56 protein-coding genes (2 of these 56 cut by a window edge) are annotated in these 55,955 nt (G+C 55.1%); 33 read left to right on the top strand and 23 right to left on the bottom strand.

All coding sequences use genetic code 11. The annotated features are described in order from the left end of the window. Positions 1–415 carry the final stretch of a glycosyltransferase family 4 protein gene (locus tag TA5113_RS04050; protein WP_058313420.1) on the top strand. It extends 845 nt beyond the left edge of the window, so 415 of the gene's 1,260 nt are visible here — the last part of the coding sequence; its start codon lies beyond the left edge, outside the window; the stop codon is at positions 413–415. 2 nt (positions 416–417) lie between these two features. On the opposite strand, the gene TA5113_RS04045 is transcribed toward TA5113_RS04050, so the two are convergent. Beyond that, a complete protein-coding gene (locus TA5113_RS04045; protein ID WP_058313419.1) occupies positions 418–921 on the bottom strand; it encodes a DUF3576 domain-containing protein in 504 nt (167 codons plus the stop codon). 302 nt (positions 922–1,223) lie between these two features. Between TA5113_RS04045 and TA5113_RS04040 the strand changes: the two genes are divergently transcribed. After that, positions 1,224–2,150 (top strand): porin, encoded by a 927-nt coding sequence (locus TA5113_RS04040; RefSeq protein WP_058313418.1) that lies wholly within the window; start codon positions 1,224–1,226, stop codon positions 2,148–2,150. Positions 2,151–2,260: 110 nt separating this feature from the next. Beyond that, positions 2,261–2,914, top strand: coding sequence for a YggS family pyridoxal phosphate-dependent enzyme (locus TA5113_RS04035; RefSeq protein ID WP_058313417.1), 654 nt, complete (start codon positions 2,261–2,263; stop codon positions 2,912–2,914). On the opposite strand, the gene TA5113_RS04030 is transcribed toward TA5113_RS04035, so the two are convergent. Both TA5113_RS04030 and ribA read right to left on the bottom strand, forming a co-directional pair. Beyond that, on the bottom strand, positions 2,911–3,405 hold the full coding sequence (locus TA5113_RS04030) for a L,D-transpeptidase family protein (protein ID WP_058313416.1): 495 nt from the start codon (positions 3,403–3,405) through the stop codon (positions 2,911–2,913). The genes TA5113_RS04035 and TA5113_RS04030 overlap by 4 nt on opposite strands. 5 nt (positions 3,406–3,410) lie before the next feature. Next, entirely contained in the window at positions 3,411–4,511 is a 1,101-nt protein-coding gene (ribA, locus tag TA5113_RS04025; protein WP_058313415.1) for a GTP cyclohydrolase II, read from the bottom strand. Positions 4,512–4,683: 172 nt separating this feature from the next. On the opposite strand from ribA, the gene TA5113_RS04020 reads away from it, so the two are divergent. From TA5113_RS04020 to TA5113_RS04000, 5 genes are all read left to right on the top strand, one after another. Continuing rightward, on the top strand, positions 4,684–5,370 hold the full coding sequence (locus TA5113_RS04020) for a response regulator transcription factor (RefSeq protein ID WP_058313414.1): 687 nt from the start codon (positions 4,684–4,686) through the stop codon (positions 5,368–5,370). Positions 5,371–5,627: 257 nt separating this feature from the next. Next, positions 5,628–6,416 (top strand): exodeoxyribonuclease III, encoded by a 789-nt coding sequence (locus tag TA5113_RS04015; RefSeq protein WP_058313413.1) that lies wholly within the window; start codon positions 5,628–5,630, stop codon positions 6,414–6,416. A gap of 93 nt (positions 6,417–6,509) precedes the next feature. After that, complete coding sequence (trxA, locus tag TA5113_RS04010) at positions 6,510–7,424, top strand: thioredoxin (RefSeq protein ID WP_058313766.1); 915 nt, start codon at positions 6,510–6,512, stop codon at positions 7,422–7,424. Between the two features lie 27 nt (positions 7,425–7,451). Continuing rightward, positions 7,452–8,087 (top strand): LON peptidase substrate-binding domain-containing protein, encoded by a 636-nt coding sequence (locus TA5113_RS04005; RefSeq protein WP_058313412.1) that lies wholly within the window; start codon positions 7,452–7,454, stop codon positions 8,085–8,087. After that, positions 8,084–8,266 carry a Trm112 family protein gene (locus TA5113_RS04000; RefSeq protein ID WP_058313411.1) on the top strand — a complete coding sequence of 61 codons (183 nt, stop codon included), beginning with the start codon at positions 8,084–8,086 and terminating at the stop codon, positions 8,264–8,266. The genes TA5113_RS04005 and TA5113_RS04000 overlap by 4 nt, the downstream gene beginning before the upstream one ends. Positions 8,267–8,269: 3 nt before the next feature. Here the strand turns inward: TA5113_RS04000 and TA5113_RS03995 are convergent, their stop codons facing one another. Then, a complete protein-coding gene (locus tag TA5113_RS03995) occupies positions 8,270–9,520 on the bottom strand; it encodes a UbiH/UbiF/VisC/COQ6 family ubiquinone biosynthesis hydroxylase (RefSeq protein WP_058313410.1) in 1,251 nt (416 codons plus the stop codon). Between the two features lie 45 nt (positions 9,521–9,565). Here TA5113_RS03995 and TA5113_RS03990 point away from each other — a divergent pair, with 45 nt between their 5' ends. From TA5113_RS03990 to TA5113_RS03975, 4 genes are all read left to right on the top strand, one after another. Then, on the top strand, positions 9,566–10,894 hold the full coding sequence (locus tag TA5113_RS03990; RefSeq protein ID WP_058313409.1) for an amidase: 1,329 nt from the start codon (positions 9,566–9,568) through the stop codon (positions 10,892–10,894). A gap of 132 nt (positions 10,895–11,026) precedes the next feature. Further along, entirely contained in the window at positions 11,027–12,205 is a 1,179-nt protein-coding gene (locus tag TA5113_RS03985; RefSeq protein WP_058313408.1) for an aminotransferase class I/II-fold pyridoxal phosphate-dependent enzyme, read from the top strand. Between the two features lie 15 nt (positions 12,206–12,220). Next, positions 12,221–15,070: a DNA translocase FtsK gene (locus tag TA5113_RS03980; RefSeq protein WP_058313407.1), complete on the top strand. Its 2,850-nt coding sequence runs from the start codon at positions 12,221–12,223 to the stop codon at positions 15,068–15,070. Between the two features lie 80 nt (positions 15,071–15,150). Further along, the gene (locus TA5113_RS03975; RefSeq protein ID WP_058313406.1) at positions 15,151–15,768 is read left to right on the top strand and encodes a LolA family protein; all 618 of its coding nucleotides are present in this window, start codon (positions 15,151–15,153) and stop codon (positions 15,766–15,768) included. Between the two features lie 39 nt (positions 15,769–15,807). Here TA5113_RS03975 and TA5113_RS03970 read toward each other — a convergent pair whose 3' ends face one another. Beyond that, positions 15,808–16,395: a transglycosylase SLT domain-containing protein gene (locus TA5113_RS03970; protein WP_058313405.1), complete on the bottom strand. Its 588-nt coding sequence runs from the start codon at positions 16,393–16,395 to the stop codon at positions 15,808–15,810. A gap of 224 nt (positions 16,396–16,619) precedes the next feature. Between TA5113_RS03970 and hspQ the strand changes: the two genes are divergently transcribed. Continuing rightward, on the top strand, positions 16,620–16,946 hold the full coding sequence (gene hspQ / locus TA5113_RS03965) for a heat shock protein HspQ (protein ID WP_058313404.1): 327 nt from the start codon (positions 16,620–16,622) through the stop codon (positions 16,944–16,946). An 8-nt stretch (positions 16,947–16,954) separates the two neighbouring features. On the opposite strand, the gene ggt is transcribed toward hspQ, so the two are convergent. The 3 genes from ggt to TA5113_RS03950 are packed head-to-tail and all read right to left on the bottom strand — an operon-like array spanning position 16,955 to position 19,396. Continuing rightward, the gene (gene ggt, locus TA5113_RS03960; RefSeq protein ID WP_058313403.1) at positions 16,955–18,532 is read right to left on the bottom strand and encodes a gamma-glutamyltransferase; all 1,578 of its coding nucleotides are present in this window, start codon (positions 18,530–18,532) and stop codon (positions 16,955–16,957) included. A gap of 55 nt (positions 18,533–18,587) precedes the next feature. Continuing rightward, positions 18,588–19,052 (bottom strand): ATP-binding protein, encoded by a 465-nt coding sequence (locus TA5113_RS03955; RefSeq protein ID WP_058313402.1) that lies wholly within the window; start codon positions 19,050–19,052, stop codon positions 18,588–18,590. A gap of 5 nt (positions 19,053–19,057) precedes the next feature. Continuing rightward, on the bottom strand, positions 19,058–19,396 hold the full coding sequence (locus TA5113_RS03950; protein WP_058313401.1) for an STAS domain-containing protein: 339 nt from the start codon (positions 19,394–19,396) through the stop codon (positions 19,058–19,060). A 195-nt stretch (positions 19,397–19,591) separates the two neighbouring features. Between TA5113_RS03950 and TA5113_RS03945 the strand changes: the two genes are divergently transcribed. The 6 genes from TA5113_RS03945 (at position 19,592) to TA5113_RS03920 (ending at position 28,042) form a co-directional block, all read left to right on the top strand. Further along, positions 19,592–20,764: a thiolase family protein gene (locus TA5113_RS03945; protein WP_058313400.1), complete on the top strand. Its 1,173-nt coding sequence runs from the start codon at positions 19,592–19,594 to the stop codon at positions 20,762–20,764. A gap of 80 nt (positions 20,765–20,844) precedes the next feature. Continuing rightward, positions 20,845–21,303: a free L-methionine (R)-S-oxide reductase MsrC gene (gene msrC / locus TA5113_RS03940; RefSeq protein ID WP_058313399.1), complete on the top strand. Its 459-nt coding sequence runs from the start codon at positions 20,845–20,847 to the stop codon at positions 21,301–21,303. Positions 21,304–21,439: 136 nt separating this feature from the next. Continuing rightward, complete coding sequence (locus TA5113_RS03935) at positions 21,440–22,012, top strand: helix-turn-helix domain-containing protein (RefSeq protein WP_058313398.1); 573 nt, start codon at positions 21,440–21,442, stop codon at positions 22,010–22,012. Positions 22,013–22,088: 76 nt separating this feature from the next. Beyond that, on the top strand, positions 22,089–24,536 hold the full coding sequence (locus TA5113_RS03930) for a GcvT family protein (RefSeq protein WP_058313397.1): 2,448 nt from the start codon (positions 22,089–22,091) through the stop codon (positions 24,534–24,536). Continuing rightward, the gene (locus TA5113_RS03925; protein WP_058316617.1) at positions 24,533–25,498 is read left to right on the top strand and encodes a GlxA family transcriptional regulator; all 966 of its coding nucleotides are present in this window, start codon (positions 24,533–24,535) and stop codon (positions 25,496–25,498) included. The genes TA5113_RS03930 and TA5113_RS03925 overlap by 4 nt, the downstream gene beginning before the upstream one ends. Positions 25,499–25,591: 93 nt before the next feature. Further along, a complete protein-coding gene (locus TA5113_RS03920) occupies positions 25,592–28,042 on the top strand; it encodes a GcvT family protein (RefSeq protein WP_058313395.1) in 2,451 nt (816 codons plus the stop codon). Positions 28,043–28,045: 3 nt separating this feature from the next. On the opposite strand, the gene TA5113_RS03915 is transcribed toward TA5113_RS03920, so the two are convergent. Further along, on the bottom strand, positions 28,046–28,366 hold the full coding sequence (locus TA5113_RS03915) for a hypothetical protein (RefSeq protein WP_058313765.1): 321 nt from the start codon (positions 28,364–28,366) through the stop codon (positions 28,046–28,048). Between the two features lie 141 nt (positions 28,367–28,507). Between TA5113_RS03915 and rarD the strand changes: the two genes are divergently transcribed. Next, positions 28,508–29,395: an EamA family transporter RarD gene (rarD, locus tag TA5113_RS03910; protein WP_058313394.1), complete on the top strand. Its 888-nt coding sequence runs from the start codon at positions 28,508–28,510 to the stop codon at positions 29,393–29,395. Between the two features lie 37 nt (positions 29,396–29,432). After that, positions 29,433–30,086 carry an RluA family pseudouridine synthase gene (locus TA5113_RS03905; protein WP_058313393.1) on the top strand — a complete coding sequence of 218 codons (654 nt, stop codon included), beginning with the start codon at positions 29,433–29,435 and terminating at the stop codon, positions 30,084–30,086. A 72-nt stretch (positions 30,087–30,158) separates the two neighbouring features. Here TA5113_RS03905 and pnp read toward each other — a convergent pair whose 3' ends face one another. Both pnp and TA5113_RS03895 read right to left on the bottom strand, forming a co-directional pair. Then, complete coding sequence (pnp, locus tag TA5113_RS03900) at positions 30,159–32,300, bottom strand: polyribonucleotide nucleotidyltransferase (RefSeq protein ID WP_058313392.1); 2,142 nt, start codon at positions 32,298–32,300, stop codon at positions 30,159–30,161. A gap of 174 nt (positions 32,301–32,474) precedes the next feature. Then, positions 32,475–32,804 carry an ArsR/SmtB family transcription factor gene (locus tag TA5113_RS03895; RefSeq protein ID WP_058313391.1) on the bottom strand — a complete coding sequence of 110 codons (330 nt, stop codon included), beginning with the start codon at positions 32,802–32,804 and terminating at the stop codon, positions 32,475–32,477. Positions 32,805–32,862: 58 nt separating this feature from the next. On the opposite strand from TA5113_RS03895, the gene TA5113_RS03890 reads away from it, so the two are divergent. Then, complete coding sequence (locus TA5113_RS03890) at positions 32,863–34,212, top strand: pyridoxal phosphate-dependent decarboxylase family protein (RefSeq protein ID WP_058313390.1); 1,350 nt, start codon at positions 32,863–32,865, stop codon at positions 34,210–34,212. A gap of 61 nt (positions 34,213–34,273) precedes the next feature. Here the strand turns inward: TA5113_RS03890 and rpsO are convergent, their stop codons facing one another. The 7 genes from rpsO to rbfA form a co-directional block, all read right to left on the bottom strand. Then, a complete protein-coding gene (rpsO, locus tag TA5113_RS03885) occupies positions 34,274–34,543 on the bottom strand; it encodes a 30S ribosomal protein S15 (protein WP_058313389.1) in 270 nt (89 codons plus the stop codon). A gap of 111 nt (positions 34,544–34,654) precedes the next feature. After that, on the bottom strand, positions 34,655–35,680 hold the full coding sequence (locus TA5113_RS17310; protein ID WP_058313388.1) for a calcium-binding protein: 1,026 nt from the start codon (positions 35,678–35,680) through the stop codon (positions 34,655–34,657). Positions 35,681–35,770: 90 nt separating this feature from the next. Continuing rightward, complete coding sequence (locus TA5113_RS03875; protein ID WP_058313387.1) at positions 35,771–36,031, bottom strand: DUF5665 domain-containing protein; 261 nt, start codon at positions 36,029–36,031, stop codon at positions 35,771–35,773. 23 nt (positions 36,032–36,054) lie between these two features. Continuing rightward, the gene (locus TA5113_RS03870; protein ID WP_058313386.1) at positions 36,055–36,564 is read right to left on the bottom strand and encodes a DUF1643 domain-containing protein; all 510 of its coding nucleotides are present in this window, start codon (positions 36,562–36,564) and stop codon (positions 36,055–36,057) included. Then, complete coding sequence (truB, locus tag TA5113_RS03865) at positions 36,561–37,478, bottom strand: tRNA pseudouridine(55) synthase TruB (protein ID WP_058313385.1); 918 nt, start codon at positions 37,476–37,478, stop codon at positions 36,561–36,563. Before truB ends, TA5113_RS03870 begins: the two co-directional genes overlap by 4 nt. 98 nt (positions 37,479–37,576) lie before the next feature. Continuing rightward, a complete protein-coding gene (locus TA5113_RS03860; protein WP_058313384.1) occupies positions 37,577–38,305 on the bottom strand; it encodes a phosphodiester glycosidase family protein in 729 nt (242 codons plus the stop codon). Continuing rightward, entirely contained in the window at positions 38,302–38,721 is a 420-nt protein-coding gene (gene rbfA, locus TA5113_RS03855) for a 30S ribosome-binding factor RbfA (RefSeq protein WP_058313383.1), read from the bottom strand. Before rbfA ends, TA5113_RS03860 begins: the two co-directional genes overlap by 4 nt. 84 nt (positions 38,722–38,805) lie before the next feature. On the opposite strand from rbfA, the gene dapB reads away from it, so the two are divergent. Beyond that, complete coding sequence (gene dapB / locus TA5113_RS03850) at positions 38,806–39,615, top strand: 4-hydroxy-tetrahydrodipicolinate reductase (RefSeq protein WP_058313764.1); 810 nt, start codon at positions 38,806–38,808, stop codon at positions 39,613–39,615. 17 nt (positions 39,616–39,632) lie between these two features. Here the strand turns inward: dapB and TA5113_RS03845 are convergent, their stop codons facing one another. Both TA5113_RS03845 and TA5113_RS03840 read right to left on the bottom strand, forming a co-directional pair. Beyond that, entirely contained in the window at positions 39,633–40,019 is a 387-nt protein-coding gene (locus tag TA5113_RS03845; RefSeq protein WP_058313382.1) for a DUF983 domain-containing protein, read from the bottom strand. A gap of 105 nt (positions 40,020–40,124) precedes the next feature. Beyond that, positions 40,125–40,310, bottom strand: coding sequence for a DUF1674 domain-containing protein (locus tag TA5113_RS03840; RefSeq protein WP_058313381.1), 186 nt, complete (start codon positions 40,308–40,310; stop codon positions 40,125–40,127). Between the two features lie 92 nt (positions 40,311–40,402). Here TA5113_RS03840 and TA5113_RS03835 point away from each other — a divergent pair, with 92 nt between their 5' ends. The 7 genes from TA5113_RS03835 to TA5113_RS03805 all read left to right on the top strand — a co-directional run bounded on the left by TA5113_RS03835 (position 40,403) and on the right by TA5113_RS03805 (position 49,043). Beyond that, a complete protein-coding gene (locus tag TA5113_RS03835; RefSeq protein WP_058313380.1) occupies positions 40,403–41,671 on the top strand; it encodes an RsmB/NOP family class I SAM-dependent RNA methyltransferase in 1,269 nt (422 codons plus the stop codon). A gap of 110 nt (positions 41,672–41,781) precedes the next feature. After that, positions 41,782–43,524, top strand: coding sequence for a heparinase II/III family protein (locus TA5113_RS03830; RefSeq protein WP_058313379.1), 1,743 nt, complete (start codon positions 41,782–41,784; stop codon positions 43,522–43,524). Positions 43,525–43,539: 15 nt separating this feature from the next. Further along, entirely contained in the window at positions 43,540–45,129 is a 1,590-nt protein-coding gene (gene purH, locus TA5113_RS03825; protein ID WP_058313763.1) for a bifunctional phosphoribosylaminoimidazolecarboxamide formyltransferase/IMP cyclohydrolase, read from the top strand. A 130-nt stretch (positions 45,130–45,259) separates the two neighbouring features. Further along, entirely contained in the window at positions 45,260–45,748 is a 489-nt protein-coding gene (gene lspA / locus TA5113_RS03820) for a signal peptidase II (RefSeq protein ID WP_058313378.1), read from the top strand. A gap of 33 nt (positions 45,749–45,781) precedes the next feature. Next, entirely contained in the window at positions 45,782–46,297 is a 516-nt protein-coding gene (locus TA5113_RS03815) for a DUF3035 domain-containing protein (protein ID WP_058313377.1), read from the top strand. A gap of 101 nt (positions 46,298–46,398) precedes the next feature. Beyond that, positions 46,399–47,751, top strand: a complete 1,353-nt coding sequence (locus TA5113_RS03810) for a M16 family metallopeptidase (RefSeq protein ID WP_058313376.1) — start codon at positions 46,399–46,401, stop codon at positions 47,749–47,751. Continuing rightward, positions 47,751–49,043 (top strand): M16 family metallopeptidase, encoded by a 1,293-nt coding sequence (locus TA5113_RS03805; protein WP_370736429.1) that lies wholly within the window; start codon positions 47,751–47,753, stop codon positions 49,041–49,043. Before TA5113_RS03810 ends, TA5113_RS03805 begins: the two co-directional genes overlap by 1 nt. Before the next feature lie 23 nt (positions 49,044–49,066). Here the strand turns inward: TA5113_RS03805 and TA5113_RS03800 are convergent, their stop codons facing one another. From TA5113_RS03800 to TA5113_RS03790, 3 genes are all read right to left on the bottom strand, one after another. Then, positions 49,067–51,412 carry an aldehyde dehydrogenase family protein gene (locus TA5113_RS03800; RefSeq protein ID WP_058313374.1) on the bottom strand — a complete coding sequence of 782 codons (2,346 nt, stop codon included), beginning with the start codon at positions 51,410–51,412 and terminating at the stop codon, positions 49,067–49,069. A gap of 9 nt (positions 51,413–51,421) precedes the next feature. Beyond that, positions 51,422–52,414, bottom strand: coding sequence for a deoxyribose-phosphate aldolase (gene deoC / locus TA5113_RS03795; RefSeq protein WP_058313373.1), 993 nt, complete (start codon positions 52,412–52,414; stop codon positions 51,422–51,424). 179 nt (positions 52,415–52,593) lie between these two features. After that, positions 52,594–53,064, bottom strand: coding sequence for an Lrp/AsnC family transcriptional regulator (locus tag TA5113_RS03790; RefSeq protein WP_058313372.1), 471 nt, complete (start codon positions 53,062–53,064; stop codon positions 52,594–52,596). 148 nt (positions 53,065–53,212) lie between these two features. Between TA5113_RS03790 and TA5113_RS03785 the strand changes: the two genes are divergently transcribed. The 3 genes from TA5113_RS03785 to mutL form a co-directional block, all read left to right on the top strand. Beyond that, positions 53,213–53,647 carry a universal stress protein gene (locus TA5113_RS03785; protein ID WP_058313371.1) on the top strand — a complete coding sequence of 145 codons (435 nt, stop codon included), beginning with the start codon at positions 53,213–53,215 and terminating at the stop codon, positions 53,645–53,647. Positions 53,648–53,669: 22 nt separating this feature from the next. Continuing rightward, positions 53,670–55,226, top strand: coding sequence for an alanine/glycine:cation symporter family protein (locus TA5113_RS03780; protein WP_058316616.1), 1,557 nt, complete (start codon positions 53,670–53,672; stop codon positions 55,224–55,226). 113 nt (positions 55,227–55,339) lie between these two features. After that, positions 55,340–55,955, top strand: the beginning of a protein-coding gene (gene mutL / locus TA5113_RS03775) for a DNA mismatch repair endonuclease MutL (RefSeq protein WP_058313369.1). 1,274 nt of this gene lie beyond the right edge of the window; the window shows 616 of its 1,890 coding nt (coding positions 1–616); the start codon lies at positions 55,340–55,342; its stop codon lies beyond the right edge, outside the window.

Genomic DNA, 55,955 nt, shown 5'->3' with positions numbered 1-55,955 from the left:
TTCGGACCTGGATTGGGCGCGTGTCCACTTTGTCGGCAAGGTTCCGTACGACAATTTCTTAAATTTGCTGCAGATCGCTCGGGTGCATGTCTATTTGACCTATCCATTTGTATTGTCGTGGTCATTGCTGGAAGCCATGAGCATCGGTGCTGCGATTGTTGCGAGCGATACAGCGCCTGTGCGCGAGGTGATCGATCATGACCGGACGGGCCGCCTCGTTGATTTTTTTGATCAAGAGGGATTGGCGTCTGAAATCGCTGACCTGTTGAATGATGAGCGCGCGCGACACGCGCTTGGCGCAAATGCGCGCAACCTTATCGTCCGTAACTTTGACCTAAAAACCAAATGTCTGCCAATGCAGTTGGATTGGATCAATCAGCTTGCGGAAATGGAGCCCGGCGGCACCGAAATTTAGGCTTAGAAGCGACCGTCGCGGATGCGGAGCTGACGCGCGCGTGCAAGAATCGCGTCTTCTACAGCGCGCACCGTGCTGGCAGATACAGCCCGACCACCACGATTTTGCATCGCCACATGAAGGGACCGCGCATCCAATGCTGGATCACGCACCAAAACAGTTGCGCGGTAAGAGGTGCCTCCCCCTGGAGGTGTGCCATAACCGGTTACAATTACGCCCGAGAATGGGTCAACTGATTCAATTGGAAGGAAATCCAGTACCTCAAGCGACGCAGCCCAGATGTATTTGTTCACCTTCACAGTCACGTCGCTATTGTCGCGACGGAAGATATCCCAAATTGTTGTTTCGCGTTCTTGAACAGGGACAGCGCTATTTGTCGGGTCGCTTGCGGTCCCAGACTGACCATACGAATTGGCATCATTTCCGCGACCTAAGCCGCCGCAAGATACCAAGGCACTCAGCGCCATGCTGAGAATCGTAAGTTTCGCAACGGATTTGAAAGTCATGGTGCCGCCCAATCTGCTCAGTTCTGTACCGTCCTAGCCAAGCTGTGCTGGTAGGGCAAGGTTTTTTGGTGCGCCTCCTGCTTCAAGTATCTCGCTGATAAGCATCATCAAGTTGGGCAAAACTACGCCGAGTGCGGGCGCTGTGACATTGAAGTGTGACAAACATGCACCAACTTTCTGGCGCAATTCGGGCAGCGTGTTTGCCATGCTTGCAATGGACCCCCGAAAAGGGCGAAACCCTCCTCGTACCCTTTCCGGATTCCCCGGCTAGGGCTGAAATTAGAAAATCCGAGGGAAAAACTATGAAAAAAGTTCTCTTCGCTTCCACCGCGCTGGTTATGACCGCAGGTGTTGCTTCCGCAGAAATCACTCTGTCCGGCTCCGCGAACATGGGTATCAAGGGCAACGCGTTTAACGGCTCTATCGATGCGCCTACATTCGCTGGCGAAACAACTGTTCACAACGAAATCGACATTGACGTTGTTGGCACAGGCGAAACAGACGGTGGCCTGACATTCGGTGCGTCCGTCGATCTTGACGCATCTTCTGACGACTCTGCGAACACAACTGGTGGTGGCGCGAGCGATCCAGAAGTATTCGTTTCTTACAACGGTCTGACACTGACTGTTGGTGACATCGGTGAAGCACAAGCTGTTGGCGGTGTTGCAGATGTTGGTTACGACGGTCTGGGTGTCGACGATCTGGTAGACGACCTGGCAGACGGTGGCGCTGCTGGTCTTGGCGGCTCTGACGATGTACGCGTCGATTACGCCTTCGGTGACATCGCTGTTGCTCTGTCCGCAGACTCTAACTCCGGCGCCGACACGGGTGTTGCTGTAAGCGTATCCGGTACTGTAGATGCGTTCGACTTTGCTGTTGGTTATGCAGACCGCCAGGTTGGTGGTGTTGACTTCACACAGTCCACTGTAACAGTTGGCTACTCTGCGGGTGCGTTCTCTGTTGGTGCGACTTACGCTCAGCACGACAGCACAACTTTCGGCAAACTCACTGGTTACGGTGTTGATGTGTCCTACACAACTGGCGACGTAACCGTTACTGGTGTTTACACTGCTAACGATCTGAACGGCAACGCTCCTGATCAGTCAGCGTTCGGCCTTGGCGTAGCTTACGATCTGGGTGGTGCGACCCTCTCCGGTGGCGTTGCTTCCATCGATCTAGGCGCAGGTTCCGAAACCGTTGCTGACCTGGGTATCTCCTTCAAGTTCTAATTCTTTAGAATTCGAAGATCCCAAATTAGGGCAGGTCCTCGGACCTGCCCTTTTCTTTTGCCCGCTTTTGGTGTTCTGTGCCGACCAAAAGCACTACGAGGGTCAGGCATATGTCTCTTTCCGAAATCCAAGCGCGCATCCACAAAGCTGAAGAACTTGCAGGGCGGTCTACCGGCGAAACACAACTCATTGCTGTTTCAAAGGTGCAGCCCAATGAGCGCGTTGAAGCGGTGCTGCAAGAAGGTCATCGGCTGTTCGGTGAGAACAAGGTGCAAGAAGCCGCAGGGAAGTGGCCGGACTTCCTAGAAGCATTTCCTGACGCAAAGGTTCATCTGCTCGGTCCGCTTCAAACCAACAAGGCGCGACAAGCGATGCAGTTGTTCGAGGCAATCCACTCTTTGGATCGTCCCAAGCTGGCCAATACAATCGGGCGGCTTGCCCAAGAGATCGGAAGCTGTCCGGACCTCTTCATTCAGGTGAATACCGGCGAAGAAGACCAAAAGGCCGGTGTCCTTCCATCAGAAGCGGATCAGTTTGTGGCCGATTGCCAAGCATTGGATTTACCGATTGTGGGCCTGATGTGCATTCCCCCGGTGCATGAAGAGCCAAGCTTGCATTTTGCTCTGTTAAAAAAGATCGCTGAGCGAAACGGCCTGAAAGGCCTTTCGATGGGCATGAGCGGTGATTTTGAGAAAGCAGTTGCCTTGGGCGCAACCCATGTGCGCGTTGGCTCTGCTATATTCGGTGCGCGCGACTACGGTTAGTCCGCGAGCCTGTCAGGTACATTGACAACGGTGCCCGGCTTTAGCTGCTTGGCGATCCAATGCAGATGCTCTCGTGCAAAAGCGATACATCCTTCGGTCGGATATCCGGGACGACGCCATTGATGCAAGAATATGGCTGACCCGGCCCCTGGCGTCGCGACTGGCCAATTGTAGTCGGTGATGAGAACCAAGTCATACAAAGGATCCGCGCGCCGCATCACCTCGTGGCTCCGCTGATACGGCCTTTGGACCAAGTGGTTGTATGAAGGATCCGCGCTGTCGTCTGACCACAGGTCCGAAATCCCAATTGGCTCGGCCCAACGCGTGGGGGCAGCCAGACGATCCGGCCGATACATCATGCCAACGATGCGATGCCTGCCAACAGGAGTTGCGCCATCACCTTCGCGCTTGTCGTGTTTGATACCGCCCTTGCCGATCACGCAAGGAAAGCGCCGCCCTAAAAACCGCAGGCCGGTCGGCGTCAAAGTCATTTCATTCAAAGCATATGCCCGGATTTTGCTGCCTTAGTCGCAAGATAGGCGGTGTTGAAATCGTTCTCGCCAACTTTCAACGGCACGCGTTCCGCAACCGCGACCCCGGTATCTTCCATCATTTTGATCTTTTTCGGGTTGTTGGTCAGCAGACTCACCGACTCAAACCCGAGTTCTTTCAGGATATTTGCGCCGATGCGGAAGTCGCGCTCGTCATCCTCAAAACCAAGACGATGGTTCGCCTCAACCGTATCAAAACCCTGATCTTGCAAGGAATAGGCTCGCATCTTGTTGGCCAAACCAATGCCGCGGCCTTCTTGGTTAAGGTACAGCAGAACCCCTTGGCCTTCTTCCCCCATTTGGGTCAGCGCCGCATTCAACTGCGGTCCACAATCACATTTCAAAGAGCCGAGAACATCACCGGTAAAACAAGCAGAGTGGAGCCGCGCCAACACAGGCTGGCTGCGGCAGGGTTTGCCAATTTCAATCGCGTAATGTTCTACGTCTCCATCATCCGGTCGGAAGATGTGCAGCCGCCCCGCTTCTGCGGCCTGAATTGGCAAACGAGCGTTCACAACAGAGTGCATTGGGCTGGAGGCCGCTAAATAAGGTTCTGCCAAAGTCCTCGGGATGACCGTCAGCCCATTGGCTAACGCGAACTGTGCGGGGTCGGCGATTGGCAGCATGACGACCGAAGGCAAGAGCTGCGCGGTTTTCACTAGGTTCAGCGCCATCAGGTGCAGAGACGCGTCTCCACTGCGCTGGGACTTAAACGGGCCCTTGATGGGCATTTTCAAATCGTCCGCTGGGTCTGCAACGCAACGTACCCATTCTTTGGTCGCGCTTGGATGCATGACAATACGTGCCAGGTCACCATCATAAACCCGCGCTTTCAACGTCTCGGCGCGCCGTGCGGTGAGGACGAGCACCAGTTCGTCAGAAAGCTCTCGCGCAGCTTCTAGGCGTGGTTCTTCCAACGTTTCAGCGGCCAGAACCATATAGGCGTCGCTGTCATTAAGGTCGTCTAACACCAGTATAGGTACGCCCATGCGCATATCAGCGCGGGCGCGTGCAAGGCGTTCTACAATGTCAGGCGCGAAACTCATGGCTCTTTTCTTGGTTCCTAACCGGGTGCTGGAAGACGATATGTAATCCTTTTTGTAGCAATATGAAACATTTCCACACGCAATTACACGTCGCCGTGAAATAATTGCAGCAAACCTTGAGAATGTCACCAAGGGCACGCAAGTGTTGTGAAACAGATAATGGAGACGCCCCATGGGACAGCTCAAAAGAATTTTGCTGGTAGATGACGACGATGACCTGCGCGAGGCCCTGTCCGAGCAGTTGGTAATGACAGAAGACTTCGATGTCTTTGAGGCAGGTAATGGTAGCGAAGCCATGGCGCGGGCCAAAGAAGGGTTGTTCGATCTTGTGATCCTAGATGTGGGCCTACCGGATACCGATGGTCGTGAACTCTGCCGCCTGATGCGCAAGCAAGGGGTGAAAAGCCCAATCCTGATGTTGACCGGCCACGACACAGACGCTGATACAATTCTGGGTCTGGATGCCGGCGCAAATGATTATGTCTCTAAACCCTTCAAATTCCCGGTTCTTTTGGCACGTATTCGGGCCCAACTTCGCCAGCATGAGCAAAGCGAAGACGCGGTTTTCACGCTCGGGCCATACACGTTCAAACCCGCCACGAAGATGTTGGTGACCGAAGACGACCGCAAGATTCGTCTGACGGAGAAAGAAACCAATATCCTGAAATTCCTCTATCGTAGCACCGATGGAGTGGTCGCGCGCGACGTTCTTTTGCATGAAGTCTGGGGCTATAACGCGGGTGTAACCACGCACACGCTTGAAACCCATATCTACCGCTTGCGTCAAAAGATTGAGCCCGATCCCTCCAACGCACGGCTTTTGGTAACTGAAAGTGGCGGTTATCGGTTGGTGTCCTAACAACTCTTGGCTGAGTCGCTCTTGCAACAGGTTTTCTTAAAAATTTCCGTGTAGATTGACTTGGCAGGGGTCCACGTGGCACCCATGTAGGTAAGAGATAAAGATCCCGCGCATATCCGGGTTATGGTATGTACCTCCCTGTTGGACTGGTCCGGACTTGTTCCGGACCTCTTTTTTTGTCCAAATTTCGGTTTGCTGTGGCGTCGATGTGTTGGGTTGGCTAACCTAGCACAAACCGTGAACTTTGAGAGCGCGCCATGTCATTTACTCTTGCCACCTGGAACATCAACTCCGTGCGATTGCGCGAACCAATTGTGCTGAAGCTATTAGAAGAAGAGGCGCCTGACGTGCTTTGCCTTCAAGAATGCAAAAGCCCGGTTGAGAAGATCCCGTTGGAGGGGTTCAAAGCGCTTGGCTACAACCACATGGTTGCCCGGGGGCAGAAGGGATATAACGGCGTTGCGATCCTTTCCAAGATCCCGATGGAAGAGGCGGGTAGCGAAGACTTTGCTGACCTCGGTCACGCGCGCCACATCGCAGGCAAGCTAGAAAACGGCGTCACAGTCCACAACTTTTACGTGCCTGCGGGCGGCGACAAGCCAGACCGCGAAATCAACGAGAAGTTTGGCCAAAAGCTCGATTACCTCACTGACATGCGGGATTGGTTCAAGGCGGAAAAACCTGAAAAATCCATTCTTGTTGGTGATCTCAATATTGCACCGCGCGAAGACGATGTCTGGAGCCACAAACAGCTATTGAAGATCGTGAGTCACACGCCAATTGAAGTAGAGCATCTGGCGGAAACGCAGGAAGCCGGAGGTTGGGTGGATATCACTCGCCAGGATATTCCAGCAGGCTTGCTTTATAGCTGGTGGAGCTACCGCGCCAAAGACTGGGATGCGGCGGACAAGGGACGTCGCCTTGACCACATTTGGGCGACGGGTGATATCTCCAATTCCGGCCACGGCAGCCGTATTTTGCGCGATGCGCGTGGATGGGAAAAGCCAAGCGACCACGCGCCTGTCTTTGCGACCTTCGACCTTTAATCACCCCGGTTTCAATCATCTCTATCTGACCACCTTGGCACTGGCGCAATTAAGGGCCATATAAAGTGCAACTTTCAAATTGGGATAATGACCATGTTCGAACTGGGACAAGGCGGCGAAGTGCCGGCGGCTGATCTGATCAAAGACGTGTCTGAGGCAACGTTTATGCAAGACGTTGTAGAGGCGTCGCAGGAAGTCCCTGTGATTGTTGACTTCTGGGCGCCTTGGTGCGGTCCTTGCAAAACCTTAGGGCCAGCACTTGAGGCAGCTGTGACCAAGGCTAAAGGTGCCGTGAAGATGGCCAAGGTCAACGTGGACGAGAATCAGATGATCGCCGGACAAATGCGCGTGCAATCGATTCCAACGGTATTTGCCTTTTACAAAGGTCAGCCAATCGACGGGTTCCAAGGCGCGTTGCCTCCCAGCGAGATTGATGAGTTCGTCAATCGAGTCGTTGCTCAAGGTGGCGGCGAAGCGGATGGCGGCCTCGCCGATGCACTGGAAGCGGCAGAGGAGATGCTAGAGCAAGGTGCCGTGACTGATGCAGCCCAGACCTTTGCTGCAATCATCGGTGAAGATCCAAACAATGCGGTTGCTTTTGCAGGTCTCGCACGTTGCCATATCGCATTGGACAATGCCGATGAAGCAGAGGCGGTTCTGAACGGGGTCCCTGCGGAAATCTCTGATGCGGCAGAGCTTGAAGCGGTGCGCGCACAGATCGAATTGGCGCGTCAGGCGGCAAACGCAGGCCCCGTCGCAGAGCTGCGCGCTGCGGTTGATGCGGATGGTGACAATCACCAGGCTCGTTTGGATTTGGCGCAAGCCTTGCACGCTGCCGGAGACGCCGAAGCCGCAGTTGATGAATTGCTCGAGCTTTTCCGTCGTGATCGTGAGTGGAACGAAGGTGCTGCAAAAGCTCAACTCTTCACGATTTTCGATGCGCTGAAGCCGGAAGATCCTGTGGTTCTAAATGGCCGTCGTCGCCTTAGCTCGATGATATTTGCCTAATCGCGACAACGCGCTAGACTTTCTGGCATGTTCAAAGCCGCTGATCTGCCCGACACGCTTCCGGTCTTTCCATTGCCCGGCGCGCTTCTTTTGCCACGCGCGAGACTCCCGTTGCATATTTTTGAGCCGCGCTATCTTGCGATGCTTGATGATTGTCTGAAAACCCGTGATCGGTTGATCGGAATGATCCAGCCAGTGCCAAATCAGGATGAGAGCTTGCATCTGATTGGTTGCGCGGGTCGTGTCAGTCAGTTCTCTGAAACCGAAGACGGTCGCTACATGATCACCTTGTCTGGCATTTCCCGTTTCAGGGTTCTGCGTGAGGAGCAGGGGTTTCAAGCCTACCGCCGATGCTTGGTCGACTGGCAGGATTATGACCGGGATTTGGGTCTGCAAGAACACGATCCTGAGTTTCAGCGTCCTGATTTTCTCAATCTTTTGAAGCGTTATTTTGATGCGCAATCCTTGTCGACGGATTGGGATGCCTTGAAGGAAGCGGAAGACGAAATGATGATTAACTCGCTTGCCATGTTGCTGGAGCTGCAGGTCGAGGATAAACAGGCGATGCTAGAGGCAAAATCATTGCAAGACCGGCGCGAGATTTTGACCACCCTGTTGGAATTTGCGCTGCTCAGCGGCGATACAGAGGACCGGATGCAATGAGCGAAACAGCTGCGTTTGACCCGAAAATGCTTGAGGCACTTGTGTGCCCGCAGACTCAGACTCGACTAGAGTATGATGCGGAAAAGCAGGTGCTTGTGTCAAAAGCCGCCGCCCTAGCATATCCGATCCGTAATGGCATTCCGATTATGCTGATCGATGAGGCCAAAGAGCTCGACTAAGCTCTAGCGCATCATCGAGGGCAAATCACCGCTCAACCCAGCGGCCTCTCGCATGAAAGCGCGGCGCGCAAATGGCAGGCGGTTGATCACACCCATCCCTACATCGCGCCCCAATCGCAGGATTGGGTTGTCGTTGGAAAAGATCTTATTGCTGAGATCTGTGGCCGCCACCAATGCGTGGGTGTCAAACCGGCGCCATTCTTCATAGCGTTTCAGCACCAAGAGGCTGGCGATGTCTTCACCGCGCTTCCGCGCTTCGTCTAAAACATCGATCATTGCAGCGACATCGCGAAGACCCGCGTTCAACCCTTGGCCTGCAATTGGGTGCATCCCGTGAGCTGCATCTCCGACCAGAGCGATGCGTTCGCAGACAAAGTTATTGGCCACAGTCAGTCCGAGCGGATAAGTGAAACGAGCACCGGCCAAAGCAATATTGCCCAGAAAATCGCCAAAACGCGGCTTCAGGACGTCTATGTAGTCTTCATCACCTAAAGCATGGATGGCCGCCGCATTTTCGGCAGTCTCTGTCCAAACGATCGAGCTGCGATTGCCCGTGAGCGGTAGGATGGCCAAGGGCCCCGGCGGCATGAAGAACTGATGCGCGACGCCATTGTGGGGTAATTCATGTTCAATCGCGCAGACCAGCGCGGTTTGAGGGTATTCCCAGCCAGTGCGTTTGATGTCCGCGCGTTGCGCGACACCGCTTCCGCGACCGTCGCATCCGATCAAAAGCTGTGCATTGAGCGCTTTGCCCGATTCCAAGCTGATGGTGACCCCGTCAGCATAGATGTCCTGTGCCACCACGCTGTCTTCGTAGATCGTTGTGACTTTGGGTTCCGCTTCCACCGCATCCAAGAAGGCACGGTATAAGAAACGGTCCTCGACCATGAAACCCATCGGACCTTCTTCTAATTCCGCATGATCAAAATGCAGCGAAAACGGCGATGGTCCGTCACCGGCACGTCCGTCAGACACTTTGATGTCCAACATCGGCTGACTGTCTTTGGCAACCGCGTCCCAAACTCCAAGCGCATCTAGCAATCGCTTAGAGGTCAGCGCCATTGCATATCCGCGCCCGTCAAAATTGCTTTCCGCCCGTGCCCTTGCAGGACGTGCATCAACCATGGTGACAGAAAAGCCTTTTTGGGCAAGACCAAGCGCAAGGGCAGGGCCGTTTAAGCCACCACCGGCAATCAGGATATCACAGTCATATTCCATGCCTTTCAATATGTGCATGACTTTCAGATTGTCCATGCGCGTTAGGGCCGCTACCGTCCAAAAAACGCTTCGGAGCAGACGATGTTTGATTGGTTGAAAATGAGCGCCGCAGACTTGGGTCGTGGGATTGGGGATGGTTCCATTGACCCGGTGGCTCTGACTCAAGCGTTCCTTGGCGCGATTGAGAGTCACCATCTGCGAGACCGAATTTATGCGCGCGTGACCCATGGTCGGGCTCTCGCGGAAGCGGAAGCCGCAGCAGAACGTGCGCGAGCCGGGCAACGCCTTTCGCTTTTGGATGGTGTCCCAATAAGCTGGAAAGACTTGTTTGATACCGCAGGTGTTGCGACAGAAGCTGGTTCAGCGCTTCTGAAAGATCGCACACCAAATCAAGATGCTTCCGTACTGCGTACTGCCAGCCAGTTGGGGCTCGTTTGTCTGGGTAAAACCCACATGTCCGAACTTGCATTTTCGGGCCTGGGCCTAAACCCTATCACAGCAACACCCCCTTGCGTAAACGATGCAGATGCAGTGCCGGGGGGGTCGAGTTCGGGTGCTGCGGCGTCTGTCGCCTTCAACCTCGCATCCATGGCGATTGGGTCGGATACCGGCGGGTCGGTGCGTGTGCCCGCGGCCTGGAACGATCTGGTTGGTCTGAAAACCACGTGGGGCCTTCTTTCCAATGAAGGTACCGTCCCGCTTTGCCCAAAGATTGATACGATTGGACCGCTTTGCCGATCTGTTGAAGATGCTGCGCTTGGCCTGTCCATATTATCCGGCGATTCCGCCACCGAGCTGAGAGGAGCGTCAATCAAAGGTAAACGGTTCGCAGTCCTTGAGACGATTGCTCTCGAAGACCTACGCGACACACCCAAACAAGCCTTTGAAGAAACAATAGAAACTTTGCAGCGCGCAGGCGCTCAGATCAAGTTCATCCAAGCGCCGGAAGTGGCACGCGCGATGGGGCTGACGGCGACAGTTTTCACAGCTGAGGCCTATGGCACTTGGCGTGATGTTATTGAAGCAGAGCCTGATCTGATGTTCGGCGAAATCCGCGAGAGGTTTCGTTCCGGAGCGCAAGTCAACGGGGCGGACTATGTCAGCGCATGGCAAGAGCTTGAGATGATCCGCGCTGAATGGAATGCTCGGGTTGCTGGGTTTGATGGCGTTTTAAGCCCGACCACACCCATCATGCCGCCCAACCTGGCGCGGTTGCAGTCTGATCACGGCTACTATGTTTCAGAGAACATCTTAGCCCTGCGTAACACCCGCATCGGGAACCTTCTGGGTCTTTGCGGCATTTCATTGCCCACTCATACGCCGAGCTGTGGATTGATGATTTTGGGTCAACCCTTTGGCGAGGCTCGGCTTTTGCGCACTGCGCGCGCGGTTGAGGCTGCTTTGGCTTAGCGTAATCAACCTCGCTTGCTGAAATGCCACAACTTGCCGGAACTGCATGGTTTTTCTGGACGAAACGCGCGGTCTTGGGTAACCTATATCCAAACGGGGCGTTAATGATCCCGTCAGTTGAGGCAGTATTAGATGTTCCCCGAGCGGTTTTCGAACCTTCCGGCATACGCGTTTCCGCGCCTGCGGAGCCTTCTGGATTCTCACGAACCAGGCGGTCCAGTGGTCCATATGACCATTGGCGAACCGAAACACGCGTTCCCTGCTTGGGTCACCGATATCATCACGGAAAATGCTGCTGGGTTTAACAATTACCCACCCAATGACGGCACCCCAGAACTGCGCCAGTCCATCGCTGATTGGATCAAACGCCGCTTTGATGTGAGTGTTGACGCGGATACGCAGGTCATGGCGCTAAATGGCACCCGTGAGGGCCTGTATAACGCTTCAATGGCGCTTTGTCCGGAAACGAAAAACGGTGAAAAGCCTGTCGTTCTGATCCCGAACCCGTTCTACCAAGTCTACATGATTGGCGCGATTTCGGTGAATGCAGAGCCTTATTTCTGTGCGGCAACGGCTGACAACGGCTTCATGCCGGATTACTCAAAATTACCTGAAGACGTGCTGAAGCGTGTGGCGATTGCTTACGTGTGCTCGCCGTCCAACCCTCAGGGCGCGATTGCGAGCCGTGAATATCTGGAATCGCTGATCAACCTTGCTGAGAAATACGATTTCAAGGTCTTCGCGGATGAATGCTATTCCGAGATCTATCGTGACGATAAACCCACCGGTGCGTTGCAGGTTGCTAAAGATTTAGGTGCTGACCCGGAACGGGTTGTGATCTTCCATAGCCTTAGCAAGCGCAGCAACCTGCCGGGCTTGCGCTCTGGCTTTGTGGCTGGTGGTCCTGAAACGCTCAAACACATCAAGCGACTGCGTTCCTATTCCGGTGCGCCGCTTCCGCTTCCGCTGCAACGCGCGTCAGAAAAGGTTTGGGCTGACGAGGCCCATGTGGAAGAAAACCGCCGTCTATATGCGGAAAAGTTTGAAATTGCAGACGAGATTTTTGCCGACATTCCAGGGTACCTGAAACCCCAGGCCGGCTTCTTTTTATGGCTTCCCGTAGAAGACGGGGAGGCCGCGGCGCTGAAGCTCTGGAAGGAGACAGGTATACGTGTCCTGCCGGGCGCGTATCTCAGCCGCGATGTGGACGGGGAGAACCCCGGCAAACCATATATTCGGGTCGCTTTGGTGGCCCCAAAAAACGACGTAAAGGCGGCGCTGATCACTCTGCGCGACTGTCTTTACCAATAAGTACGAGGTGTAACGATGGCATATCAGGCACGGGGACGCGATCCGCTGCTCGACAGCAATACGCAGGCCATTTTGGAGAAACGCGGCAAGGAATTAATCGGCATTGGCCTGATCCTTGTCGGGTTGATGGCGGCTGCCATGATTGGGTCTTACACCCCAGATGATCCGAACTGGATGTCAGCGACAGATGCGCCTGTGCAAAACTGGATGGGCCGCTTTGGAGCGTCACTCTCTGCGCCTCTCTTCATGATTATCGGTTGGGGCAGCTGGGGCGTTGCATTGATCGCACTGGCTTGGGGTGTTCGTTTTGCTGCCCATCGTGGCGAAGAACGTGCCATCGGTCGTGTCGTATTTGCGCCAATTGCGCTGGCCCTTTGCTCTGTTTATGCCGCAACTTTGGTGCCCTCTGACAGCTGGACCCACTCCTTTGGGTTGGGTGGCTTGTTCGGCGATACAATCCTCGGTGCCTTGCTGACAGTTCTCCCAATCGGCGCATCAATTGGCTTGAAAATCGTTGCCTTCCTTATGGGTTTGGGTGTTTTGGCTCTGATGCTGTTTGTGATGGGCTTCACACGCCCAGAGTTGAACTGGGTCGGTCGTTTCCTACTGATCGGCATCATTGTCACCTATGCCAACATCATGAACCTGCTGGGCCGCGGCGCAACCGGTGCCGTGGCTGCCGCGCAAGCGATGCAAGAGCGCCGCAATGATCGTAAGGCACAAGAAGTGGCTATGCAGGACAGCTGGGCAGATAGCATTGCCGACGATCCATATTACGACGAGCCGTTGGTTGAAGCCGCTCCAGAGCCTGATGTTGCACCAAAGCCAAGCCTGCTGTCGCGTGTGCCAACATTGATTAAACGGCCAGAACCGATGCCAGAGCCTGAACTGGTGATGCGGGAACCTGTCGCTGATATCGAAGACGCGCCCGGTGATGATCGCATCAAGGCGAAGATCAACGATGTCATCAAGAGCCGCATTCGCAGCAATAAACCAACCTATGCACCGGACATCGCGCCAGTGACCAAAGGTATGGGCCGTGGTCCTGAGCCGCTGGTTCTAAATCCTAGCGCCGAAACAGGTATGCGAGCAGAACCACCTTTGACGGCCGCTTCTGCGACACCAAATCCAGCGGATATTGTCGCGCCACACCCGGAAGAGATCTTTGCACCTTACGTGGAAGCAGAACCTGAAGTGGTTGAAGCGCCTGTTGTGCCAATTCAGCGCACAGCTCAACCAGTTCCAACTCCGGAACCACGCAAGGTAGTGCAAAACCCTGCACGTAAACCTGTTCAGCAATCTGCACGCGCCAAAGCCGAAGCACAGCCGCAACTGGCTTTTGATGAAAAGGCTGCGGAGTTCGAGCTCCCACCTCTCAGCCTGCTTGCAAGCGCGGACACCATCGAACGTCATGTGCTCAGCGATGAAGCGCTTGAGGAAAACGCGCGTATGCTCGAAGCGGTGCTCGATGACTATGGCGTAAAAGGTGAGATCGTCTCTGTCCGTCCGGGTCCTGTCGTCACGATGTATGAGCTGGAGCCTGCACCAGGTTTGAAAGCGAGCCGTGTGATTGGCCTGTCGGACGACATCGCCCGCTCCATGAGCGCGCTTTCCGCACGTGTTTCGACCGTGCCGGGGCGTTCTGTCATCGGTATCGAATTGCCAAATGAAAAACGTGAGATGGTTGCGTTCCGCGAAATCCTGTCGTCGCGCGAATATGAAAGCAACAGCCGCAAGCTACCGCTTGCCCTGGGCAAAGACATTGGTGGCGATCCGATTGTCGCGAACCTTGCGAAGATGCCTCACCTGCTGATTGCGGGTACCACCGGTTCCGGTAAGTCCGTGGCGATCAACACCATGATCCTGTCACTGCTCTACAAGCTGACACCGGAAGAATGCCGCTTGATTATGATCGACCCGAAGATGCTGGAACTTTCCGTTTATGACGGCATCCCGCACCTGTTGTCCCCTGTTGTGACCGACCCTAAAAAGGCGGTCGTGGCGCTGAAATGGACCGTGGGCGAGATGGAAGATCGCTACCGCAAGATGTCCAAAATGGGTGTGCGTAACATCGACGGCTATAACAGCCGCGTCGAAGATGCGCTTGCCAAGGGTGAAACCTTCAGCCGCACGGTTCAAACCGGTTTTGATGATGAAACTGGCGAACCAGTGTTCGAGACCGAAGAGATCATCCCAGAGAAGATGCCATACATTGTCGTCGTGGTTGACGAGATGGCCGACCTGATGATGGTGGCTGGCAAAGAGATCGAAGCCTGCATTCAGCGTCTGGCGCAGATGGCGCGTGCGTCTGGTATCCACATCATCATGGCGACCCAACGTCCTTCTGTGGACGTCATCACCGGTACAATTAAGGCCAACTTCCCAACCCGGATTTCCTTCCAGGTGACGTCCAAAGTGGACAGCCGCACCATTCTTGGTGAAATGGGGGCCGAACAGCTGCTGGGCATGGGTGACATGCTTTACATGGCGGGTGGCGCCAAGATTACCCGTTGCCACGGCCCGTTCGTGAGCGATGAGGAAGTCGAAGAAATTGTGAACCATCTGAAGTCATTTGGTGAGCCTGAATACATAGGCGGCGTCGTCGATGGCCCGGCAGATGAGAAGGCTGACAATATCGACGCGGTGCTTGGTCTTGGTGGCAACACCAACGGCGAAGACGCGCTTTATGATCAGGCCGTGGCGATTGTGATCAAAGATCGCAAATGCTCCACCTCTTACATCCAACGCAAGCTGTCCATTGGCTACAACAAAGCCGCGAAATTGGTAGAGCAGATGGAAGATCAGGGCGTCGTGTCCTCGGCCAACCACGTGGGCAAACGCGAAATTCTGGTGCCAGAACAATAGTTGGCAAGTTTAGGCCTATTCACAGAATTCTGACAAAGGGCGGGCTGGTACCGCCCTTTTTTCATGCCTACATTAAACGCATGAAACACTTACGCTTTCTAATTGCCCCAAGCCTTGCGCTTGCGATGGCAGCACCGGCGGTGGCTGAAAAGCTATCGTTGGATCAGATCTCGGCTTATTTGAACGGTATCGGTTCCGCGCAAACCAGCTTTACCCAGATCAACGATGACAACTCTATTTCAACCGGAAAACTGATGATCAAACGCCCGGGGCGGGCACGGTTTGAATATGACCCACCTGAGGCTGCCCTTGTTATGGCGGGCGGTGGCCAGCTTGCGATTTTTGATCTGAAATCCAATGAACCGCCAGAAAACTATCCGCTGCGCCGGACGCCGCTTTGGGTGATTTTAGAGCGCAATGTGAACCTGAAAGAACGTGATACGATTGTGGGTCATTCATACGATGGAACGGCCACTACCATCACCGCGCAGGATCCAAAGCACCCTGATCGAGGCACGATCCAGCTCCATTTCACAGATAACCCAGTGCAACTGCGCCAATGGGTGATCCAGGACCAATCAGGAAGCGAGACCACTGTTGTGCTTGGTGAATTCAAGCGCGACGTTCAGCTTGCTAACAAGCTCTTTAATATTCAGAGGCTCACAAACATCGTCGCCCCCGAACGCGACGATGATTGAATAAAAATAAAAAAGGGGCCGCAAGGCCCCTTTTTCTATTCAGCGGAAGCGTCGGCAACTGGCGAGTTGCCTCTGATACATGTCTGCTCGTGAAGCGACTTCGCCCGAAACGCGCAGAAGCCATGCTTTGTTGCGATAAGTGCCGCGGGAATAACCGGTGTGACCTTCATGGTAAGCGAGGTACTGGTTGCGAGCGTCACGAAGGGAAATACCGTTCCTTTCGCGGGTTTCGTTCATGTACCAGCCCATGAAATCCGTCGCGTCAAAAATGTTGTTACGATCCGCGCTCCAGCGGCCAGTCGCGCGACGATAGCCATCCCAAGTTCCATCCAACGCCTGCGCGTATCCATACGCAGAGCTTTGCCGTCCCATTGGCAAAACCCCCAAGACATATCGGTACGGGGTCCGCGCATTGGAGACGAATTTGCTTTCTTGGTAAATGGTCGCCATTTGCACATGGGCCGGGACGCCCCAGCGGCGTTCAGTCGCCTTAAAGGCGCGGGCGTATTTCGGGCGTTGATTCAGAATCGAACACGCATCATTCAGGTTTCGAGGCGCCGAATTGTTCCCGCCACCGCAAGCGGCCAGCAATAAAAGGACAATCAGGGCGCGAAAGTGTCTGCTCATTGGCCTCTCGCTTTTGTTTCGTAATTATCGCCAATTATAGGCTTTTTGAGTGATTTTTGAAATCACAATCGCGCAGGTTGTATGGAAAATCGGCGGTGCTCTGCCTGAATTTGTGAAACTGAGGGGAAAACTTGGTTCACAAACTGTTTCCATGATTTTGACCCTGCTCAAATAGACAAATTGCTCTTGAAAGCGGTAGTCTGGACCGATAGGGGCTTTTTCTTATGAATACGGCGTACGCAAAATATCACCTCGGCCAAGTGGTCCGGCACCGCAAACATCCGTTTCGCGGCGTGGTGTTTGATGTGGACCCAGAGTTCTCCAATACCGAAGAGTGGTACGATGCGATTCCCGAAGACAGCCGTCCTCGGAAAGAACAGCCATTCTATCATTTGCTCGCAGAGAATGATCAAAGTTACTACGTCGCGTATGTGTCCGAACAGAACCTGATCGCCGACTATTCCGGCGAGCCAGTGGACCACCCAGACATAAGCGATCTGTTTGGCCCCTTCGAAGATGGCCAATACCCGCTGCATTTCAACCTGAACTGAACGGCGCGCTAGTAACCGAGCGCGCAACCGTCCTTTCGAGGGTCCGAGCCACCTTCTAGGATACCCGTGTCATGCATGAAAATCGCCTGAGCGCCGCCTATTGCGCTAGGTGGTGCGACGATCTCGTGGCCCATATCCGCAAGTTGTCTGGCGGTGCTTTCAGGGAAAGTGTTTTCCAGCTGGAGTTGACCCTCGTAAGCGAACGCCCTCGGGCTGTCGATTGCGGTTTGAATATCCATACCAAAGTCCATCAGGTTGGTGATCAACCGCGCATGGCCGTTGGCCTGATATTGTCCACCCATAACACCAAATGGCATCACCGGCACATTGGATTTGGCTAACATGCCCGGAATAATCGTATGCATTGGGCGTTTACCAGCGCCATATTCATTTGGATGACCCTGTTTCAGCGTAAAGCCAGAACCACGATTGTGCAGGAGTATTCCGAATTTATCGCTGGCAATGCCTGCGCCAAAGGTGTGGAAGATCGAATAGATGAGCGAGACAGACATGCGATCTTTGTCCACGACGGTGATATAGATCGTGTCTTTGTGTACGGCTTCCGAGAGTTGCGTCGCGTTCGCCATCGCTTTCTTAGGATCAATCAGGTCTGCCAGTTGAGACGCGGTATCATTCGATAGCATGTATTCGAGTTTGGCCATGTGATCTGGATCGGCCAAGAACCGATTGCGTGCATCATAACCAAGCTTAACCGCTTCGGCTTCGATATGGGTCCGTTCAACACCGAAGGGATCCATGCTCGCGAGATCAAAATTTGAAAGAATGTTGAGGATCAAGCCTGCCGTCGCACCTTGCCCGTTCGGTGGATGTTCGATCAAATCGACGTCCTTGTAGGCACTTTGAATTGGATCCGTCTCAAACGCATTGGCATCTGCGAAATCTTCGAGCTGGTGCACACCGCCGAATTGCGCCAGCGTTGCCTGCATGTCTTCGGCGACTTCACCTTCGTAAAACGCGCTCGCACCTGATTTGGCGATGCGGCGCAGAACCTCTGCCTGTTCTGGTGAACGAAAGATATCACCGGTTTTTAGCGGCTGGCCGTCTTTTAGATAAAACCGGCGCGCGCTCCCTTTTAGGTTCTCCGCACCGCTGACCCAATCGGCCGCGACTCGTGGCGCAACAGGAACTCCTTCCTCTGCGTAATGAATCGCGGGCGCGAGCAAAGCGTCTATCCCAAGCTTTCCCCACCGTTCAGACATTTTGCAAAACGCATCGACCGCAGTCGGTATTGTGACCGATTCCGGGCCCGTTATTGGAACATCACTTAAACCCTGCTCACGTAGGTCTTCCGCTTTGGCAGCGCGAGGCGCGTGACCGCTGCCATTCATTGCCAAGACTTTGTTGGTCCCGGCGGGCGACACCAAAGCGAAGCAATCGCCTCCAATGCTCGTCATTTGTGGTTCGCAGATACCTAGCAAAACAGCACCGGCGATGGCCGCATCCATAGCGTTTCCACCGCGCTTCAAGACGTCGATCGCGGTTTGCGCGGCCAATGGGTGTGATGTGGCACACATGCCATTTGTCGCGAATACAGCTGATCGTCCGGGTTTATGAAAATCCCGCATTATGCTCCCCCAAGTTTTGAGGGATGGTATCTTTGCCTATCGGAAAATCAATGGGTTAGTCGTCAGATGTCTTGGGAATTGTAAAGCTCACCAAATTGATGGGTTCAATGCGCACGTAGTTTAAGCTGGTCGTGAGGGTGCGAACCAAGGACCACCCCCAGCCGCCTTCAGGCAAATCAACAACTTTACATCCAATTTCGGGCAAAACGCCGAGCGGAGGCACGCCGCCGGGCATCGCAGCCCCATTGTCTTTGCAGGTCACATGTAAGGCCTCGGGTGCGATTTCGCATTGGAGGTCGAACCAACCATCATCTTGGTTTTCTTGAGCGTGTTTGATCACGTTGTTGAGAATTTCAGCGATTACAATTTCCGAGGACGCAATATCCGACGGGTCGAAACACGCCTCGGTCAAAGATTGCCTGAGGTAAGTCATCGCTGCACGCACGTCTAATAAGTTGGCGCCTGCCGCGCTACGAAACCCAATCTTTGATCTGTTAAGTGCCGAAGAGTGGGCGGGCATTGGTGTCAAACCTCTTCGTCCTCAAAAGCCAACTCCAAATCGGCATGAATCGAAAAGATTGTATCCATTCGCGTGAGCTCAAATACTTTTGCAACGGTTACAGTCAGGCCGGCCAGTTCTAGTGTTTTTCCCTGTGGTAGCTGTTTCATAGCACCGACGATTGCGCCCAGTCCGCTTGAGTCGACAAACTCGACATGACTCAGATCCAAAATGATGCGACTTGGGCCAACCAAGGTTGCCTGCCGCATCACATCCTTAAATTGAAGTGCGATGGCCGCATCAATTCTGTTCTCTCGCACAGTGAGAACGTTTGTGCCGCAGCGTAACGCGCTTTCCAGATCCATGATTGGCTTCCCTTAATTGCGTGGAATTGCAGGTTAAATGGAAAGTCTTACGATTCTCTGAGCGGAATTAAGCGTTCTCTTAGGTAGTTCTACGGGATAGCTTAAGGCGGGTCCAAGCTCGATTAATCGAAACGAGACTTGCTTCAAGCTACTCAAAAATATGAGCTTTCGGTTTTGAAGGCGAGGGAGGAACACATGAAATCAGTTGTTATCGCCGGTGCGGCACGCACACCAATGGGTGGGTTTCAAGGAGATTTCGAGGGCGTAAGCGCCGCTGATCTCGGGGGGGCAGCGATTAAGGGCGCACTGACCGACGCCAAAACCGACACGGTGGACGAAGTGCTTATGGGCTGTGTTTTGCCGGCTGGACAAGGCCAGGCACCAGCGCGGCAGGCCGGTTTTGCGGGTGGTTTGGGGAAAGAGGTGCCTGCAACCACGCTGAACAAAATGTGCGGCTCAGGCATGAAAGCCGCCATGATGAGCTTTGACCAAATCGCGTTGGGCCACGCCGATGTCATGATTGCTGGCGGCATGGAAAGCATGACAAACGCCCCATATGTCTTGCCTAAAATGCGCGGTGGCGCCCGCATTGGTCATCAACACGTCATCGACCACATGTTCCTTGATGGTCTGGAAGACGCCTATGACAAGGGCCGCCTCATGGGCACCTTTGCAGAAGATTGCGCTGAGAGCTTTCAATTCACGCGAGAAGCGCAGGATGAATATGCGCTGAAATCTTTGTCTAACGCTTTGGAAGCTCAACAATCAGGTGCTTTCGAAGGAGAGATCGCGCCAGTAACCTTGACCACGCGCAAAGGCGAGTTGGTTGTTGCTGAAGACGAACAACCGGCAAAAGCGCGACCTGAGAAAATACCTCATCTCAAACCGGCCTTTCGGAAAGAAGGAACCGTGACGGCGGCCAATTCTTCCTCGATTTCTGACGGTGCTGCTGCTTTGGTTTTGGCGTCCGAAGAGGCTGCGCAGACGCGCGGTCTGAATGTCCGGGCGCGGATTATTGGACACGCCTCCCACGCGCAGGAACCAAACCTCTTTACAACAGCGCCAGTGCCAGCTGCCAAGAAGCTTCTTGATCGGATCGGTTGGTCTAAAGAGGACGTCGACCTTTGGGAAGTGAACGAGGCCTTCGCGGTGGTACCGATGGCTTTCATGCATGAGATGGGGCTTAGCCGAGACATTGTGAATGTGAACGGTGGTGCCTGTGCCCTTGGTCACCCGATTGGCGCGTCAGGCGCACGGATCATGGTGACATTGCTCAACGCTTTGGAAAAACGCGATCTCAAACGAGGTATCGCTGCGATTTGTATCGGCGGCGGCGAGGGGACTGCGATCGCGATTGAGCGTGTTTAGCGCGGTTGACCTTCATGCTCGGAGTTGACGCGCTGCGCGCCGGGGCTAAAAATCGCCTCTGACCAAGCCGGAGCGCGCATATGTCCGTAGACTATTCTGAACTCGCACAATCGATCTCTGCCCTGACAGAGGGGGAGACGGATACTGTCGCGCTGATGGCGACGGTGGCTTGTGAAGTGCATCATGCCGATGTTCGTTTCGACTGGACCGGGTTCTACCGCGTCGTAGAACCTAAGCTGCTGAAAATTGGTCCCTATCAGGGGGGGCACGGATGCCTGGTCATCCCTTTCTCACGTGGTGTATGCGGTGCGGCAGCGGCAAGGCGAGAGGTGCAACTCGTTGATGACGTGGATGCGTTTCCCGGTCACATCGCTTGCTCAAGTTCTACAAAGTCAGAATTGGTGTTGCCTGTCGAGAATGCGCAAGGCGAATTGCTTGGGGTTTTCGACATCGATAGCGACCGTCCCGCGGCATTCACCCAGGAAGATTCGGCGCAAATCGCAATGATTCTCGCCCAAACCTTCCGGGACGCTGGCTGAGCTTTTCCGAAATCTCGAATTTTCGACAGCAAAAATCTAATTTGCGCAAAGCGTTAACCGACCGTGAAAAAACGCTTTGATTTTTCATGACTTTGGGTCACCATGAAATTCTGAGCTGAATTTTCACGAGGTCGCCATGCTGCAAAGCCCGCCATCCTTCTCAAAGTCCCTTGGGGTCGACTTGCGCGCCCTGCGTAAGGCGCGTGGCCTGACGCTAGCAGAGATGGCGGATGAGCTGGGTCGTTCAGTTGGTTGGTTGAGCCAAGTCGAGCGAGACAAGTCTGATCCCTCTATTTCCGACCTACAAGCAATCGCGAAATGTTTGGACGTTCCAATGTCGATGCTCTTTGGTCAAAACGATACGCCAGCAGAAGAGCACGGCTATATCGTTCGTGCGGGATCAAGGCGCCCGATTGGTTCAAAAGAAGAAGGGCTCGTCGAAGAGCTTTTGTCCCCTGACCTGACGGATGACTTTGAGATGGTGCATTCCACCTTCTTGCCCGGCGCGCGCATGGACACACCAAACCAGCGACCAACCCAAGAGGTCGGGTATCTCATTGCTGGCCGCCTCGATCTCACGGTCGGCGATCGCCATTTCACTGTCCTCGCCGGGGACAGTTTCCGCATTCGAGGTGAAGCCTACAAATGGGCAAACCCATACGAAGAACCTGCCGTCGCCATCTGGGTGATTGCGCCGCCAGTCTACTAACCTACGCAAATTGCGAAGGTTGAACCTTTAAACGAAACCAACGGGACATGGTCCCTCAGTCTGAATGAGAGTTAATATGGCTGAATTTCCAACATCGGCACGGGTTGTCATTATCGGTGGTGGGGTCGTCGGTGTCTCGACGCTTTATCACCTGGCGAAAGCTGGCTGGTCCGACTGTGTTCTGATCGAAAAGAACGAGCTGACCGCAGGCTCTACTTGGCACGCAGCCGGGAACACCCCGAACTTTGCCGGTTCCTGGGCGGTGATGAACATGCAGCGTTACTCGCTGGAAATGTACCGCACCCTTGCAGACGACGTGGACTATCCGATCAACTACCACGTTACTGGTGCGATCCGTCTGGCACATACCAAAGACCGCATGCGGGAATTTGAGCGCGTTGCTTCTATGGGCCGTTACCAAGGTCTGCAGATGGACATGCTGGAGCCGCATCAGATCCAAGATTACTACCCGTTCATGGAAACCCATGACCTTGAAGGCGCTTTGTGGGATCCATTGGATGGTGACATCGATCCGGCACAGCTGACCCAAGCGATGGCCAAAGGCGCGCGCGATCTTGGTGCCAACATCCAGCGTTTCTGCCCAGCGACTGGCGTGAGCCGTGATGGCAACGGTTGGATTGTGCACACAGAAAAAGGCGATATCAGCTGTGACTACGTGATGAACGCAGCCGGTTACTACGCCGCACGCGTTGGCGAGTGGTTCAAGCCATACGGCGGCCGTGACGTGCCTTTGACAGTTATGTCTCACCAGTACTTCCTGACCGAAGAGATCCCTGAGATCAAAGAGTGGACCGTGGCGAATGGTGGCGGTCACCTGCCAATGATCCGTGACGTTGACACATCTTACTACCTGCGTCAGGACAACTACGGTCTGAACCTCGGCCCATATGAGCGGAACTGTAAAGCGCACTGGATCACTGAAGATGATCCAATGCCACACGACTTCTCGTTCCAGCTCTACCCAGACGATCTGGACCGCTTGGAATGGTACATCGAAGACGCGATGGAACGCGTGCCTCTGCTGGGTTCCCAAGGTGTTGGTCGCGTGATTAACGGCCCAATCCCTTACGCACCTGATGGCCTTCCGATGATGGGCCCAATGCCTGGCGTGAAGAATGCCTTTGAAGCGCACAGCTTCACCTTCGGCATCGCGCAGGGTGGTGGCGCTGGTAAAGTCATGGCCGAGTGGATCATGCATGGCGAAACCGAGTGGGACATGTGGGCGGTCGACGGCCGTCGTTACACAGACCACGCGGATGCTGACTTCAGCCTCAAAAAAGCGCTGGAAACCTATGGCCACGAATACGCGATGCACTTCCCGCATCACGAATGGCCTGCGGCACGCGACAAAAAACTGTCTCCAAACCACGAGCGTCTGGTTGCTGATGGCGGCCAAATGGGTGCCTACAATGGTTGGGAACGTGCGAACTGGTTTGCGAAAGACGGTGATGACACCTCTGAGGAAGGCACAGAAACCTGGGCACGCGAAGGTTCCTGGACTGCACGTGTGAAAGAAGAAGTTGAAGCGGTACGTGATGGCGTTGGCGTCATCGATATGTGCGGTTTCTCTCGCTTCACCCTCAAGGGCGAAGGCGCGGCGGAATGGTTGCGCGGCACGGTCGCTGGTGCTCTGCCAAAAGCAGGTCGCATGAACCTGATCTATTTGTCAGACAATCGCGGTCGGATTGTGACCGAGATGTCCTGTATCCGTCACGGCGAAGACGACTTCACCCTGATGACCGCAGCGGTCGCGCAATGGCACGACTTTGACTTGCTGGCGAACAAACTGCCTGAAGGGCTGGAGTTGGTCGACGTTTCCAAAGCCTACACCACAATGTTGGTGACTGGCCCGCAGTCTCGTGATCTTTTGGCGGCTATCTCTGATGCGGATCTGGCGTCCGGTTGGTTGAGCCTTCAGAACGCAACAGTTGCCGGTCATGAAGCCACGCTGACACGCGTCAGCTTCGTTGGCGAACTCGGTTGGGAAGTCCACGTTGCTACTGAGAACGCAGCGGCGGTCTACACAGCAATCCGTGATGGCGGGGCAACACCATTCGGTATGTTTGCTCTGGACTCCATGCGGATCGAGAAAGGCTACCGGACTTGGAAAGGTGACCTGTCCACAGACTACACCATGCTGGAAGGCGGCCTGGAACGGTTCGTGCGTCTGAACAAAGAGCAGGACTTCCCGGGCAAAGCGGCGCTGCAAGCAGAGAAGCAGCAAGGCTCTAAGAAAGGCTTTGTGACACTGGTTGTTGAAGCACCATTCGCGGATGCGCCTTACATGTCTACTGTTTGGAGCGGTGACGAAGTGGTTGGTGAAACCACCTCTGGTAACTTCGGCTACCGGGTCAACAAATCCATCGCGCTGGGCGTTGTGCGCTCTGACCTGACCGAGCCGGGCACTGAGCTTGAGGTCGAGATCTTTGGCGAGCGCTGCAAAGCGGTTGTCCAACCAGATCAGCCTCTGTGGGACCCAGAAAACGAGCGTCTGCGCGCATGAATGGGCTCGGGGAAATCTCTGTCGTCGACATTGTCGTCGCCGATGGATTTGTGCTGACGGAACTCGCGGGCGTGGTGGATACACTGCGCTTGGCGAACCGCGTCAGCGCGCTCCCCGTATTTAAATGGAACTACCGGTCCACCCAAGGTGGGCCGGTTGCCTCAAGCAGTGAGGCGATGGTGATGACGACCCCATTCGAGGATCGTCCTGACGCCACCTATCTCTTCGTGATTGGCAACGCGGACCCCGACTGTGGAGCGCTCTCGCTTCAGCCGGTCATCGACCGCTATACCAACCGCCAAGCGACGGTGTTTTTGCTCGCCGAAGCTGCGAGCCGCTATATCAAAGACAGCGGTGATAAAATTGTCTCCCATACTACCCACTGGGAAAACACCGAGCTCATGCACGAGCGCGGCAGTACGCTGGATACGGGCCACGCCATTGCGGCACAGGACGGCGGTATCGTCACTTGCGCTGGTATGGGGACGACTTACGATGTGACGCTGGCTTTGATCGGTCAGCACGTCTCGCCAGCCACCAAAATGGCCGTTGCGAACATTCTGCTACACGACAAAATCCGCGACTTTTCCACCGCCCAACCATTCTCTGGCGCGAAGGGCACGGTGACCGGCGATCGCGAACTCGATCAATGTATCGAGATTATGCAGGCCAACATTGAGGACCCGCTGCCGATCGGCGAATTGGTCAAAGTGCTGAACCTATCGAACCGATCATTGGAACGAAAATTCCGTCTGCACATGAACACCACGCCTAACCGGTTCTATCGAGAGCTGCGCCTGACAAAAGCCAACAACTTGCTTCTGAACACCACGATGAGCGTGCGGGACGTGGGTCTTGCCTGCGGCTTTAGCAATGGTTTCTCAGGGCTTTACAAGAACTTTTACGGCATCACACCAGCGGTGCTACGTAAGCAACGCAGGGCCGCGCAAAATATCTCGTGATTGTGCATTTTGCGTCAATTCAGTCGTAAATCACACATTCCATTGAGCCGACTCATGGCACCAAGATTCTGAGATTTTAAAGGATCAGCAGTCATGAGCGATATTCCAGCCAAAGCCCGTGTTGTCATCGTTGGTGGTGGTGTCATCGGGTGTTCCGTTGCTTACCACTTGGCCAAGAAAGGATGGACCGATGTGGTCCTGCTTGAACGCAAGCAGTTGACCTCGGGCACCACTTGGCATGCGGCCGGTCTGATCGCGCAGTTGCGCGCAACCAAAAACATGACAAAGCTCGCGAAGTACTCGCAAGAGCTTTACGGTACTTTGGAAGAAGAGACCGGTGTTGCGACAGGTTTTAAACGTAACGGTTCCATCACTGTGGCCCTTACTGAAGAACGCAAAGAAGAGATCTATCGCCAAGCAGCGATGGCGCGTGCGTTTGGTGTTGAGGTTGAAGAAATCTCGAACGAACGCGTTTTAGAGATGTATCCCCACATCAATCTAGATGGCATCAAAGGCGCGGTTTATCTGCCGTTGGATGGCCAAGGGGACCCAGGCAACATCGCACTGGCACTCGCCAAAGGCGCAAAGCAAAATGGCGCCTTGGTGAAAGAACGCACCAAAGTAACTGGCTTCGTCAAGGAAGGCCGCAAAGTCACTGGTGTGGAATGGGAATCCGATGATGGTTCCGCATCCGGCACTATTGAGTGCGACATGGTTGTGAACTGTGGCGGCATGTGGGGACGTGAAGTCGGTAAGATGGCCGGCGTAAACGTGCCTTTGCAGGCCTGTGAACATTTCTACATCGTGACTGAGAACATTGAGGGCATGTCGCAGCTACCAGTGCTGCGTGTCCCTGATGAATACGCCTATTACAAAGAAGATGCTGGCAAAATTCTGTTGGGCGCGTTTGAGCCAGAAGCGAAACCTTGGGCAGTAGATGGCATTCCATCTGACTTTGAGTTCGACCAATTGCCCGAAGACTTCGACCATTTCGAACCGATTTTGGAAATGGCAGTCGAACGTATGCCGATCCTTGCGGAAGCAGGCATTCACACCTTCTTCAATGGTCCTGAATCCTTCACCCCGGACGATGCTTACCACCTCGGTCTTGCACCAGAGATGGACAACGTTTGGGTTGCTGCCGGGTTTAACTCCATCGGTATCCAATCTGCGGGTGGTGCAGGTCTTGCGCTCTCTGAATGGATGACAACCGGTGAGCGTCCGTTTGACTTGGGCGACGTGGATATTGCGCGGATGCAGCCGTTCCAGAACAACGGCAAGTACTTGGAAGAGCGCTCTCGTGAGACGCTGGGTCTGCTTTATAAAGACCACTTCCCGTTCAAACAAAAAGAGACAGCGCGCGGTGTGCGTCGCTCTCCGCTACATCATCACCTGCTGGAAAACGGTGCCGTTATGGGCGAGTTCGCCGGTTGGGAGCGCGCCAACTGGATCGCCGACGCGGGCCAGGAAGCGGAATACAAATACAGCTGGAAGCGCCAGAACTTCTTTGGGAACGTCGCGCAAGAACACAAAGCGATCCGCGAAAATGTCGGCATGTATGACATGTCCTCGTTTGGCAAGATCCGCGTCGAAGGTCCCGACGCGACCGCATACATGAACTATGTTGGTGGTGGTCAGTACGACGTGCCGGTTGGCAAGATCGTCTACACACAATTCCTGAACCGCACCGGTGGGATCGAGGCTGACGTCACAGTTACGCGACTGTCTGAAACCGCCTATCTGGTTGTCACACCGGCGGCGACTCGCCAAGCGGATCAGACTTGGATGATGCGCAACAAAGGCGACTTCAATGTGGTCATCACTGATGTGACACCGGGTGAAGCGGTTCTGGCAGTCATGGGGCCGAACTCTCGGAAGCTGCTGGAAATGGTCTCCCCGAACGATTTCTCCAATGCTGTAAACCCATTCGGTACGGCGCAAGAGATCGAACTGGGCATGGGGCTCGCCCGTGTGCACCGCGTGACCTACGTGGGTGAACTGGGTTGGGAGGTCTACGTGTCCTCTGACATGGCTGGGCACGCCTTTGAAACGCTGTGGGAAGCGGGGCAGGATCTCGACCTCAAGCTGTGCGGCATGCACATGATGGATACGTGCCGGATCGAAAAAGGTTTCCGCCACTTTGGTCACGACATCACCTGCGAAGATCACGTAATCGATGCTGGGTTGGGCTTCGCGGTGAAAACCGACAAGCCGGACTTCATTGGTCGCGACGCCGTTCTTCAACGCAAAGAAACCGGGCCGCAAAACCGTATGCTTCAGTTCAAACTGACAGATTCAGAGCCGCTGCTCTATCACAACGAGCCAATCCTTCGGGATGGTGAGGTCGTCAGCTATCTGACCTCCGGTGCCTATGGTCACCATTTGGGCGGCGCTATTGGTTTGGGTTACGTGCCATGCGCTGGCGAAAAGGCGGCGGATGTTCTGGCATCGACCTACGAGATTGATGTGATGGGCACACGGGTCAAAGCGGAAGCCTCGCTGAAACCCATGTACGATCCGACATCTGAGCGGGTGAAGGCCTAAGCTTTATGACCTCCGCATCGGCCCTTCGGGCCGGTAGCGGTCCATGACCTCGTCTAGCAGGCGGTTGGTGATCTCAGGATTCTCCGCCTGCAGGCAAGGTAGCAGAATGGCTTTATTTGCCCTTTGCTTTGCCCCGCTCGGGTTGTGATTGCGATCGGGCATCACATCGCTGAAGCACTCCACAAAAACCGTTTCCGGAATATTGAGATCAGCTGCGATCTTGTCTGTTGGCCGTTTGCCTCGTTCCAGCGTTTGCGAGGTCGCAACGGATGCGAGGCTTAAAGCTCCCAATAAAAATATAGCTGCGTAGGTCAAATGGCGCATGGCCCTCTCCTTGTGTTTCAAGAGTTGAACGCATCCATCACAAACTTCCGTCGCACCCATCACGAAAAATCATGAACCGGGTTGATGACCCGGAACATATTTCGGTTCTAATGTGTGGGTGAAACGAAACGGATTTCCCCAATGGCAAATCAAGATCAAGACACCCCACGGGGTTTGGTATTGGCGATCACAGCTTATGGGCTGTGGGGTTTCCTACCGCTTTACATGAAGCTAGTGGATCACGTGCCCGCGGCCGAAGTCGTGGCGCATCGGGTGATCTGGTCTGTGCCGATTGCGGGTGCTGTTTTGCTGGTCCTGAGGCGGACCAAAGAGTTGCGACAGGCGATCAAAAACCCGCGAATGTTGGCCATGGCCTGTGTCACGGCTGCGTTGGTGTCTGTGAACTGGGGCATCTATGTCTACGCGATTTCAATTGAGCGGGCGGCTGACGCCGCGCTTGGCTATTATATCAACCCACTCTTCTCGATGTTCCTGGCCGCTATGTTGTTGGGCGAGCGGCCCACAAAGATGCAAATGGTCTCGATCCTAATCGCTGCCGCTGCGGTTCTGGTCTTGTTTGTGGCCGCTCCTGCGCCACCATGGATTCCGCTGGGGCTGACATTTAGCTGGGGGTTTTACGCCTATTGCAAGAAGTCACTTCCTATCGGTCCAAACCAAGGGTTCTTGCTCGAAGTCTTGATCTTATCCGCGCCAGCCACAGCCTATCTGATCTACCTCGCCGCCTCAGGTGAAGGGGTCTTTCTGAGCAATGCGAGAGACACTTGGGTTCTGCTGGCCGCTGGGATCGTCACCGCAATTCCTTTGATGATCTATGCCAATGGTGCAAAGCTGATCCGCCTCTCAACCGCGGGTATCTTGCAATACATCGCGCCGAGCATGATCTTCATTCTCGCAGTCTTCGTGTTCAACGAAGAGCTCGATCAAAGCCGCCTCATCGCGTTCCCCATGATTTGGACCGCTTTGGTGATTTACTCTGTGTCTATGATCCGCGAAATGCGCCGCGCCTAAGCTTGCCCTAAACGATGGGCAGGGGTATGCCCGCGTCATGACTCAAATCACGCCCTACAAACCCCCACAGGGTCCCTTGGACATCCTGCATGAAGATGGCCATGTGATTGCTGTTAACAAACCCAGCGGGCTTCTGTCTGTGCCGGGAAAGGGCGAGCACCTAGCGGATTGTTTACTGTCCCGTGTTCAGGCGGCCTTTCCCGACGCGCTTCTCGTGCATCGTTTGGATCGTGACACTTCAGGAGTGATTGTCTTTGCCCTGACGCCCCATGCGCAGCGTAGCCTGTCCATGCAATTTGAAAAGCGCAGCACCAAGAAGACTTACGTGGCGCGGGTGCAAGGACGCGTGGCGGAAAAGACAGGAACCGTCGACCTCCCACTGATCGTGGATTGGCCCAATCGGCCTTTGCAAAAAGTGTGCCACGAAACCGGGAAACCTGCGGTGACCGATTGGCGGGTTCTGAAAGTTTCAGACGAGAAATCTCGTGTCCGGCTATTCCCGAAAACCGGGCGCAGCCACCAATTGCGCGTCCATATGTTGGCTTTGGGGCATCCGATTTTGGGAGATCCCTTATATGCACCAGAAACGACGGGTGAGCATAAAAGGCTGATGCTGCATTCTGAGGAACTCCGGATCAATCATCCTGAAAGCGGCAAGGGGTTGAGTTTTCGAGCGAAGCCGGAGTTTTGATCCGGCCTTAAATCTTAGGAACAAAAAAGCCCCGCTCAAGAGCGGGGCTTTTCGTTTGAAAGCTAAAAAGACTTAGTCTTCTTTCTTTTCTTTCTTCTCAGGCACAACCTCTTCACCGGTTTCCTGATCAACCACTTTCATGGACAGGCGAACTTTACCGCGGTCGTCAAAGCCCAGCAGTTTCACCTTCACTTCCTGACCTTCTTTCAAAACGTCAGATGGGTGGTTCAGGCGGCGGTTTTCGATTTGGGACACGTGCACCAGACCGTCGCGCTTGCCAAAGAAGTTCACGAAGGCACCGAAGTCGACGATCTTAACAACCTTACCGGTGTAAATCGCGCCTTCCTCAGGCTCTGCCACGATCGCGTGGATCATGTCATAGGCTTTCTGGATGGACTCACCGTTCGGAGATGCGATCTTGATCACGCCTTCGTCGTTAATGTCCACTTTCGCGCCGGACACTTCCACGATCTCACGGATCACCTTACCGCCAGAACCGATCACTTCACGGATCTTGTCGGTTGGGATGTTCATGGTCTCGATGCGTGGTGCGTGGACAGAGAAGTCAGACGCGCCAGACAGGGCTTTGTTCATCTCACCCAGGATGTGCATCCGGCCTTCTTTCGCCTGTGCGAGGGCCTTTTCCATGATCTCAGGTGTGATGCCTGCGACCTTGATGTCCATCTGCAGGGACGTGATGCCGTTCTCGGTACCCGCCACTTTGAAGTCCATGTCGCCGAGGTGATCTTCGTCACCCAGGATGTCGGTCAGGATCGCGTAAGAGCCGTCGTCTTCCAGAATCAGACCCATCGCAACACCAGCCACCGCGGATTTCAGCGGAACGCCTGCATCCATCATGGACAGGGAGCCACCACATACGGACGCCATGGAAGACGAACCGTTGGATTCGGTGATCTCAGAGACCACGCGGATGGTGTAAGGGAAGTCGGTTGCCGCTGGCAGAACCGCCTGAAGCGCGCGCCATGCCAGTTTGCCGTGACCGATCTCACGACGACCCGGGGAACCCACACGACCAACTTCACCCACGGAATATGGAGGGAAGTTATAGTGCAGCAGGAAGTTGGAACGGAAGTTGCCGTGCAGCGCGTCGATGATTTGCTCATCGTCGCCAGTACCCAGAGTGGTCACAACCAGACCTTGGGTTTCGCCGCGTGTGAAAAGCGCAGAACCGTGGGTCCGTGGCAGCAGGCCAACTTGAGACTCAATCGCGCGCACTGTGTCAGTGTCACGACCGTCGATACGCTTGCCGGTTTTCACAACGTCGCCGCGCAGGATGCCTGCTTCCAGCTTCTTCATTGCGGAACCGAGGTTCGCGTCTTCCAGTTGCTCTTCAGTCAGAGCTTCTTTGATCGCTTCACGCGCCGCTGCAACCGCAGATGTGCGCTCTTGCTTGTCAGTCAGAGCGAAAGCTGCGCGCATCTGGGTTTCACCAGCTGCTTTTACCGCCTCAAACAGCTCTGTGTATTCTGGTGGTTGGAAGTCAAACGGCTCTTTTGCCGCTTCTTCTGCCAGCTCGATGATCAGATCGATCACCGGTTGGATCGCATCATGAGCAAACTTAACCGCACCCAGCATCTCTGCTTCGGTCAGTTCGTATGCTTCTGATTCAACCATCATCACGGCGTCTTTGGTGCCGGCCACAACAAGGTCCAGACGCTGGTCTGGGTTGTTGCGCAGATCCTGCATGTCATCGACTTGTGGGTTCAGGATGTATTCGCCGTCTTCAAAGCCAACACGTGCCGCACCGATTGGGCCCATGAATGGCGCACCGGAAATGGTCAGCGCAGCAGAGGCCGCGATCATCGCCACCATGTCTGGGTCGTTGACCAGATCGTGGGACAGAACGGTACACATCACCAGAACTTCGTGTTTGAAGCCTTCCACAAACAGCGGACGGATCGGACGGTCGATCAAACGTGCTGTCAGTGTTTCTTTTTCAGTCGGGCGCGCTTCGCGCTTGAAGAAGCCGCCAGGAACTTTACCGGCAGCGTAGTATTTTTCTTGGTAGTGAACGGTCAGAGGGAAAAAGTCCTGACCTGGTTTTGGTGCCTTCGCAAAGGTCACATTGGCCATGACGCTGGTCTCGCCCAAAGTGGCGATCACGGTGCCGTCTGCCTGACGGGCAACTTTACCCGTTTCCAGAGTGAGGGTTTCTTCGCCCCACTGCATCGTTTTCTTTGTTTCTGTGAACATCATCGTATCCTAAGTAGGAGCACTCCCGGCCCTCCGGGTCTCCCGTTTACATGGTGGCCCCATTGCCACCGACCTCATCTATCTTTCTTTCGCGTGCCGAGGCCTTTGCACTCGTCTCAGATAGAAGCGCCATACATGAGTTTTGGTCTGATGGAAAGCCGCATAGGTCGGCTACTATGGCGCAGCTTCTGAGGCATCACTGAATATTTGGCCAATTTTCAAAAGAGCTGCGGCGCGGATTTTGTAGAAGACCCAGTTCTTGATTTTTTTGGAGGTTACCAAGCCTGCAGCTTCCAGAGTGCGCATGTGAGCTGTCACCGTTGGTTGGCTTAATCCGGCTTTGTCCGTGATGAAGCCAACGCAGACGCCGTCCTGAACTAAATCCCCATCCTTTTGTGGCGGGAAATTTGCCTCAGGATCCAAGAGCCAATCAAGAATCTGTGCCCTGTGCGGGTTGGAAACCGCGCGCAGCATCTGGATGGTTTCAGATATTTGCTTTGGCATATAGGGTTTATCCTATATAGAAATTATACGATATAGATTCGCTCTTTGGGAAGATGCCATGAATGAACTGGAATTGCTACAACAAGCGGACGGTCTCGCCCGTGACTATACCGCGGGAATTGAAGGCCGTGCTGCCTATCCGAATGCGCAGGCTATTGAAGACCTGGGCCAACTCAATGAGCCTCTAACCCAAAAAGGCCTCCCGGCATTGACCACCTTGGAGCTTATGAATTCCGTCGCGGGCAATGCGACTGTCGCTTCAAATGGACCTCGGTATTTTGGATTCGTGCTTGGTGCCAGCCTGCCAGTGGCTGCTGCGGCGGATAGGTTGGCTTTGGCATGGGATCAATGTGCCTCAAGTTCAGACAGTGCGCCGGGTGTTCACGCGCTTGAAAAACAAGCGGCAAGTTGGGTTTTGGATATCCTGAAATTGCCAGCGGAATCGGCAGTGGCCTTTGGTACATCGGCCACGGCTTGCGGCCTAAGTTGCATCGCAGCGGCCCGTGCCGAGCTTCTGGCGCGAAAGGGCTGGGACTTCGTCGAAGACGGTTGGATCGGCGCGCCTGAGATTCGTGTGGTTGTGTCAGATGTCACGCATGTGACAATTAAAAAGGCGCTTCAAATTCTGGGATTTGGCTGGCGCAATGTGCGTCTGGCTGAGACGGATGATAACGGGCGTATTATTCCCGAAAAACTGCCCGAATTGGACGATCAAACCATTCTGATATTGCAGGCGGGTGAGGTGAATACGGGCGAATTCGACCGGTTCCAACCGCTCATTGACCAAGGGCAGGCAGCAGGTGCTTGGGTGCACGTGGACGGGGCCTTCGGTCTATGGGCGCGCGCGAGCGGGCAACTCGCGCATTTGACGGAAGGTGTGGACGGGGCGGATAGTTGGACAACGGATGGTCACAAATGGCTCAACACACCTTACGATAGCGCCATGGCGATCTGCCGTGACCCAAATGCCCTTGCGCGTGTCATGAACAGCGATGCGGTGTACTCGAGCGCTTCGGCGGATTCTCAGAAAAATCTGACACTTGAGTTCTCTCGGAAAGCCCGTGGGGTGTCGATTTGGGCTGCTTTGAGGACATTGGGACGCGAGGGCGTTGCTGCGATGGTGGAGCGCCACCATGCGCAGGCGCAATTCGTTGCAGGCCAACTCCGGAAAATTGGGTTTAACGTGTTGAACCGGGTGGTGCTCAATCAGGTTTTGGTGCGGGGCGTTGATGATGATGCCACCAAACGCATTCTGGAAAGGGTGCAAAGTAGCGGGCGCGTTTGGTTTGGCGGCACCGTGTGGCAGGGTCACCCGGCTTTCCGTATTAGTTTCTCAAGTTTTCGGACCGAAGAGCGTCACGTCGAAGAGCTTGTCGAGATTCTCGCAACCATTGGACCAAATGGGTAGTCCATAGAAAAACACCCGCTCGATTGAGCGGGTGTTTCAATAGATCGGAATTTCGAATTCCTTAGCGACGCAGGCCCAGACGCTTGATCAAGTCAGCGTAACGCGCTTCGTCTTTGCCCTTCAGGTAGTCCAGCAGCTTACGGCGCTGAGCAACCATTTTCAAAAGGCCACGGCGACCGTGGTTGTCTTTTTTGTGGGTTTTGAAGTGCTCTGTCAGGGTCGCAATGCGGGAAGACAGGATCGCAACTTGAACCTCAGGGGAACCAGTGTCGCCCTCTTTGGTTGCGAATTCTTTCATCACGCGGTTTTTTTCTTCAACAGTAATCGACATCGGGGTCTCCTAAGTTAAGGGTTACGGGCACGAGCCGGGATGTCGTCCAGCAAGGTCCATGGAGCACCTGTGATTCCATGCGGTTCCACAGGCAGATGCGGGCGTATAGGCCTATTTTTGTTGGATTGGAAGCAGATTCTCGATCTGATCGGCTGAGCCGCGCAGCAATGTAACATCAGATGCGCTTAGGCTTCCGCCATTATGGATTAATGCCACCGGTTCACCATCCAACATCAGTTGGCCAATCGATGGGTCCTCTGGAGTGGGTTCAAGCGAAACAGTCGCCGCGCCGCCCTTTGGCAGAAGCACCACGATATCATCTGCTGAGGGGTCAAAATCTGGCCAAACGGCTGGCTCTTCTCCGGCGCCCCACAGTCCAAAGACACCAGTATCCGCGCCGCTGCCACCACTCATTATGTCCCCCGCGCCGGCGATCAGGATATCGTCATCATCGCCACCGTTGAGGAAATCGATCCCGTCGATATCCGCGCCGTCCGATGCAAGCACACGGCCATCTAGCATATCATCTCCATCAAAGCCTGATAGTGTGTCGACGCCCAATCCACCGGTCAGCGTGTCCTGCCCATGGCGCCCCGCGACCCAATCCTCACCATCGCCCCCTTCAACCTGATCATCGCCTGTACCCCCGACAAGGCTGTCATCCCCGGCACCGCCAAAGAGGGTATCGTTTTCGGTACCGCCAGCCAGATAATCTGCTCCCGTGCCTCCCTCCAAAAGGTCGTCGCCACGGCCGCCTTCCAACGTGTCATTCCCAGCTTCGCCATACACACTGTCTTGTCCGTCGCCCCCAAGAACCCAATCATTGCCCCCGGCGCTGGTTATCAGATCATCCCCGTCATAGCCGTTGATCTGGTCGTCACCCTCTGTGCCCGCAAGGGTTTCATCGTCGTCATCCCCAGGCAAAATAGCCCCGCCCGGCACATGGATCGGCGCTTGATCTGGGTCTGGAGGCGCAATTGAAGGACCATCCGTGACCAGTGCTGTATCCGGGGGCGTTTCGTCATCCTTTTCCGTGTCCTCGCTGGCGGGGGCCTCATCGAGACCAACAAAAACGGCGCAAACAGCCATAACCCCAAGCATACCCGCCACTACCAACATCACCGTCTCCCAAGTCATTCCAGTCCCAACGTTCCAACCCAATGGAAACGGGCACTTTAAGTATGAGCGGTAAACGAGTTGCCGGGTAAGAAGTTAATGTGGAGGGTCTTATTCAGACAATTCGATCTGTTTTGCGATTGTCGCGGCCCATTCGCCGACAATGGGGAGGAACTCGAACTGGCTGATCCACCAAGCAAGAAGAGACACGAGTATCGTCGCGCCAACCACAGATCCAAGTCCGAAAGCCAAACCGCGGGTGAATTGAAACAGGATCAAACGCCACCATGAATTTTGCACGCGAATGAACCGATGCTCGTTCAGGCGCTCCACTTCTTTGGTCAGTTTTTCAAGCGCGGCGTCAGTCGTCATTTTGCTCTCCGTTCAGCAACGGATCACCGCTGCCAGATCTCCGGCTGTTGTGCGTAAGGCACATACAAGGGATGACGAGGGTGCCCCTCTTTTGTCAATCCAAAATGGCGGAGTTCGTGCCCGGAGTCCCAAAGACGATCGCGCGTATCGGGGCCTTGGCCAAGATGTGCGCCATGCACGCCCCAAGCCGCAAGAATAACATCAGACCAAACACAAGACTCAATGAGAACCGCAGCGTTGTCTGGTCCCTCAGCCGCAGGATGTTTGCGCATTTTGTGTGGATCCGTTTCGCGCAGTGCAAAGATGTTTGTGGCGCGGAAACCCCCAAAACCCAAAGCGCGCGCCCGACGTTCGCAACGCTCAATTGTGGGATCGTTCTGAACTTCCGTGGCCTTGGAAGGGTTCAGCATAATGTAGAGCAGTTTCGGGGCCGCATCGTCCCAAACGCGGGTCAATGCGTAGCGATAGGTTTCGCAATCTGAATAAAGCGCCTCAGAGGCCGCATCACCTTTTTGAAAGCTGCGTTTGATCATTCGGCGGCAGGCAGAACAAAAACCCGGTTCGGGTGCAGCTCACCAGATTTGAACGTCCCGATGGCGATTGGCACACCCTCGTGGCTAACCCAGCAGGTATCGCCGTATTCCAGCCCATTGCCGATCACCATCGCAGGATTGCCGTTGCGCAAGCGGATGGCATTTTCCGCGGAGCAGTTGGCCTCTGGAATTCCATCCAAGCTAGCGGTCAAAGGCAGAATATGCGTGTCTAACTCTGGGGTTTTCGCCTGGGCGTCAATGTCTTCGATGCTTAACCCATCCGTGGCTTCAAACGGGCCGGACCAAATGCGGCGCAGTTCGCGGACGTGTCCGAAACACCCAAGTGCTTCACCAAGATCTCGCGCAATAGACCTGACATACCCGCCTTTGCCGCAAGTCAGTTCGAGCAGCACATGATCGTAGTCTTCACGGTCCAGCATGACGAGGCTTTCAACCCAAAGTGGGCGAGCAGCAATCTCGACGTCTTCGCCGTCACGGGCGAGCTTGTAAGCGCGTTCGCCATCGATTTTTACAGCAGAGAATTTAGGCGGAACTTGCTGGATGTCGCCGACGAATTGACCGAGCGCCCCTTTGATGTCGTCATCGCTTGGACGTTCGCCAGACTCGGCAATCACCTTGCCTTCTGCGTCATCCGTATTGGTGGCTTGCCCCAAACGCACCGTGAACTCATAGCATTTTAAAGCGTCGGTGATGTAGGGAACGGTTTTGGTGGCTTCCCCCAACGCAACAGCCAAAACGCCAGTTGCTTCTGGGTCAAGAGTGCCGGCGTGACCCGCTTTTTTCGCGCCTAGCGCCCAGCGCACCTTGTTGACCACCGCGGTCGAGGTGATCCCCGCAGGCTTATCAACAATCAACCAACCTGAAATGTCGCGCCCTTTGCGTGTGCGGCCCATGGCATCCTCGAACTTCGTCAAACTTTAGAAATGCGCGGCCTATAGAATGCCATGCGTTTGGTCAATTGGCCAAAGGAAACTCTTGGTTGCCGCGTCGACTATTCGACGACGCCAATGATCGGGCCCAAAGGAAAGCCAGCGTCAGATCGTCCGATCTGCGGCGCGTAAAGACGGCTGATTTTGCCGTCGAGAAAGAGCGCTTGTGGCAGCCCCAGATGGTCTTTGAAAAAACGCGCAAACGTATGGAAGTTCACGGCGTTTTCTGACTTCACAAAGATCGATTGGCTGCCATCCTCTGATGTGCCAACGCCGTTCCGCACAAAGCGCGAGCTGCTGTTTTCTAAAAATCGCGGGTGCAAGGTGCCGTCGATGACAAGCATTGGACCCGATTGGGTTGCATACGTGCAATCCAATGGACGCGCTTCAAACGCTTTGGATTCAATCACATCGGCGCGGTTGTCTCGAATGCAGTAAACGCCATTTGGCACCAAGCCGAAGTTTCCTGGACCGGCATTCGGAAACAACCTCTGAGCCTGATCGCCTTCTTCGACATAGTATCCAACCGGACGTCGATCAGGATGATACATCCCGCCATTCATGGCAAAGGCCAGAGATTTGTCTGGTTCTAGAGAATTCTCCACAGCACCAAATCCACCAAGGATCTGGCCGTTGTCATCTCGTAAAAACAGACGGATATCGGCGGCTTGGTTATCGACACGGCAGACCGTGTAGCGACCTTCTTCGAAGGTTTCAGACGTACAGTCTACGGCATGTGCCGCGATTGGCCAGAAAGCAATGCTTGCGATCAGGCCAAGGAACGCTTTCACGCGTCGTCCTCGTCAGCGCTGGCTGCATCCACATCCTTACGCACTCGCTCGTCGCTCAGGATCCGGCGCGCCTCATCCATTTGATCAAAAGTCTGATCTAACTGGAAGCGCAGTTCCGGCGTGTGCTTTAGGCCCAGTTTTTTGCCAATCATGCGCCGCAGCTCATGTTTGTTTTTGCCCAAAAGCTTCAGAACATCTTCTTTGCCTTTCCCACCAAGCGGCAGGACATAAGCTGTCGCAATACGCAGGTCAGGTGACGTGCGCACCTCGCCCACGGTGATCGACAGACGGTTCAGATCCGGGTCGTGGATATCCCCACGCATCAGAATCTCCGAAAGGCCGCGGCGAATGGTTTCGCCGACGCGCAATTGACGCTGGGACGGGCCCGCGTCCCCATGGAAGCTCTTCTTTGCCATAGGCATCCCTTATGCTCTTTCGTCCCCTTTGCCAAGCGGGGCGGATTGCAGTAAAGGCTGGCTCATACCGAATAGGAGAGAATGATGGAAGACCTTCCAGGTATTGTGATTACCGGTGCCTCCGGCCGAATGGGGCAAATGCTGATCAACACGGTTGTGGACAGCGACAAGGCCAAACTGGTCGGCGCGGTCGAGCGGGAAGGTCACGCGTGGGTCGGCCAAGACGTAGGTGTTGCCATGGGCGGCGCGGCTTTGGGCGTGACTGTCACCGATAAACCTCTGGAAGCATTCGCCAAGGCTCAGGCGGTGATTGATTTCACAGCGCCTGCCGCAACCATTGAATTCTCAAAACTGGCGGCCCAAGCGCGTGCTGTACACGTGATTGGCACCACAGGGATGACCGATGACGAGATTGCGCAGCTTGAGCCAGCATCCTACCACGCGGTGATTGTGCGGGCTGGCAACATGAGTCTCGGCGTGAACTTGTTGACCCAACTGACCAAAAAAGTTGCGGCGGCCTTGGATGAAGATTTCGACATTGAAGTCATTGAAGCGCACCACCACCACAAAGTTGACGCGCCATCGGGCACCGCTTTGATGCTTGGTGAAGCCGCGGCGGAAGGTCGTGGGGTGAATCTTGCGGACGTGCGCGATTCTGGTCGTGATGGTATTACTGGCGCACGGAAGCGTGGCGACATCGGCTTCACCGCAATCCGCGGTGGCGACATCGTGGGCGAGCACGATGTTTTGTTCGCCGCTGCAGGCGAGCGCATCGTTCTGCGCCACTTGGCGACGGATCGTGCAATCTTTGCGCGCGGTGCATTGAAAGCGGCGCTTTGGGGCCAAGACAAGATGCCGGGCCAATATGACATGGTGGATGTGCTGGGACTTTGATCCCAGCGCTCTGCGCTTTACGGCTTATCAAACCCGTGCATGCGCTTTGCCCATTGGTAGGCAACGATAAAGCCTTTGGCACGGGGTAGGAACAGAAGGGTTGTGACCAGCGCGAGGGATCCGATGACCAAAGCCATGGTCAATGGCTCGGGGCGCCAATGTTGCCACATCATGCTGAGGGCAAAAATCATGACTTTGCCGACGATCAAGATCGTCACATAGGCGGGACCGTCATCAGCACGTTGGTGGTGGAATTCCTCGCCACATGCTTCGCAGCAATCATTGACCTTCAGGTAACTGTGTAACAGCTTGCCTTCGCCGCATTTTGGGCAGCGCAGTGCAGCGCCGCGCATTAGCGAGGTCCCAAGTGGGCGGTCATTAGAAATTTGAATTGCATCAGCCATAGCGCGCTCCTGAGCTTACGCTGAATAAATAGACCCTGAGGACTGACGGTTCAATTTGAGACAGCTGCGACTTAGGCGCACGCCGGTCCTTGGCCGTTTGTGGCCTTAGAAGTCGACGGCCAGTCCCTTTTTCTCCCAATCGCCATAGCGAACGGGTTCCGGTCCATCGCGACCACCTAATTCCGGGGCCAGTTCAAGCGCCTTTGCTTTCTTGCGCCGTTCTTCTGCTTCTTCCAAAGCACGGATCGCCGCGGGCGGAAGGTCCTGAGTATCCTTGTCTTGATCGCTCATTCTTATTCTTCCTTTCCAATAACACCCCTGTTATACGCGCGCATCCGGCGGGAACAAGGCCCAGCGGACAAGACACAATGAGGGTTCTTTCCATGGCACAAACGGGTGTTCAAGCGCGACGTAGTGCAGTGTACTTGCTCGATCAAGTGATCGGCGAGGGGCGCTTGTTGTCTGAATGTATCGCTTCAGGAGCATTAGAGCGGCTGCAACCGGCCGAGCGGGCAACGGCGCAGCGCCTAGCGTTAGATACCTTGCGCGGCATGGAACGCGCGGATCGGATGTTACAGAAACACCTGCAGAAATACCCGCCATTGACGGTGCGCAATGCACTGCGTGTTGCCACGGTAGAGCTCTGCCAAGGTGGCGCTGCTCATGGCGTTGTGAACAGTGCGGTGTCTGTTGTCGGAGCGAATAAGCGCACAGCTTCTATGAAGGGGCTGGTCAATGCGGTTCTTCGCAAAGTCGCAGCAGCGGGACCGGAAGCATGGGATGCTTTGCGCGTGCCGCGCTTGCCGAAATGGCTGCGCGAACCGCTGGTGATGGCTTATGGCGGAGATGTCGTTCAGGAGATCGAGAAAGCGCATTTTGCAGGTGCCCCCTTGGATCTCACTGCCAAACACGACCGCGGGGCTTTGCACCGCTCGCTTGGTGGTGAATTGCTTGAGTCGGGCAGTGTGCGTCTTGAAGACAGCGGTCAGGTTTCCACAATGCCAGGTTTCAAAAAGGGCAGCTGGTGGGTGCAAGACGCAGCGGCGGCTTTGCCAGTTCAAGTTTTAGCGCCGAAAGAAGATGAAGCGGTTCTGGAGCTCTGTGCGGCGCCCGGCGGCAAAACCATGCAGCTCGCGGCAGCGGGCGCAAAGGTCCGTGCGGTTGATAGTAACAAAAACCGTATGGAACGGGTGCGCGAGAACCTGAAACGCACCAAGCTTGAAGCAGAGCTTGTTGTTGGCGATGCGATGGAAGAAAGCGGCCAATGGGATACCATTCTTCTGGACGCGCCTTGTTCGGCGACAGGTACGATCCGCCGTCACCCAGATTTGCCATTTGCCAAAGATGGCAGCGAATTCGGCGAACTGATCCACCTTCAGTCCATGATGCTGGACCACGCATTGGATCTGCTGAAACCCGGCGGACGCTTGGTTTATTGCACCTGTTCCTTGCTGCCCGATGAGGGAGAGGTTCAGGTCGAAGACGCGTTAGCGCGCCACAAGACGATCAAGGCGGATATCGAAGCGCTGAAGCTACCGGGCATTGATCCCGCTTGGATTACTGAGGAAGGCGGCCTGCGCCTGCGACCTGACTATTGGGCGGACAAAGGCGGCATGGACGGGTTCTACATCGCTTGCTTGGTCAAAGCTTAACACCCGCTTAATCAGCACCTTTTCGCCGAAACCATTGAATCGGTGACTCTGTAAAAAAAGCCGAGTAGACTGCCGCTCAAACGCCACAAGAGCGTAAGAGGCAGAGAAATATGCTCAATCCGAATGGTCTGGGTTCGCGCTATACACGTGCCATGCACCGTGTGCATGCCCGGCTGAGTACATTGGCAAGGCCTGCGACGTTATTCACGTCCATGCCAGAGCCCCGCACCATTGGCGTTTACGCCAAGGGACGCCAGCTTTTGGCGGGCAATTTCCTGTTCGCCGGTCATTTGATTGTGGCACCCAATACCTCGATTTGGGATCTTCAAGCGCCGGATGTCGAGTTTGAACACGACCTGCATGGGTTTTCTTGGCTCGATGATCTGGCCGCAGTCGGCGACCATGCCTCTCGCCAGCGTGCGCAGCAATGGGTTTGGCGCTGGATCGAGCGATTTGGCAAAGGGCGCGGCCCCGGCTGGACGCCGGAACTCACAGGGCGCCGTCTGATCCGCTGGATCAACCACGCGATTTTCCTGCTTCAGGGTCAAGATAAGGCACAGTCCGATGCCTTCTATCGGTCCCTCGGACAACAGGTCATTTTCCTAAGCCGCCGTTGGCAGGCCACGGCGCCCGGATTGCCGCGTTTTGAAGCGCTGACGGGTCTCATTTACGCAGGCCTCGCACTAGAAGGCATGGCGGAACACGTGGATCCAGCCTTGCGGGCGCTGTCTAAAGAATGCCGCCGACAGGTGGATGAAGAAGGTGGGTTGCCCACGCGCAACCCGGAAGAGTTGCTTGAAGTCCTAACGCTTTTGACATGGGCACGGGTTGCTTTGGAAGACGCTGGTCGTGAACCGACGGACACGCATCGTTCAGCTATTCAGCGGATTGCGCCGACGCTTCGCACTTTGCGTCATGCTGATGGTAGTTTGGCACGCTTCCATGGTGGCGGGCGGGGCCTAGAAGGCCGACTGGATTCCGCGCTGGCCGCTTGCAAGGTAAAGGACCGTCAAGCCGACGGCCAGGCGATGGGCTATGCGCGTCTGTCGTCCGGGCGCACCAGCATCATTATGGATGCCAGCTCGCCGCCCATTGGTGAGAATTCATTCAACGCGCACGCGTCCACATTGGCTTTCGAAATGACCAGCGGACGCCGCCCGGTGATCGTGAATTGCGGACCAGGCGACTCCTTTGGTGAGGACTGGCGCCGCGCTGGGCGGGCCACGCCGAGTCATAGCACTTTGTCGCTGGACGGGTTTTCCTCGGCGCGCCTTGGCGAAAGCGGAAAAGGCTGGCGCGAAGAGCAGTTGATTGACGCGCCCACCGATGTGCCGGTCCAGTTGAGCAGCGCAAATGATGGTCTGCGACTTGAGAGCGGCCACAATGGGTATGTCGAGACACATGGCCTGACCCATGCGCGTACGCTCGAGCTGACATTCGATGGGCGTGGACTTGCTGGTGAAGACCTACTGCTCGCCTTGGACGACAGTTCAAAACGTCAATTTGACCGGGTTATGGACGCCAAAAATTTGCAAGGGATCCCCTATCAGGCGCGATTCCATTTGCATCCAGAGGTCGATGCGGCGGTGGATTTGGGCGGCGCAGCAGTCTCGATCGCTCTCAAAAGCGGAGAGATTTGGGTGTTCCGGCACAATTCGGGCGCGAATCTTACCCTTTCTTCGTCAGTTTATTTAGAAAAAGGGCGATTAAAGCCTCGTGCGGCCAAACAGATCGTTTTATCCGGCGTCGCAATGGAGTATGCGACGCGCATCCGGTGGTCACTCGCCAAGGCGCAAGAAACGTCGATTGCGATCCGTGACCTGAACCGGAATGAGCTGGACCTGACACACTGATTGGACTTCGACCTGATGACCGACCTGACCCCCATTCGCCGCGCATTGCTATCCGTATCTGACAAAACCGGGCTGATCGAGCTGGGCCAAGCGCTTGCTGCACGCGGCGTAGAGCTGCTCTCTACCGGCGGGTCCGCCAAAACACTGCGCGACGCGGGGCTGGACGTGAAAGACGTGTCCGAAGTCACGGGCTTTCCAGAAATGATGGATGGTCGCGTCAAGACGCTGCACCCGAAAGTGCATGGCGGCTTGCTTGCGCTGCGCTCTAACCCAGAACACGTCGCGGCAATGGAAGAGCATGGTATTGGTGGCATCGATTTGTTGGTCGTGAACCTCTATCCATTTGAAGCAACTGTGGCTGCGGGCGGCGACTACGAAACCTGCATCGAGAACATCGATATCGGTGGCCCAGCGATGATCCGCGCGGCGTCCAAAAACCATGACGATGTTGCGGTGATTGTGGACGTTCAGGACTATGACGGTCTGCTGGCAGAGCTGGACGCCAATGATGGCCAAACCACTTATGCGTTCCGCCGTAAGCAGGCTCAGATCGCCTATGCGCGCACCTCAGCCTATGACGCTGCAGTGTCCAACTGGATGGCTGCCGCGATCGGTGAAGAAGCGCCGCGCCGCCGCGCGGTTGCGGGTGAACTGGTTCAAACCCTGCGTTACGGTGAAAACAGCCATCAGCAAGCCGCGTTCTACACCGATGGTTCTGGCCGCCAGGGCGTCGCAACCGCGACCCAGCTGCAAGGCAAAGAGCTGTCCTACAACAACATCAACGACACCGATGCGGCGTTCGAGCTGGTGGCCGAATTTGATCCTGCGAATGGCCCAGCCGTTGCGATTATCAAACACGCGAACCCGTGCGGAGTTGCTGTCGGCGATACATTGGTCGAAGCCTACCAAAAGGCGTTTGACTGCGACCGTACCTCGGCTTTCGGTGGCATCGTCGCCTTGAACCAACCGCTGGATGCGGAAACCGCGACGAAGATCACCGAGATTTTCACCGAAGTGGTCATTGCTCCGGGTGCGTCTGACGAAGCCAAAGAGATCTTCGCAGCGAAGAAAAATCTGCGCCTGCTGCTCACGGATGGCCTGCCAGATCCACGCAAGCCGATTATGGCCTACAAGCAGGTCGCTGGCGGTATGCTGGTGCAAGACAAAGACGTTGGGTCTGTTGCGGCAGATGAGCTTAAGGTTGTCACAAAGAAAGCACCAACCGAGGCGCAAATGGCAGACCTGCAATTTGCCTGGAAGGTCGCGAAACACGTTAAGTCCAATGCGATCGTGTACGTGAAGAACGGCGCAACCGTCGGTGTTGGCGCAGGCCAGATGAGCCGTCTGGACAGCGCAAATGTTGCAGCCGCAAAAGCAGAACGGATGGCGGCAGAGCTGGGCCTCGACGAAAGTCTCGCAAAAGGGTCTGCTGTTGCGTCTGACGCATTCTTCCCATTCGCGGATGGTCTGCTAGAAGCGGCTGCCGCAGGTGGCACATGTGTGATCCAGCCGGGTGGCTCTATGCGTGACCAAGAAGTGATCGACGCTGCGGATGAGGCTGGGTTGGCAATGGTCTTTACAGGCATGCGCCACTTCCGCCATTAAATAACATAATGTTGGCTCGCGCATTTAAGTGCGGGCCAATTGGTGCCCAGCAGAGATCTCAAGATCCAGCCAGGGACTGCGGAAGTGACCGCAAACCACGTCGGGGTGGTTTTGGGAAAGGAAATGGACGATGAAACTCGTCTTTTGGGCAGGCTTTTGGGCGTTTCTCGTGGATCAGGCGAGCAAGTACCTTGTGGTGCATGTGCTGAACTTGCGCGAAATCGGGCAGATCGAAGTGCTGCCACCTCTGTTGAATTTCAGCATGGCGTGGAACCGTGGTATCAATTTTGGCCTCTTGGCGGATAGCTCTACATTGGCGAAGTGGCTCTTGATTGCCGTCGCGCTGATTATCAGTGGTTTTGTTTATTATTGGGTCTCCAAAGATCGTCCGGGAAAGATCGGCCTTGTTGCTGCTGGTCTCTTGATTGGCGGGGCTTTGGGCAACGTGGTTGACCGTCTACTTTACGGCGCTGTTGCAGACTTCCTGAACATGTCTTGCTGTGGCTTCACGAACCCTTATGCCTTCAACGTCGCAGATATCGCGATCTTTGCTGGAGCCATTGGTTTGGCAATTTGGGGTGGCGAACAAAAAGCAGACGTGACGTCGGACGAGGGATAGGTTAAAGCTAGCCGAAACGTCAGGAGTTTTCCGATGCGCGCATCGCGAGTGGTTATTATTGGATTTGCCCTTTTGGTGTCAGCCTGTGCCAACGAGCGCGGGATTCGTGTCTTGTCTTCTGACGACGCGGGGCCGGATGAATTCTCTATCATTCCGTCTAAGCCTCTGACACAGCCAGAAAGCTACGCATCCTTGCCGACTCCGACTCCTGGTGGCAGCAATCTGACGGATCAAGATCCGCTGAATGATGTGAATGTGGCTTTAGGTGGCCGTGCGCAACCAACACCTGAGCCGGGTACATTTGCATCCGCTGATGGCGCATTGGTGAACTACGCAGCGCGTAACGGCAGTGGTGCGGGTATTCGCGAACAACTTGCCGAGGATGATGAAAAAGTCCGTGGCCGTTTTGCGCGGTTTACGGGTTGGCGTTTGGCAAACCCTGATCGCTATAACGAAGTCTATCGTTTCTACCACCTGAACGCTTATGCCGAATTGGCGAGATGGCGCGCTGCGGGTGTCGAAACACCGACAGCTCCGCCGCCGAATTAAACTTACAAAGATGAGATAACTGCGCCTCACAAATGTGTTTGTGGGGTTGAACGCGCGTGGGTGCGGCGTAACTATTCCTTCAAACAGTTTAGGAGAATTGTATGCGGCGTGTTCTTTCGCTGGCTAGCGCTTTCGCTCTGGCAGCTCTGCCCCTGAAGGCGCAAGAAATGGTGACGGATTTTGTTTTGGACAACGGCATGCAAGTCGTTGTGGTCGAAGATCACCGTGCCCCCGTCGCGATGCATATGGTCTGGTATAAAGCCGGCTCCGCCGATGAACCTCCCGGTGTCTCGGGCATTGCGCATTTCCTTGAACACTTGATGTTCAAGGGTACTGGCACTTTGGAGCCGGGCGAATTCTCAAAGGTCGTTGCCGAGAATGGCGGGCGCGATAATGCGTTCACGAGCTACGATTATACCGCCTACCACCAACGGGTCGCTGCGGATCGGCTAGAGCTGATGATGCAGATGGAAAGCGACCGGATGGTTAACTTACGCCTCACCGAGGACGAGATTCTGACCGAGCGGGATGTCATTATCGAGGAACGGAACCAGCGCGTCGAAAACAGCGCCGGTGCCTTGTTCCGCGAACAGAGGATGGCGGCGCAATATATCAACCACCATTACGGCATTCCGATCATCGGTTGGCGACATGAGATGGAAGAGCTGAGCAAGCGAGACGCTCTTGATTTCTACGAAGACTTCTATGCGCCGAATAACGCTATTTTGGTCGTGGCGGGCGATGTTCAGCCTGATGACGTGAAGGCTCTTGCGGAAAAATACTACGGTGTCATTCCCGCCAACCCCGAGATTGCAGAACGTGACCGCCCGCAAGACCCTCCACAAACTTCAGCCCGCCGGATGGAGTTTTTTGATGATCGCGTGGCACAAGAATATGTGACCCGTTCCTACCTTGCGCCAGAGCGCGACCCAGGTGACCAAAAAGAGGCTGCTGCTTTGACGATGCTGGCCAATATTCTGGGAGCGGGTCCAAATTCTGTGCTGCCAACAAAGCTCCAATTTGGAACCAAGCAAGCAGTCTATGTGTCTGCCTTCTACGGCGGTGTGTCTTTGGATGACACGACCTTCAATTTGGTTATCGTGCCAGCGCAGGGGGTGTCGTTGGAAGAGGCCGAAAGCGCTATGGACGCTGCCGTCTCTGAGTTCATCGCAGAGGGTGTTGATCCAGAGCACTTAGAGCGTATCAAGATGCAGCTTCGTGCGGACCAGATCTACGCACGTGACTCCGCTGAAAGCGTTGGCAATCGCTATGGTCGCGCTTTGACGAGTGGCCTGACAATTGAGGATGTTCGTGAGTGGCCAGAAGTTCTACAGGCCATTTCCGAGGACGACATTATTGCCGCTGCTGAGCGCATTTTTGACATCGATAAGTCGGTCACAGGTTGGCTCATGCGCCCCAAACCTGATTCGACCAAACCGGAGGTGAGCCAATGATCCGTTTTGTGTTAGCAGCTGTGCTGGCTATTGGAGTGTTGCCCGCAAAGGCGGAAATCGCAATCCAAGAGGTCACCAGCCCCAACGGAATCAAAGCTTGGTTGGTCGAAGAGCGTTCAATTCCGTTCGTCGCATTGAACGTCTGGTTCCAAGGGGGTGGTACCCTTGATTTGCCCGGCAAACGCGGTGCGACCAACCTTATGGTTGGCCTGCTGGAAGAAGGCACCGGAGACATGAACGCGCAGGATTTTGCGCGAAAAGCAGAAGCGCTGGCCGCAGAGTTCGACTACAACGCCTATGACGATGTAGTTGCGATTTCAGCGCAGTTTTTGACTGAAAATCGGGACGAAGCCGTGGCGTTGCTGCGCAAATCCATTGTAGAGCCACGCTTTGATGAAGTCTCGGTAGAGCGGGTGCGCGGGCAGGTGCTGTCGATCATTCAGTCCGATCAGAAAGACCCCGACCACATTGCCAGCCAGACCTTTGACGCGCTCGCCTTTGGGGATCATCCCTATGCAACGTCCATCGACGGCTCGATCGAAAGCGTGTCAGCCCTGACGCGTGAAGACGTCGTGACTGCGCACCGCAACGCGCTGGCATTGGACAACGTGTTTGTGTCGGCCGTTGGTGACATTTCTGCTGAGGAGCTAGGCGCGTTGCTTGATACGCTACTGGACGGCCTGCCAGAACAAGCTGCGGGACTGCCACCGCATGCCGGTTACCAATTGGAAGGCGGGCAGACCGTGGTGGAATTCGCAACGCCGCAATCTGTCGCGATCTTTGGCCATGAAGGCATCACCCGCGATGATCCGGACTTCTTCGCGGCTTATGTCTTGAACCAAATCCTAGGCGGGTCCGGTTTTGAAAGCCGTCTGATGAATGAAGTGCGCGAAAAGCGGGGGCTGACCTATGGTGTAAGTTCTTTCCTCGTCGCGAAAGACCATGGCGAGCTGTACTTAGGGCAGGTGGCCTCTGCCAATGACCGAATTGGCGACGCAATCGATGTGATCCGCAGTGAATGGCAACGCATGGCGGAAGAGGGTCCAACCCAAGACGAGCTTGAACGCACCAAAACCTATCTCACAGGCGCTTACCCGCTGCGGTTTGATGGCAATGGCACCATCGCCAATATTCTTGTGGGCATGCAGATGGATGATTTGCCGATCGACTATGTCGCCACCCGCAATGCGAAAGTAGAAGCCGTGACGATGGAAGACATCAAACGCGTCGCGAAACGCATCTTGCGCCCCGAAGAGCTGCACTTTGTGATTGTTGGCCAGCCCGAAGGGTAACTCCCCTCGGGCTGAAATGGGTGTTATTCGCCGTATGGCACCCAGATGTTTTTGACCTCGGTCGCGGCTTCAAGGAAGGCCTTGCCTTCGCCAGCCGCGCCCATCCAGTCGCGGGACTGTCCGTTGTTGACCCAAGTGCGTTTCAAGTTGCCCGCGCTTGCGCCTTCGATCAGGCCCGAGATGTCGCTGCTGGAGAAGCTCCACACCGCATCGACATTCAGGTGATCAGCGAGCGTTAGAGCAAGCTCAGCATGGTTGCCAGACACGATATTCACCACGCCTGCTGGAACGTCTGAGGTTTCAAGAACCTGATAGAAGTCCAGTGCTGCCAGTGGATAGATCTCGGAGGCCGTAAGAACTACACGGTTGCCCATAGCAATTGCTGGGGCCATTGCGGAGATCAGCCCAAGAAGCGGGGCTTCATCCGGACACATCGCTCCGATCACACCCACTGGCTCTTTCATCGCCAGAGCTACGCCTCGGATCGGAACCCCATGGGCTTGGCCGTCGTATTTGTCCGCCCATGCCGCGTAGGTGAAGAGGCGCGAGATGGCTGCCTCGACTTCTTTTGTGCCGCCCTTCTTGCCGGTCAGCGCATCAATGCGTGTTGCGAATTCCTCGGCACGCGCAGACAGGTTCTCGGCGATGTAGTAAAGGATCTGCGCCCGCAGGTGGCCAGTGGTTTTAGACCACGCCTTCGCACCCGCCGCCGCTTCGACCGCGTTGCGAATGTCTTTCCGGTTGGCGATGGGCGCTTGGCCGAGAAGCTTGCCGTTTTTCGCGTAGATGTTTTGTGAATAGCCACCGTCAGGACGCGCTTGTTTGCCGCCAATATAAAGCTTCGCTGTGCGATCCAACGGGTCGACCGGGCCGTCTTCGCCCATGAAGGGCTCCGCCTTTGTCAGCGCTTTGGTCGATCCCTTCGGCTTGGTGTAAGCCGCAAGACCTTCCCATCCGCCTTCACGGCCAAACCCGCTTTCGCGTACGCCACCAAAACCGGCTGCCGCATCAAAGAGGTTGGTTGCATTCACCCAGACCACACCTGCGGTCAGCTTCGGCGCGATGTCGAGCGCAAGGTTCACATTCTCGGTCCAAAGCGTCGCTGCCAGCCCGTAGCGGGTGTTGTTGGCAATCTCGACCGCTTCAGCGGGCGTGCGGAAGGTCATGGAACACAGCACCGGCCCGAAGATCTCTTCCTGCATCAGTTTCGACGCCGTAGAGAGACCGGTGATCAGGGTCGGCGGATAGAAACATCCCTCTGCAGGGATCGTCGCACCCGCGCGATAAATCTCTCCGTCGGTATTGCTTTCGACCAAATCGGTGATGGTTTTCAACTGGACCGGATCAACAATCGCCCCCACGTCGATGCACTTATCAAGCGGATTGCCCAGACGCAGACCGTCCATGCGGGCCTTCAGTTTGGCATAGAACCGATCCGCGATGCCTTCTTGCACCAGCAGTCGAGAGCCGGCGCAGCAGACCTGACCTTGGTTGAACCAGATCGCGTCGACCAGCCCTTCGATGGCGCTGTCGATATCTGCGTCTTCAAAGACGACGTACGGGGATTTGCCACCCAGTTCCAAAGTCAGAGCTTTGCCACTGCCAGCGGTCGCTTCGCGGATTTTGCGGCCAACGGATGTCGAACCCGTAAAGGCGATCTTGTCGATGTCCTCATGGTTCACAATCATTTCGCCCACAGCGCCATCGCCGGTAACGATGTTGACCACGCCTTTTGGCAGGCCCGCTTGGCGACAGATGTCCGCAAAAAGCAAAGCCGTCAAAGAGGTGTATTCAGCAGGCTTCAAGACCACCGTGTTGCCCATGGCAATCGCCGGGGCGACCTTCCAAGCCAGCATCAAAAGTGGAAAGTTCCAAGGGATGATCTGACCGCACACACCCAGCGCCTCGCGGTCAGGGAGTTCGCTGTCCATTAGCTGCGCCATGCCTGCGTGGTAATAGAAATGGCGATGTACCAGAGGGATATCGATGTCGCGGCTTTCGCGGATCGGTTTGCCGTTGTCCAATGTCTCTAGCACGGCAAACAAGCGGCTGTGTTTTTGCACCAATCGCGCAATTGCATAAAGGTACCGCGCGCGATTGTGGCCAGGCAGTGCAGCCCATTTCTTTTGCGCACTCCGCGCCGCCTTTACCGCGGTATCCACATCTGTCTGAGTGGCTTGCGATAGTTGAGCGAGGGTTTCCCCATTTGCAGGGTTCTTGCTGTCAAATCCCTCGCTTGGGGCGGTGAATTTGCCGTTGATGAAGTGACCAAAGGCAGAGCCTTGATCCACCAGCCAAGCCAATGCGTCAGCAGCGGATTCCGGGGCAGGGCCATAGTCCATGGTTTCGAAAATCTCTTTTACAGTCATGGTCTGTCCTTACCCAATGGCGTGGCGGTGGCCCGCCGAGTATTTGCCGGTCACGCGGTGTTCGAGCTGGCGTTCGATATCCCCCAAAAGCGATGACGCGCCAAAGCGGAAGAGGTCGGGCTGAAGCCAACGATCTCCAAGCTCGTCTTTTATCAAAGACAAATAAACAAGTGCGTCCTTGGCTTTTGAAATCCCGCCCGCAGGCTTATAGCCCACACGATAACCCGTGCGGTCATAGTAGTCGCGGATCGCTCGGATCATCACGAGAGAGACAGGCAGAGTCGCATTGACGCTTTCTTTGCCGGTCGACGTCTTAATGAAATCCGCGCCTGCCATCATGCAGACAAGCGACGCTTTGTAGACATTGCGAAGCGTGCCCAATTCGCCGGTGGCAAGGATGGCTTTTACATGGGCATCGCCACAGGCTTCGCGGAAGGCTTTCATTTCGTCATAAAGCGCTTGCCAATTGCCTTGCAGCACATGGCGGCGGGTGATGACGATATCAATCTCCGCAGCACCTGCCGCCACGGATTGGCGGATTTCTTCTACGCGCAGATGGAAAGGCGATAGGCCCGCAGGGAAGCCGGTTGAAACGGCAGCGACCGGAATGCCTGTACCGTCCAGAGCGGTGACTGCGGTCTCGATCATGTCGTGGTACACACAGATCGCACCTGTTGTCAGGCCGGACATACCAAGCGTTTCCAACAGCTCTTCGCGCACAGGCTGCTTTGCTTTGGCGCAAAGCCGTTTCACACGACCCTCGGTATCATCGCCGGACAAGGTGGTCAGGTCGATAAGCGAGATTGCTTTTAGCAACCAGGCTGCTTGATGCTCTTTCTTGACAGATCGCCGTCCGGGCAGAGTCTTTGCCCGTCGCTCGATGGCCGATGTGTTGGCTTGAACGGCCTGGACCCAATCAAGGTCTAGCTCCATGCCGGGATTGCGCGGCTCAACAGCTTGCGGCAGCTGGTGGGTCGCGTCTTGCTGTATCGTTGTTTGCATGACGGTCTCTAGGATAAGATTTCGGTCAACTTTCCACGCATATTAACGCAATTCAACCCAAGTCATGACCGAATTGCCATAAATTTTGTCCAAATGATCAAATAAATTTGAGGAATGATTGGTTTTGATCTCCGACGAGACGTGGTGCGCCACCAATAAGAAATAGGACCAATTGGTGGCTACTGGTTCGCCAAACCCTCAAGGTTATAGCCTCTAAACTCTTTTGCCGTACGCAGGCTCAGCATCGTCTTGGTGTGCAGAACCGCCGGTATATTGGCCAGCCTGTCCATTAAGACGCTCTCATAACCACTGGAATTTGGCGCAGCGACGCGGATCAAGTAATCAAACTCGCCAGAAATCACGTGGCATTCCAGCACGTCGTCGATTCGAGCGATGGCCTCCTCAAAGGCATCAAAATCAGCGCGGCTGTTGGACTTTAGTTTGATCTCAATAAAGACCTGAATGTTCAGCCCAACCGCCTCGCGGTTCACGCGCGCAGCGTAATGAGAAATTTTCCCATCATTTTCTAGGATCTTAACCCGCCGATGGCAGGCCGAAAGCGACAATCCAACCTGTTCTGACAGCAATGCCATCGAGATTTGGCTGTTTTTCTGCAGAATCGAGAGGATTTGAATATCAATTCTGTCCATTGGAATTTTTCCGATACACTTAGGCAAAAAGCCACAATGTTCCGAATATCTGCAAAAATTATGCAAACTTCAAGATTTATTGCGGTTTCGTGACAGCTAAGTTGCCCTCGCGTCGTAATGACGCCCACAACCATAATGGAGTGACAAAATGTCCGAAAAATTTGCCGTCGGATTTGACGGAAGCGATGCCGCCAAGCGTGCGCTTGAGTTCGCCATCGGACGCGCGAAAGCGCAAGGGGGGTCGGTTGTTCTTATTCACGTATTGGAATGGTCGCCTTATTCTTTCCTGACCCCATCAGAACTGGAAGAGCGTCATAAGCGCCGTCAGGAAGAACTCGACCGTGCTGAGACCGCTTTGATGAAGCCCGTGCTGAAAGAGATCAAAGACAGTGGGGTTTCTGTCGAGACGATCATCAAGTACGGCCACATCGCTGACACGCTCAACGAAGTTGCCGGTGCCAATGGTGCGACGCAAATCGTCATTGGACGCAATGGCCATAGCAACCTGAGTAGCCGTGTGTTCGGCTCAGTTGCTGGCTCTTTGGTACAGACCTCATCTGTGCCGTGCACCATCGTGCCTTAATAAGCGAACAGGAAATTCAAACATGAACTCGATGTTTAACCGCGCAGCAGTGGCTGCGGCGGCGTTGTCCTTTGCATCTGCACCGGCCTTCGCGCAATCAATTGACCAAAAAATTAACGACGCCTTCGCTGGCTCTACCGGTTGGTTTGTCAGCTTCATCTTCTCGCCATTTCCAGGCACATCCTTCCCTTGGATCGTGGCCTGGCTGGTGATCGCAGCGACTGTGTTCACACTGTACTTCGGTTTGATTCAGCTCAAAGGCTTCAGCCACGCGATTTCTTTGGTGAAGGGTGACTATTCGGATCCAAACGATGCAGGTGAAGTGAGCCACTTCCAAGCACTTGCGACCGCACTTTCCGGCACCGTCGGTCTGGGTAACATCGCGGGTGTTGCGGTGGCGATCAGCATTGGTGGTCCGGGTGCAACTTTCTGGATGATCCTTGCGGGTCTGATGGGGATGGCGTCCAAATTCACCGAATGTACCCTTGGTGTGAAATACCGGAACGAGTATCCAGACGGCACCGTGTCCGGTGGTCCAATGTACTACCTGACAAAAGGTTTCGCAGAGCGTGGGCTACCGGGCGGTAAGATCCTTGCGGTGATGTTCTCTGTCTTCTGTATTTTGGGTGCACTGGGCGGCGGCAACATGTTCCAAGCCAACCAAGCGCACGCACAGATCACCAATGTTGTTGGCGACTATCCAGGTGTGATCACCGGTGTGATCTTTGCAGTGGTTGTTTTTGCCGTCATCGTCGGTGGCCTGAAATCCATCGCCCGCGTGACTGAAAAAGTCGTTCCATTCATGGCTATTGTCTATGTGGTGACCGCGCTGGTGATCCTTGCGATCAATTTCGACAAAATCGGTTGGGCGTTTGGTCAGATCTTTGAAGGTGCCTTCACAGGTCTCGGCGTTGCCGGCGGTATGGTTGGTGCTTTGATCCAAGGTTTCAAACGCGCCGCATTCTCCAGCGAAGCGGGTGTTGGTTTCGCAGCGATTGCGCACTCGGCGGTACGGACCAAAGAGCCGATCACCGAAGGCTACGTATCCTTGCTTGAACCGTTCATCGACACGGTGGTGATCTGTACCATGACAGCTCTGGTGATCATTATCACTGGCCAGCTGATGATCGATCCAGCAACTGGCAACTACCTTCTGAACGAAGCGGGTTCTGCAATCGCGACCGTTGACGGCAATGGTGGTGTGGCGCTGACCTCTGCGGCCTTCTCTTCCGCATTCGGTGGTTTCAAATACATCCTCGCGCTGGCTGTGATCCTGTTCGCTTTCTCCACCATGATCTCATGGTCCTACTACGGCCTGAAAGCCTGGACCTTCCTGTTCGGTGAAAGCAATGGGTCTCAGCTGTTCTTCAAAGTGCTGTTCTGCGTGTTCGTGGTCATCGGTGCATCCGCATCTTTGGGTCCGGTTATCGACTTCTCCGACGCAGCGATCTTTGCGATGGCGGTTGTGAACGTCTTTGGCCTCTATTTCCTGATGCCAATCGTGAAACGCGAACTTCAAGGATATCTCGATCGCTTGAAGTCTGGCGAGATCAAGAAATTCGGCACCCCCGCCGAATAAGTTGCAAACTCTTGATCTGGAAAGGGCCGGGGATTTCCTCGGCCTTTTTTCTTGTTTTGTTCTGCTTTGATAGCAGTGGCAGAATCGGCGGTGGATGTGCTAGATTTGGCGGTATGCTGGATCAAGACCGCAAAATAAGCGAAAATCTCCCTGTTATTCGTCAATTGGACGAAGGCGCGATCAACCGGATTGCCGCGGGCGAGGTTGTAGAGCGCCCGGCCAGTGCCGTTAAGGAACTGGTTGAGAATGCGATAGACGCGGGTGCAACCCGGATTGAGGTCGCCGTGGCTGCCGGGGGCAAGACCCTGATCCGTGTGACCGACGATGGATGTGGGATTTCTCCAGAGCAATTGCCACTCGCATTAAGCCGGCATGCGACGTCCAAGATTGATGGAAGTGACCTGCTGGATATTCACACATTTGGGTTCCGGGGCGAGGCGTTGCCATCCCTTGGCGCGGTGGGGCGGCTAAAGATTAACTCCCGTGTGAAAGGGTCCGACGCTGCCAGTATTGCCGTTGCTGGCGGAGAGATTGGCCCTGTCAAACCCGCAGCACTCGGGCAGGGATCAATCGTTGAATTGCGTGATCTGTTTTACGCGACACCCGCGCGTTTGAAGTTCATGCGCAGCGATCGCGCCGAGATGCAGGCGATCACCGATGTGGTGAAACGCCTGGCGATGGCGGAGCCGTTCATCGGGTTCACCCTGCGCGATGTGACCGGTGGCGGCG

It is taken from the genome of Cognatishimia activa (assembly GCF_001458335.1).
Taxonomy (GTDB): domain Bacteria; phylum Pseudomonadota; class Alphaproteobacteria; order Rhodobacterales; family Rhodobacteraceae; genus Cognatishimia; species Cognatishimia activa.
This window is presented reverse-complemented; position numbering and strand designations above follow the sequence as displayed.

Excerpts from the sequence above, each read along its gene's own strand:
- TA5113_RS03950 (WP_058313401.1), bottom strand. The coding sequence starts at position 19,396 with ATGGATCTGGAAAGCGCGTTACGCTGCGGCACAAACGTTCTCACTGTG.
- TA5113_RS03935 (WP_058313398.1), top strand. The coding sequence starts at position 21,440 with ATGCTGCAAAGCCCGCCATCCTTCTCAAAGTCCCTTGGGGTCGACTTG.
- rbfA (WP_058313383.1), bottom strand. The coding sequence starts at position 38,721 with ATGGCAAAGAAGAGCTTCCATGGGGACGCGGGCCCGTCCCAGCGTCAA.
- TA5113_RS03990 (WP_058313409.1), top strand. The coding sequence starts at position 9,566 with ATGTTTGATTGGTTGAAAATGAGCGCCGCAGACTTGGGTCGTGGGATT.
- deoC (WP_058313373.1), bottom strand. The coding sequence starts at position 52,414 with ATGCAAACAACGATACAGCAAGACGCGACCCACCAGCTGCCGCAAGCT.
- ggt (WP_058313403.1), bottom strand. The coding sequence starts at position 18,532 with ATGCGGGATTTTCATAAACCCGGACGATCAGCTGTATTCGCGACAAAT.
- trxA (WP_058313766.1), top strand. The coding sequence starts at position 6,510 with ATGTTCGAACTGGGACAAGGCGGCGAAGTGCCGGCGGCTGATCTGATC.
- TA5113_RS03915 (WP_058313765.1), bottom strand. The coding sequence starts at position 28,366 with ATGCGCCATTTGACCTACGCAGCTATATTTTTATTGGGAGCTTTAAGC.
- TA5113_RS04015 (WP_058313413.1), top strand. The coding sequence starts at position 5,628 with ATGTCATTTACTCTTGCCACCTGGAACATCAACTCCGTGCGATTGCGC.
- msrC (WP_058313399.1), top strand. The coding sequence starts at position 20,845 with ATGTCCGTAGACTATTCTGAACTCGCACAATCGATCTCTGCCCTGACA.
- TA5113_RS03985 (WP_058313408.1), top strand. The coding sequence starts at position 11,027 with ATGTTCCCCGAGCGGTTTTCGAACCTTCCGGCATACGCGTTTCCGCGC.
- TA5113_RS03840 (WP_058313381.1), bottom strand. The coding sequence starts at position 40,310 with ATGAGCGATCAAGACAAGGATACTCAGGACCTTCCGCCCGCGGCGATC.
- TA5113_RS03955 (WP_058313402.1), bottom strand. The coding sequence starts at position 19,052 with ATGCCCGCCCACTCTTCGGCACTTAACAGATCAAAGATTGGGTTTCGT.
- rarD (WP_058313394.1), top strand. The coding sequence starts at position 28,508 with ATGGCAAATCAAGATCAAGACACCCCACGGGGTTTGGTATTGGCGATC.
- TA5113_RS03835 (WP_058313380.1), top strand. The coding sequence starts at position 40,403 with ATGGCACAAACGGGTGTTCAAGCGCGACGTAGTGCAGTGTACTTGCTC.
- hspQ (WP_058313404.1), top strand. The coding sequence starts at position 16,620 with ATGAATACGGCGTACGCAAAATATCACCTCGGCCAAGTGGTCCGGCAC.
- TA5113_RS03930 (WP_058313397.1), top strand. The coding sequence starts at position 22,089 with ATGGCTGAATTTCCAACATCGGCACGGGTTGTCATTATCGGTGGTGGG.
- ribA (WP_058313415.1), bottom strand. The coding sequence starts at position 4,511 with ATGAGTTTCGCGCCTGACATTGTAGAACGCCTTGCACGCGCCCGCGCT.
- TA5113_RS03995 (WP_058313410.1), bottom strand. The coding sequence starts at position 9,520 with ATGGACAATCTGAAAGTCATGCACATATTGAAAGGCATGGAATATGAC.
- lspA (WP_058313378.1), top strand. The coding sequence starts at position 45,260 with ATGAAACTCGTCTTTTGGGCAGGCTTTTGGGCGTTTCTCGTGGATCAG.
- TA5113_RS03780 (WP_058316616.1), top strand. The coding sequence starts at position 53,670 with ATGAACTCGATGTTTAACCGCGCAGCAGTGGCTGCGGCGGCGTTGTCC.
- TA5113_RS03815 (WP_058313377.1), top strand. The coding sequence starts at position 45,782 with ATGCGCGCATCGCGAGTGGTTATTATTGGATTTGCCCTTTTGGTGTCA.
- TA5113_RS03810 (WP_058313376.1), top strand. The coding sequence starts at position 46,399 with ATGCGGCGTGTTCTTTCGCTGGCTAGCGCTTTCGCTCTGGCAGCTCTG.
- TA5113_RS04045 (WP_058313419.1), bottom strand. The coding sequence starts at position 921 with ATGACTTTCAAATCCGTTGCGAAACTTACGATTCTCAGCATGGCGCTG.
- TA5113_RS03890 (WP_058313390.1), top strand. The coding sequence starts at position 32,863 with ATGAATGAACTGGAATTGCTACAACAAGCGGACGGTCTCGCCCGTGAC.
- TA5113_RS17310 (WP_058313388.1), bottom strand. The coding sequence starts at position 35,680 with ATGACTTGGGAGACGGTGATGTTGGTAGTGGCGGGTATGCTTGGGGTT.
- TA5113_RS03830 (WP_058313379.1), top strand. The coding sequence starts at position 41,782 with ATGCTCAATCCGAATGGTCTGGGTTCGCGCTATACACGTGCCATGCAC.
- TA5113_RS04030 (WP_058313416.1), bottom strand. The coding sequence starts at position 3,405 with ATGACTTTGACGCCGACCGGCCTGCGGTTTTTAGGGCGGCGCTTTCCT.
- TA5113_RS03895 (WP_058313391.1), bottom strand. The coding sequence starts at position 32,804 with ATGCCAAAGCAAATATCTGAAACCATCCAGATGCTGCGCGCGGTTTCC.
- TA5113_RS03975 (WP_058313406.1), top strand. The coding sequence starts at position 15,151 with ATGAAACACTTACGCTTTCTAATTGCCCCAAGCCTTGCGCTTGCGATG.
- TA5113_RS03980 (WP_058313407.1), top strand. The coding sequence starts at position 12,221 with ATGGCATATCAGGCACGGGGACGCGATCCGCTGCTCGACAGCAATACG.
- TA5113_RS03870 (WP_058313386.1), bottom strand. The coding sequence starts at position 36,564 with ATGATCAAACGCAGCTTTCAAAAAGGTGATGCGGCCTCTGAGGCGCTT.
- dapB (WP_058313764.1), top strand. The coding sequence starts at position 38,806 with ATGGAAGACCTTCCAGGTATTGTGATTACCGGTGCCTCCGGCCGAATG.
- TA5113_RS04020 (WP_058313414.1), top strand. The coding sequence starts at position 4,684 with ATGGGACAGCTCAAAAGAATTTTGCTGGTAGATGACGACGATGACCTG.
- TA5113_RS03875 (WP_058313387.1), bottom strand. The coding sequence starts at position 36,031 with ATGACGACTGACGCCGCGCTTGAAAAACTGACCAAAGAAGTGGAGCGC.
- truB (WP_058313385.1), bottom strand. The coding sequence starts at position 37,478 with ATGGGCCGCACACGCAAAGGGCGCGACATTTCAGGTTGGTTGATTGTT.
- TA5113_RS04040 (WP_058313418.1), top strand. The coding sequence starts at position 1,224 with ATGAAAAAAGTTCTCTTCGCTTCCACCGCGCTGGTTATGACCGCAGGT.
- rpsO (WP_058313389.1), bottom strand. The coding sequence starts at position 34,543 with ATGTCGATTACTGTTGAAGAAAAAAACCGCGTGATGAAAGAATTCGCA.
- TA5113_RS03970 (WP_058313405.1), bottom strand. The coding sequence starts at position 16,395 with ATGAGCAGACACTTTCGCGCCCTGATTGTCCTTTTATTGCTGGCCGCT.
- TA5113_RS03790 (WP_058313372.1), bottom strand. The coding sequence starts at position 53,064 with ATGGACAGAATTGATATTCAAATCCTCTCGATTCTGCAGAAAAACAGC.
- TA5113_RS03905 (WP_058313393.1), top strand. The coding sequence starts at position 29,433 with ATGACTCAAATCACGCCCTACAAACCCCCACAGGGTCCCTTGGACATC.
- TA5113_RS03920 (WP_058313395.1), top strand. The coding sequence starts at position 25,592 with ATGAGCGATATTCCAGCCAAAGCCCGTGTTGTCATCGTTGGTGGTGGT.
- TA5113_RS03925 (WP_058316617.1), top strand. The coding sequence starts at position 24,533 with ATGAATGGGCTCGGGGAAATCTCTGTCGTCGACATTGTCGTCGCCGAT.
- TA5113_RS04035 (WP_058313417.1), top strand. The coding sequence starts at position 2,261 with ATGTCTCTTTCCGAAATCCAAGCGCGCATCCACAAAGCTGAAGAACTT.
- pnp (WP_058313392.1), bottom strand. The coding sequence starts at position 32,300 with ATGTTCACAGAAACAAAGAAAACGATGCAGTGGGGCGAAGAAACCCTC.
- TA5113_RS03800 (WP_058313374.1), bottom strand. The coding sequence starts at position 51,412 with ATGACTGTAAAAGAGATTTTCGAAACCATGGACTATGGCCCTGCCCCG.
- TA5113_RS04000 (WP_058313411.1), top strand. The coding sequence starts at position 8,084 with ATGAGCGAAACAGCTGCGTTTGACCCGAAAATGCTTGAGGCACTTGTG.
- TA5113_RS04005 (WP_058313412.1), top strand. The coding sequence starts at position 7,452 with ATGTTCAAAGCCGCTGATCTGCCCGACACGCTTCCGGTCTTTCCATTG.
- TA5113_RS03945 (WP_058313400.1), top strand. The coding sequence starts at position 19,592 with ATGAAATCAGTTGTTATCGCCGGTGCGGCACGCACACCAATGGGTGGG.
- TA5113_RS03845 (WP_058313382.1), bottom strand. The coding sequence starts at position 40,019 with ATGGCTGATGCAATTCAAATTTCTAATGACCGCCCACTTGGGACCTCG.
- TA5113_RS03785 (WP_058313371.1), top strand. The coding sequence starts at position 53,213 with ATGTCCGAAAAATTTGCCGTCGGATTTGACGGAAGCGATGCCGCCAAG.
- purH (WP_058313763.1), top strand. The coding sequence starts at position 43,540 with ATGACCGACCTGACCCCCATTCGCCGCGCATTGCTATCCGTATCTGAC.